The sequence below is a fragment of the Nocardioides caeni genome (assembly GCF_004912195.1).
GTDB classification, from domain to species: Bacteria; Actinomycetota; Actinomycetes; order Propionibacteriales; family Nocardioidaceae; genus Nocardioides; species Nocardioides caeni.
Map to the genome: position 1 here is coordinate 130,404 of NZ_STGW01000005.1, position 56,215 is coordinate 186,618.

Below are 56,215 nucleotides of genomic sequence, written 5' to 3' on the forward strand. Positions count from 1 at the left end.
CCAGATCACCGCGTTGGCGGGCAACGTTGGCGCGAGCAAGCCGCGGGTGAAGATCTACCTCCACCTCGCCCCCGGCGCCCCCATCGCCCGGCTCGAGGGCCACGGGCCCGTCACCCGCGACTACGTCCGCCACCTCGTGCGCGACATTGCCGGACACGTCCGCGTCCAACCCGTGATCGATCTCAACCAGACCATCGCTGTCGATGCCTACGAGATCCCCCACCGACTCCGTCAAGCCGTCCGGCTCATCCACCCCGCCGACGTGTTCCCCTACGCGACCAACCTCAGCCGGACCATGGACCTGGACCCCCAGATCCCCCACGGCGAAGGCGGAGAGACGTCCACGGACAACCTGGGCCCCGTCACGAGAAGCCACCACCGCATCAAGACCCACGACAACACCAGTCAAGGGTGGCAAGTACGACAATCCAACCCCTGAGATCACCGTCTGGCGAGATCCCTACGGGGCCCACTACCTGGTCGACCCGACCGGCACACGACGCATCACCACCCACACCGACGGTGAAGCCAGCCGATCACGCCTCGAGCTCTACACCACCCAACTCCTCCTCGACCTGGCCGGCTGACGCCGACCCACGCCTCGAATCCTCGAAGGCGTGCGGAGACGTCTTCCCGGCCCCGACCGAGGGGCGTACGTTCACTTCATGCGCACCCGGTTCTCTCCTGCCCTCGCCGGCGGGATCCTGACGATCGCCCTCGCCTCCGGCGGAATCGGATACGCGGCAGGCAAAGTCACCTCGGCGCAGATCAAGGACGGCACGATCCAGGGCCGCGACATCCGGAACGGCACCATCACGGGCACCGACGTGATGGACCGTTCACTGCCGCGCACCAAGGTCAAGCGCGCGTGCGCGGCGGGCGAGCTGCCGGTGTTCGGGGGCTGCGTGCGGTTGCAGGCCAGCGGTCCCACGTCGTACCAGGCGGCCATCGACGACTGCAACCGACGCAACGGCCGGCTGCCGACCACTGCCGAGATCAAGTGGATCGCCGCGCACGACGAGTACGGCTGGGCGGACGGCAACCTCAGCAACTACGAGTTCACCGGCGACTACACCGCGACGAGCCCCTTCACGCCGATCGCCTTCGACCGGGCCGGCAACTCATTCAACAACGCATCTGCGCACCTCTTCTGGCACCACTGCGTCACCTACTGAACCGACTGCGGCGTCCCCGCAGTTCCGTCGGCGCCGTCAGCGCCGTCCCGCGCGCGCCTTCGTGACGACGCCCTTGCCGGCGGAGAGGCCACGGCGGACGAGGCGGTCCGGCCTGCGGTTGGCGAGGTCGAGGAGGGAGTCGGCGATCCCCCAGGTGAGCTTGCCCTCGGACAGCTCCACCAGGGTCTCGAGCGGGAGCCCGACGGTCATGTCCTCCAGCTCCTGCCGCTCCTTCTCGGTGGCGACCGGGGGCAGCTGGCGCACGATCATCGCCTTGAACGCACGACCGGGCAGCGTCGTGGCGAGCTCGAGCACGGTCGACTGACGGGTGAAGGGGCGCTGGGGCCGGTTCTGGGTCATGGGGATTCCTGTCCGGTGGTCGTCAGACGGTGGCGGGCGCGTCCTGCGCCGCCTTGAGCTGCAGCGCGATGTCGATGAGCTGGTCCTCCTGGCCGCCGATCAGCTTGCGCTTGCCGGCCTCGAGGAGGATCTGCGCGCCCGGGACGCCGTAGCGCTCGGCTGCGTTGCCGGCGTGCTTGAGGAACGACGAGTAGACGCCGGCGTAGCCCATCATCAGCGTCATCCTGTCGAGCTGGCACTCCTCCGGCATGGCCGGCTTGATGACGTCCTCGGACGCGTCGACGATCTTGAGGAAGTCGACACCGGTCGTCCAGCCGAGCTTGTCGCAGACGCCGATGAAGGCCTCCAACGGCGTGTTGCCGGCGCCGGCGCCGAAGCGGCGCACCGAGCCGTCGATCTGGGTGGCGCCGGCGCGGGCGGCGGCGACCGTGTTGGCGACGCCGAGGCCGAGGTTCTCGTGACCGTGGAAGCCGACGTCGGCCTGGCCGCCGATCTCCGCGACGACGGCAGCCACGCGGTCGGAGGTCTGCTCCATGATGAGCGCACCGGCCGAGTCGACGACGTAGACGCACTGGCAGCCGGCGTCGACCATGATCCGGGCCTGCTTCGCCAGCACCTCCGGAGTCTGGGTGTGGCTCATCATCAGGAAGCCGACGGTCTCCAGGCCCAGCTCCCGGGCGAGGCCGAAGTGCTGGATCGAGACGTCGGCCTCGGTGCAGTGGGTCGCGACGCGGCAGATCTGGCCACCGTTGTCCTGCGCGGCACGGATGTCGTCCTTGGTGCCGAGGCCGGGCAGCATCAGGAACGCGATCTTGGCGCGCTTCGCCGTCTCGGCGGCGATCTTGATGAGCTCCTGCTCGGGCGTGCGGGAGAAGCCGTAGTTGAACGACGAGCCGCCGAGGCCGTCGCCGTGGGTGACCTCGATGACCGGGATCCCGGACTCGTCGAGGGCGCGCACGATGTCCTCGACCTCCTGGCCGGTGAACTGGTGGCGCTTGTGATGCGAGCCGTCGCGCAGGCAGGTGTCGGTCAGGCGCAGGTCGAGGTGGCCGAACGGCTCGTCGCCGTGGGTGCCCGACCAGGTGCGCGACAGCGCGTTGATCTCGGGGTTCACGAACGTGGTGGTCGTGGTGCTCATGTCAGTTGCTCCCACTCTCGATCAGGTGACGCGCGATGTTCTCGCCCACCTGCGCTGCGGCGGCGGTCATGATGTCCAGGTTGCCGGCGTACGGCGGCAGGAAGTCGCCTGCGCCCTCGACCTCCACGAAGATCGAGACCCGCCGCATCCCCCGCGTGAAGTCCGACGGGCCGTCGAACTGGGGCTCCTGCAGCAGCCGGTAGCCGGGGACGTACTGCTGGACGGCCGTCGCCATCTGGTGGACGGACTCGGCGATGGCGTCGGTGTCGGCGTCCGGGTCGACGGCGCAGAAGATGGTGTCGCGCATGATCATCGGCGGCTCGGCGGGGTTGAGGATGATGATCGCCTTGCCCTTCTCGGCGCCGCCGATGGTCTCGACGCCCGCGGAGGTCGTGCGGGTGAACTCGTCGATGTGGGCGCGCGTCCCCGGCCCGGCCGAGGCCGACGAGACGGACGCGACGATCTCGGCGTAGGACACCGGAGTGACCCGCGAGACGGCGTTGACCATCGGGATGGTGGCCTGGCCACCACAGGTGATCATGTTGACGTTGAGCGCGCCGACGTGCTCGAGGCCGTTGACCGGCGGGATGACCGCGGGGCCCACGGCAGCGGGCGTCAGGTCGATGGCCCGGATCCCGGCCTCGGCGTAGCGCGGTGCGTACTCGCGGTGCACGTAGGCGGACGTCGCCTCGAACAGCAGGTCGGGCAGCTCGTCCTGCTTGAGCAGCCAGTCGACACCCTCGTGACTGACCTCGAGGCCCTTGTCGGAGGCGATCCGCAGACCCTCGCTGGAGGCGTCGACGCCGATCATCCACCGCGGCTCCACCACGTCGGAGCGCAGCAGCTTGAAGAGCAGGTCGGTGCCGATGTTGCCCGGCCCGACGATGGCCGCGGTGAGTTTCTTGCTCGTGCTCATGGTCTCCCTCGACCTACTCGGTGAACTACTCGGTGAAGCTGACGGTCAGGGGCGCGAAGCCGCTGATGGACGCCGTGACCCGGTCCCCCGGGGCGAACGGCACGAACGGGCCCAGGGCCCCGGACAGGATCAGGTGGCCGGCCCGGAGCGGGTCGCCGAAGCGGGCCGCCTGGACGGCGAGCCAGCGCAGCGCCTCGAGCGGGTCGCCGAGGCAGGCGGCGCCGTTGCCGGCGGACCGCTCCTCGTCGTTGATCGTCAGCGACATGACGACGTCGCGGGGCTCGATCGCTCCGTCTCCCGTCAGCGGGCGTCCGTCGCGACCGACGACGAAGAGCCCGCTGGAGGCATTGTCGGCAACGGTGTCGGTGAACTCGATGTCCCAGTCCCCGATCCGGGAGTCGACGATCTCCAGCGCGGGCAGCGCGACCTCCACGGCGTCGCGGACCAGCTCGAGAGTGATCTCGCTCTCCGGGACGTCGATGTCGCGGGCCAGGACGAAGGCGACCTCGGCCTCCACGCGCGGCTGCACGAGCGTGCGCATGGAGATGGGCGCGGCTCCCTCGACAGCACCGTCACTGACGTCCATGTCGGACAGCAGGTAGCCGAAGTCCGGCTGGTCCACGCCCAGCTGCTTCTGGACGGCCTCCGAGGTGGCACCGATCTTGCGTCCGACCACGCCCGCCCCGCCGGCGATCCGCGCCTGCACGAGGCCCTGCTGCACGGCGTACGCCGCGGGGAGGTCGTCGGTGCCGATGAGGTCGCGCACGGCGGCGCACGGGACGCGGGTCACCTGGGCCGTCGCGAGCCGCTCGACTGCTGCCGCGATGGCGTCTGGAGAGGTCACACGGACATACTAGAACCTGTTACAGTTTTTCGCATGAAGGAGTCCTACGACGTCGTCGTGGTCGGCGCCGGTGGCGCCGGCATGGCCGCCGCCCTCGCCGCCTCCCGCAACGGTCTCGACACCGTGCTGATCGAGAAGAGCCCCTACTTCGGAGGCTCCACCGCCCGCTCCGGCGGCGGTGTGTGGATCCCCGGGAACTACGCCATCCAGGCGGCCGGGCAGGAGGATCCCGGTGACCGGGACGCCGCGAAGACCTACCTCGACGCGATCGTCGGCGACGTGGTTCCGAAGGTTCGTCGCGACACGTTCATCGACCGCGGTCCCGAGGTCATGGACTTCATTCGCGAGAACACTCCGCTGGAGTTCACCTGGGTCCCCGAGTACGCCGACTACCTCCCCGAGCAGCCCGGCGGGCGTCCGCGCGGACGTAGCGTCGAGCCGGTCCCGTTGGACGCGCGCTTCCTCGGCGACGAGCTCGAGCGCCTGCACCCGCCCTACACCAAGGCGCCGGCGAACCTGATCGTCATGCAGCGCGACTACCGCAAGATCAGCCTGGGCCTGCGCACCATCAAGGGCCCGCTGACGATGATCCGCGTCATGCTCAAGCGCGTGCTGTCGCTGCTGCTCGGGCGCAAGATGTACGCGATGGGCAACGCGATCGCGATCGGCCTGCGCCAGGGCCTGCGCCAGGCCGACGTCCCCGTCGAGTACGACACCGCACTGCAGGACCTGCTGGTCGAGGACGGCCGCGTCGTCGGGGTCGTGGTTTCGACAAGCTCAACCAGCGGAGAGACGCAACTACGCGAGATCCGCGCAACGCGGGGCGTGATCCTCGGTTCCGGCGGCTTCGAGCACAGCCAGCAGCTGCGCGAGAAGTTCCTCCCCCAGCCCACCTCGACCGAGTGGTCGACCGGCGCGGCCTCGAACACCGGCGGTGGCCTGCTCGCCGGCACGGCCGCCGGTGCGGCCACCGACCTGCTCGACGACGCCTGGTGGGGCCCGACGATCCCGCTCCCGGGCCGCGCGTGGTTCTGCCTCGCCGAGCGCAACCTGCCCGGGTCGATCATGGTCAACGCCGCCGGCCAGCGCTACATGAACGAGGCGCTCCCCTACGTCGAGGCGACCCACGAGATGTACAAGGGCGAGGCGACCGGCGTGAGCCACGTGCCGTCGTACCTCGTCTTCGACCAGACCTATCGCAACCGCTACCTCTTCGCCGGACTCGCCGGCCGCCAGCCCTTCCCGGGCCGTTGGTACAAGGACGGCGTGGTCACCCGCGCGGACTCGCTCGCCGGCCTCGCCGAGAAGCTCGGCCTGCCGGAGGGCGCGCTGGACACGACCGTCGAGCGCTTCAACGGGTTCGCCCGCTCCGGCGTCGACGAGGACTTCCACCGCGGCGAGTCGGCCTACGACAAGTACTACTCCGACCCGACCGTGAAGCCGAACTGCTCGCTCGCGCCGATCGAGAAGGGCCCGTTCTACGCCGTCAAGATCGTCGCGGGCGACCTCGGCACCAAGGGTGGCCTGGTCACCGACGAGCGCGCCCGCGTGCTGCGCGAGGACGGCTCGGTGATCCCGGGCCTGTACGCCGCCGGCAACGTCTCCTCGGCAGTCATGGGCAACACCTACCCCGGCCCCGGCGGCACCATCGGTCCCGCCCTCGTCTTCGGCTACCTCGCCGCCGAGGACATCGCGAAGCAGGAGAACGCCTGATGCCCATCGACCCGTCCGTCGCCATCGGCTCGGAGACCGCGAGCCTGACGTTCTCGTGGACCGAGTCCGACGTCCTGCTCTACCACCTCGGCATCGGCGCGGGGTCTCGCGCCGGCGACAACCTGTCGGCCGCGGCGTTGCGCTACACGCTCGACGACGCCCAGCTCCAGGTCCTGCCGTCCTTCGGCGTCGTGGTGCCGACCTTCCACATGACCGACCCGCCGCCGCTCGACCTGCCCGGATGCGACATCAACCTCGCGCAGGTCGTCCACGGCGCCCAGTCGATCTCGGTGTCGAAGCCGATCCCGACGTCCGGCAAGGGCCACCTCCGCACGACGCTCACCGACATCTGGGACAAGGGCAAGGCGGCCGTGATCTGGCAGGAGGGTGTCGTCACCGACGACGCCGGCGACGAGCTGTGGCGCGTGCGCTCCTCGATCTTCGTCAAGGGCGAGGGAGGCTTCGGCGGCGACCGCGGCTCGGCCGAGGCCGTCGTGGTGCCCGAGCGGGCGCCCGACCACGCGTCGTCGTACGCCGTGACGCCGCAGCAGGCACTGCTCTATCGCCTGTGCGGCGACCGCAACCCGCTGCACGCCGACCCTGCGTTCGCCCAGGGTGCCGGCTTCCCGGCGCCGATCCTGCACGGACTGTGCTCCTACGGCATCGTGCTGCGGGAGCTGACCGACGGGCTGCTCGACGGCGACGCTGCCCGAGTGGGTGGCTTCACCGGCCGCTTCGCGGGCGTGGTGTTCCCCGGCGAGACGATCCGGGTCACGGGCTGGCAGGACGAGGGTCGCATCATCGCCAGCGCCGCCATCGATGGTGGCCCGCGCGACGGATCCCCCGTCCTGGCCGACTGCGTGCTCTCGCTGGCCTAGGAGACTCTCCTGGACCCCGCCGCTACGTTGGGTGGGTCCCACCGTCCCCTTCCTCGGAGGATCCACCCATGCCCACTCGCACCGGACGTACCGCCTGGAACGGCGGCCTGCAGGACGGCACCGGCCAGGTCGAGCTGACCTCGTCGGGTGCCGGCACCTTCGACGTGTCGTTCCCCAAGCGTGCGGCGGACGACGCCGATGGCACCACCAGCCCCGAGGAACTCATCGGGGCTGCCCACTCCGCGTGCTACGCGATGTCGTTGTCCAACGAGATCGCCAAGGCGGGCGGCACGCCGATCGCTCTCGACGTCTCCGCCGAGGTCACCCTCGGTCCGGACCCGGCGGGCGGGTTCCAGCTCACGGCGATCGCCCTGACGGTCCGCGCGGAGGTCGAGGGCCTCGACGAGGACGGCTTCAAGGCAGCAGCCGGCGCCGCGAAGATCGGGTGCCCCGTCAGCAAGGCGCTGACCGGCGTGCCGATCACCCTGGATGCTGCGCTGGAGAGCTGACCTCCCGGACGGTGTCGCCCACGCGCACCGTCCCGCCCTCGAGTACGCGAAACACGGTGCCGGCGCGGCGTCGCAGTGCCTCCTGCGCGCCCGCGCCGATCGTGTCGTCCAGCAGCTTGCAGGGAGCGGCCACCCGCACCACCTCGAGGAGCACGCTCTCACCGATCAGCAGGCGGTCGCCGGGCGTGCGCGTCACGACCCCGTGGCTGATCGTCAGGTTGCGGCGGGTGAGCTCGCTCGACACCGGAGCGCCGTACGACGCCTGCGCCTCGTCGAGCGAGCTGCGGCTCTGCAGCGTGACGTGCCGGTGGCGGGTGCCGTGATAACGGTCGCCCACGATCCCCTTGCCGGTCTCGACCTCGACCCTGCCCTTGGCCTGCATCGGCAGCCGGGAGCCCTTGGCGACGTGGATCGACTCCACGACAGCGCACTCAGGCGGCGAGCTCACGAGCGTGCGGCCGAGGCCTTCTCGCGCAGCGCGGCGACCATCTTGTCCGGGTCGTCCGCGGAGTAGACCGCCGAGCCGGCGACGAAGACGTCGGCGCCGGCCTCGGCGCAGCGCTCGATGGTCTCCAGCGAGACACCGCCGTCGACCTGCAGCCAGGTCTCGACGCCGTGCTTGTCCATCAGGGCGCGCGCCCTGCGGATCTTCGGCAGGCACAGGTCGAGGAACTTCTGGCCGCCGAAGCCGGGCTCGACGGTCATGATCAGCACCATGTCGAGCTCGGCGAGGATGTCCTCGTAGGGCTCGATCGGCGTGGCCGGCTTCAGCGCCATCGACGCCCGGGCACCGGCCTTGCGGATCTCGCGAGCCAGGCGGACCGGCGCCTTCGCGGCCTCGACGTGGAAGGTGACCGACCCGCAACCGGCGTCGACGTAGTCGAGCGCGTTGCGGTCGGCGTCCTCGATCATCAGGTGCGCGTCGAGAGGGACGTCGCTGGCCTTCGCCAGCGCCTCGACCATCGTCGGCCCGAACGTCAGGTTGGGGACGAAGTGGTTGTCCATGACGTCGACGTGGATCCAGTCGGCGCCGGGAATCCGGCGTACCTCCTCACCCAGTCGGGCGAAGTCGCTGTTGAGGATCGACGGCGTGATCTGGATTTCTCCCACGGACGCGCAGTTTACGGAGGAGCATGGGACGACGGGAATCCCGGACCGCTCGGATCGACGCCGACCCGGCCGATGGGTCTCCCGTCACCATTTGAGGTTGCGCCAGTAGGTGGCGACGTCGCGAGCGTCGTGAGACGCGTGCGATGCCAAGACGGCGGAGTGAGGCGTTCTGGTTGACCGTCGATCGACGCCAACGCAGGCAGCGTGCGCGTATCGCGGCGCGCAGCAGGCGCCACCTACTGGCGGAACCTCATAGTCGCTTCAACGAGGAGGCGCACCATGCCGATGATGAACAGCGAGGCCCGCAAGCGGGGCCAGAGCGACCTGACCACGCCCACGGGGATCCCCGATCCGCGGCTGATGGCCCATCGACTGGCCGACCAGTGGGATGCCGAGGCCGACCACGAGGACGCCTGCGGCAACGGCTTCGCTGCCGTGATCCTGCACGCTCACGCGCGGGAGCTGCGGGCAGCGCTCTCCCTTCCGCTCACGGCCTGACCTGCTCCAGAGCCGCCAGCTCGGTCGCGATCGCCGCCACGCCCGCAGCGACCTCGGCGAACGAGGTGGTCAGCGGCGAGAGACCGAGCCGCAGCCCGTCGGGGTTGCGGAAGTCCGGCAGCACGTCGCGACGCCACAGCGCCGTGGTGACGCCGCGCATCGCGGGGTGGTCGATCGTCACGTGGCCGCCGCGCCCGCCCGGCTCGCGTGGTGAGGCGAGCGCCACCTGCGGCAGGTCGCGGTCCACCAGGTCGATGACGTACGACGTCAGGGCGACCGACTTCTGCCGGACGGCGTCGATCCCGACCTCCGCCAGCAGGTCCACCATGTCCTCGAGCGCCAGCATCCCGACGACGGGCGGCGTCCCGCTGATCAGTCGGCGGATGCCCGCCGCCGGCGAATAGCCCTGTCCCATCGCGAACGGGTCGGCGGAGCCCATCCAGCCCCACACCGGCTGGTGGAAGGCCTCGGCCTCGAGGTGCCGCCGAGCGACGTAGCCGAAACCCGGGGCGCCCGGGCCGCCGTTGAGGTACTTGTAGGTGCAGCCCACGGCGAGGTCGACCTGCCAGGCGTCGAGCTCGACCGGCACCGCGCCGCTGGAGTGGCACAGGTCGAGAAGGACCCAGGCGCCAGCGTCGTGCGCGACCCGCGTGATGCCGGCGGCGTCGGCGAGCCAGCCCGAGCGATAGGCGACGTGGCTGACCAGGACCAGCGCCGTCTGCTCCCCCACCACCCCGGCCAGGGCCTCGGGCGTGAGGCCACCGGCCGGCTCGACGTCGAGCCACCGGACGGTCAGGCCGCACTCCCGCGCCACGCCCTCGACCACGTAGCGATCGGTCGGGAAGTTGTCGCGGTCGATCACGATCTCGGTCCGGCCCGGGTGGGCGGTGACCGCGGCGCGCACCAGCTTGTAGAGCAGCACGGTGGTGGAGTCACCGATCGCGGTCTGCCCCGCTGCCGCACCGAGCACGGCCGCGGCCAGCCGGTCGCCGAGCATCAGCGGCAGCTCGAACCATCGCTCGTCCCAGCCCCGGATCAGCCGGCCGCCCCACTCGTCGGTGACGAAGCGACCCATCCGCTCCACCGTCGCGCGCAGCGGACGACCCAGCGAGTTGCCGTCGAGGTAGACGAGGTCGGAGTCCGCGCCGACGAATCGGTCGCGGTGGTCTGCGAGGGGGTCGGCGGCGTCCAGCGCCGCGGGGTCGAGGGTCACCGGGCGAACCTACTCCGGCCTCTCGGCGTTCTCCCCCTGCTCGGCGTTCTCATCCCGCTCGCCCCGCCCCGCCCACTCCAGGAGCGGCGCGATGTCGAAGACGTGGTCGTCGATGTCGTGGTGCAGGTCGCCGATCTCGGCGAACCGGGCCGGGACGGTGCGGATGGTGAAGTCACGCGGGTCGGCGTCGTCGATCTCGTCCCACCGCAGCGGCGTGGAGACGCGGGCGTCGGGCAGTCCCCGCACGGAGTAGGCGGCCGCGATGGTGTGGTCGCGGGCATTCTGGTTGTAGTCGATGAAGACCGCCGCCGGGTCGCGGTCCTTGGTCCACCACGTCGTCGTGGCCAGGGAGGGCGCCCGCCGCTCGACCTCGCGCGCGAAGGCGAGCGCGGCCCGTCGTACGCCCTTGTGGTCGTGGTCCGGGTTGATCCGGACATAGATGTGCAGTCCCTTGCTGCCGCTGGTCTTCGGATAGCCCACCGCGCCGAGCTCATCGAGCACCTCGTGGGCGACATGGGCGACCCGCCGGATGTCGTCGTACGACGCCTCCGGACCGGGATCGAGGTCGATCCGCCACTCGTCGGGCTGCTCCGTGGCGCCGCGCCGGCTGTTCCACGGGTGGAACTCGACCGTCGACATCTGCACCGCCCAGATCACCGACGCGAGCTCGGTGACGCAGAGCTCGTCGGCGGTGCGCTTCCAGCGCGGGAAGAACAGCTCGACGGTCTCCACCCAGTCCGGCGCTCCGGCCGGCAGCCGTTTCTGGTGGACCTTGTCGCCCGTCAGTCCCTTCGGGAAGCGGTGCAGCATGCAGGGCCTCTCCCGCAGCGCGTTGACGATCCCTTCGCCGACCGCGAGGTAGTACTCGACCAGGTCCAGCTTGGTCGCGCCGATCTCCGGGAAGTAGAACCGGTCCGGGTTGCTGACCCGCACGACACGGCTCTCGACCTCGATCTCCACCGCCGGGGATGCCATGCGCGCGACACTAGAGGATCCCGACGACGACACCGGGGAAAGTCGTCTGTCACGCAATCGGATGTCGAGGCGTCAGATGGGTGTGAAGGCAGACCAGCGGACCGAGGAGTTCACCTCCTTCGTCCTCGAGACGGGCACGCAGCTCCACCGCGCCGCGATGCTCCTGACCGGTGACCACCATCAGGCCGAGGACCTCACCCAGGCGACCTATGCCAAGGTCTTCGTCCACTGGAAGCGGATCAGCCGCACGGACAGCCCGCTCGCCTACGCCCGCACGACCCTGCTCAACACCTTCCTGTCCCAGCGTCGGCTGCGCCGCAACAGCGAGCGCCCCACCGACGTCCTGCCCGAGCAGGCCCACCACGGACCTGATCCGGGCATCCGCGTCGACCTCGTGTCGGCGCTCGGGACGCTGCCACCGCTCGACCGCGCCGTCGTGGTCCTCCGCTACTGGGAGGACCGCAGCGTGGCCGAGACCGCCCACGACCTCGACCTCACCGAGTCCGTTGTCCGCACCCGCGCCCATCGCGCTCTGCAGCGACTTCGGCCACTCGTCACCCTGCCCGAGAGGACCTCCCCATGAACGACCACGACCAGCTGCTCGGCCCTGCGCTGCGCGACCGGATGCGCAGCGAGAACCCTGACCTCGAACGCCTTGCCGCCTCCTCGCTGAGCGCGGGAAGGCGCCTGCGCCGGCGGCGTACGGCGCTGGTGGTCGCCGGCACCGCCGCAGCCGTCGCCGGGATCGGCGTCGGTGGCGCGCTGCTGTCCGGCGGCTCCGACGGTACGGCGGTCGAGGACCCCGGCCTCGTCGCGGGCGCGCCCGAGCCGGAGGGACTGGCCGTCGGGCAGGTGCTCGACCTCGGCAACGGGTTGACGGGGACCGTCGTCGCCGAGACGAAGGCTGTCCACATCCTCGGCGCGAGCACCCGCCGCGGTGCCGGCACCGACCTCGCCGTCCTCCTGAGCGGGCCCGTCGCTGCCATCGAGACCTACTGGTCCGGTGGCTTCGGCGACCTCTTCGAGACCTGGCCGGGACTGACCGTCGCCGTCGAGCTCCTCGACGCTCGGGCGCTGAGCATGCTCGGACTCACCGAGGAGATCCCCGTCACCGCCCCCACCGGGTGGACCTGCGAGTGGTTCCTGATGGACGACAAGGCCAGCTGCACGGCCGAGGACGGCGGCGTGGCGGGCCTCGTCATCCGCGACGCTGCCGACCACGCCGCCTGGACGAGCGACCCCGACAAGGGCGCCAACGCCGACGTCTTCGTCACCGACGTCCACGACGGGATCTTCATCTCCGTCCAGGGCGGCCAGGGCACGACCTCGGCCGAGATCCAGGAGCTGGGTGCATCGCTGGAGTGGATCGACTGACGACTCAGCGCCAGCCGAGGGCCGGCGCGACGTGCGTCAGGACCGACTCGAGGACGTGGGCGTTGTAGTCCACCCCGAGCTGGTTCGGCACGGTGAGCAGCAGGGTGTCGGCGGCGGCGATCGCCTCGTCGGCCCGCAGCTGCTCGATCAGCGCGTCGGGCTCGGCGGCATAGCTGCGGCCGAAGATGGCGCGCATGTCGTCGATCTGGCCGATCTGGTCGGACTCCTCCCGGCCGGTGCCGAAGAGGGCGTGGTCCTCGGCGGTGACGAGTGGGAAGATCGACCGACTGACCGAGACCCTCGGCTCGTGGGTGTGGCCCGCCTCGGCCCAGGCTTCCCGGAAGATCCGGATCTGCTCGGCCTGCTGGACGTGGAAAGGCTGACCGCCCTCGTCCTCCTTGAGCGTCGAGCTCATCAGGTGCATGCCCAGGCCGGCGGCCCAGCGGGCCGTGCCGTTGGAGGCGGCTCCCCACCAGAGCCGCTCACGCAAGCCCTCGGAGTGCGGCTCCAGCCGCAGCAGGCCCGGCGGGTTGGCGAACATCGGTCGCGGGTTCGGCTGGGCGAAGCCCTCGCCCTTGAGCACCTCGAGGAGGACCTCGGTGTGCTGGCGCGCCATGTCGGCCTCGGTCGCGCCCTCCGACGGGGCGTAGCCGAAGTAGCGCCAGCCGTCGATGACCTGCTCCGGTGACCCGCGGGAGATGCCGAGCTGGAGCCGACCGCCGCTGATCAGGTCGGCCGCGCCCGCGTCCTCCGCGAAATAGAGCGGGTTCTCGTAGCGCATGTCGATGACGCCGGTGCCGATCTCGATCCGGCTGGTGCGGGCGCCGATGGCAGCGAGCAGCGGGAACGGACTCGCGAGCTGACGGGCGAAGTGGTGCACCCGGAAGTAGGCGCCGTCCGCGCCGAGCTCCTCGGCCGCGACCGCCAGGTCGATCGACTGCAGCAACGCGTCGGACGCCGTGCGCACCTGCGAGTGCGGGCTGGGCGTCCAGTGCCCGAAGTTCAGGAACCCGATCTTCTTCATAATGGTTGAACGGTCAACCTTCTGGGTTCATTCCTTCCGGAGCAGTGCCATGAACATCGCGTCCGTGCCGTGCCGGTGCGGCCACAGCTGGAGCGTGCCCGGCAACGGGCCCGTCGCGTCGCCGACGTCAGGGAGCACCGGAGCCAGGTCGTCGACGACCACTCCGAGGCGCTCCACGGCGCCGGTGACGACGGCCGCCGTCTCCTCGAGCAGCGGTGAGCACGTCGCATAGAGCAGCGCTCCCCCGGGCCGCAGGATCCGGACCGCATCGGTCAGCAGCGCCGCCTGCAGTGCGACCAGGTCAGCGAGGTCTGCGCGTGTGCGGCGCCACCGCGCCTCCGGGCGCCGCCGCAGCGCGCCGAGTCCTGTGCAGGGTGCGTCGAGCAGGGTCCTGTCGACCGAGCCGTCGGGCAGTGGCGCGTGCGTGCCGTCGGCCTGGACGACAAGGACGCCGGGCGCGGGGCCGACCGCTCGTCGTACGAGCGCGGCACGGTGGTGGTGCCGCTCGACCGCCAGCAGTCGCGCACCACGCTCGTCGGCGAGCGCCGAGAGCAGCGATGCCTTGCCGCCCGGGCCCGCGCACAGGTCGACCCAGACCTCGTCGCGTCCCTCGACCGGTGCCTCGACCGCGGCGAGCGCGACCAGCTGTGAGCCCTCGTCCTGCACTCCGGCGCGGCCCTCGGCGACCGCGGCGACATCGGCCGGGTCGCCGCCCGCCAGCGTCACGCCGTACGGCGACAGCGTGGTCGGCTCCCCCGGCAGCTCGTCGCGCGTGGCCCGTCCGGGACGCGCCACGAGCGTCACGCGAGGCGGCACGTTGTCGGCGTCGAGCAATGCCGGCAGCTCGGCTGACGCGCCGCCGAGCGCCCGCTCGAGCGCGGCCACGACCCAGACGGGGTGGCTGTGGGCGACCGCCAACTGGGCGTGACCGGTGCCGGGCGCGACCACGTCGACCCACTCGTCGAGCGAGCGGGCCGCCACCTTGCGGAGCACGGCGTTGCTGAAGCCGGCCGCGCCCTGGTTGACCTTCGCCCGCACCAGGGTGACCGTCGTGTCGATCGCGGCATGCGTCGGCACCCGCATGCCGAGCAGCTGGTGGGTGCCGAGCCGCAAGGCGTCCAGCACCTTGGCCTCGACCTTGCGCAGCGGCCGGTCGACGCACGCGGCGAGGATCGCGTCATAGGTGCCCTGGCGCCGGATCGTGCCGGACGCCAGCTCGGTGACGAAGGCAGCGTCGCGTCCGCTCAGGCCGTGACGGGCGATCGCCGCGGGCAGCAGCAGGTTGGTGTAGCCGTCGTCGACGCGGACCGCCTTGAGCACCTCGAAGGCGGCGAGCCTGGCGGGGTCGGCGCCCCGCGGAGGTCGAGGAGGCCGGCCACGGCCGTCTCGAGACCCCGGTCGGCGCACTCGAACCGCGCCGTCTCGGGCAGGCGCACGCCGCGCGCCCAGTCGGCGGCGCCCATCTGCTTCTTGCCGAACGCCTTCACCTCGCCGAGGCGCACGGGAGTGGAGGCGGTGCCGACGAGGACGTGGTTCTTGCCGACCCGGATCGCACCCGGTGCGAGCGGCTCGTCGCCGCTCTCCTCGATCGCCACGGCACCGAGCTTGACCCGCTCACCGTCGAGGGTCGTCCACGCACCCGGACCGGGCGTGCAGGCCCGGATCCGCCGGTCGACGCCGACTGCCGGCTCGGTCCAGTCGACGCGGGCGTCCTCGACGGAGATCTTGGGGGCGAGGGTGATGCCGTCCGTCGGCTGCGGCCGGGCCTCGATCGAACCGTCGGCGATGCCGTCGAGGGTCGCGACCAGGAGACTGGAGCCGCCCTCGGCGAGCCGGCCGAGGAGGTCGCCGGCCGTGTCGGTCGGTCGGATCCGCTCGGTCATGACCCCGTAGGTCGGCCCCGAGTCGAGGCCCTCCTCGATCAGGAAGGTCGTCGCGCCGGTGAACTCGTCGCCAGCCCAGATCGAGTGCTGCACGGGGGCGGCGCCCCGCCACTCGGGCAGCAGCGAGAAGTGCAGGTTGACCCAGCCGTGCCGCGGGATGTCGAGGGCGCTGCGCGGGATGAGCGCGCCATAGGCGACCACCGGGCAGCAGTCGGGCTCGAGCGCCCGCAGGGCGGCCTGGAACTCCGACTCTCGCGGGTGCACGGGCTTGAGCACCGGCACCCCGAGCTCCTCGGCGCGCTGGGCGACCGGGCTCGGCGTCAGCTTGCGACCCCGGCCGGAGGGCGCGTCGGGCCGGGTGACGACACCGACGAGCTCGTGCGGGGAGGCGGCGATCGCGTCGAGTGCCGGGACGGCGACCTCGGGCGTGCCGGCGAAGACGACCCTCATCGGCGTCATCGGCCGAAGCCTCCCGTCGCGTGCGGCGACACCCTCACCGTCGGGCTCTCCAGCCCGAACCACTCCGACTCCCGGATCTCGCGCATCGCCGCCTTGCGGCCCGCGTCGTCCAGCCGGTCGATGAAGAGGACGCCGTCGAGATGATCGGTCTCGTGCTGGATCGCCCGGGCGAGCAGCTCCGAGCCCTCGATGGTCACCGGGTCGCCGTGCATGTTGAAGCCGGAGGCGACGACCGACAGGGCGCGCAGGCAGTCGTAGGTCAGCTCGGGCAGCGAGAGGCACCCCTCGGGCCCGTCCTGGGTCTCGCTGGAGAGCTCGAGCGACGGGTTGACGAGGTGGCCGACCTCACCGTCGACGTTCCAGGTGAAGACGCGCAACCCGACACCGATCTGGGGCGCGGCGAGGCCGGCTCCGGGGGCGTCGAGCATGGTGTCGGTGAGGTCCGCGACCAGCTGGCGCAGGTCGTTGTCGAAATGCTCGACCTCGATCGCCGGACGGCGCAGGACGGGGTCGCCGAAGAGGCGGATCGGTCGGATGGCCACGTCCGGGATCCTACTGAGCAGATCCGCAGGATCAGATTTCCCATGGGTCGAGGCGGATCCGCACCGGGTCGAGCTTGCGCGCCGAGCGGACCCGCTGGACCTCGCGGAGGGCATGGGCGAGCGCGGCGCCCTGGGCACGCGGCACCCGGACGATGACCCGCTCCTCGTCGTCGGAGAGCCGGACGGGTCCCAGCAGGTCGGCCGCGTCGGGGAGCGCCAGCAGCGTCGTGACGTCGTCCACGGCCCCCGGCTCCCCCGTGATCGTGGCGAGCCGGGCCGCCGGAGGCAGCCGCGCCTCACGCCGCTCATCGGCCTCACGAGCGGCGAACCCGGCCGGGTCCCAGCGCACCATCGCCTGCAGCGCGGGATGGGTCGGGTCGCCGACCACCATCGCCCGCCCACCGGGTCGGACCAGACCGACGGCGTTGGCCCAGCGCCGCAGCGCCTCCTCGGCCGAGCGGAGGCTGTCCCGGCCCAGTGCCCACCACGTGTCGAGGAGTACGACGACCGCGTAGCCCTCGTCCGCGACCGGCTCGGCTCCGGGGGTGGCGACCACGATCCGCGGCTGCGCGCCGACGGTGTCGCGCACCCGGTCGCCCGACGAGGTCAGCACCGGGAAGCGCGGGAAGGCACGGCCCAGCTCGTCGGCGGTGCGCAGGTCGCCGAGCACCGGCGCGCGCAGTCCCCCGGCGCCACACGCGGGGCACGACCAGTCGACGGCGTCCGTGGCGCACCAGCGGCAGTGGGGCGGCGACGTCGGACCGGTGAGCTCCAGCGGGCCGGCGCAGGCGGCGCACCGGGCAGGGGTCCGGCAGCGTTCGCAGGCCAGTCGCACGGCATAGCCGGCCCGGGGGGTCTGGACGAGCACAGGTCCCCGCTCGAGACCCCACCGGATGGCGTCGTGGACCTCCGTCGGGATGCGGGCAGCGTGCGGGTCGCGGGCCCGGGCGCGGTCGGTGGCGCCGGGGATCCCGACGAGCACGCGCTCGCGCAGCGTCTCCCGCGGCAGCGCGAGCTCGCGGGCCCAGCCCGAGCGGAGCAACTGATCGGCCTCGACGGAGCGAGCGAAGGACGCGACGAGCGCAGCCGCCCCTTCCTGCTCGGAGCGCAGCAGGAGCACGTCGCGCAGGTGGGGGTAGGGCGCGCGCGGCTCCGCGTGCAGGTCGTCCCCGTCGTCCCAGATCACCACCAGGCCGAGGTCGCGCACCGGTGCCCACCCCGCCGAACGGGTGCCGACCACGACCCGACGGGAGCCGCGGCTGACGGCCAGGAAGTCGCGGTAGCGGGCGGCGGGCCCGGCCTCGGCCTGCAGCACGACGTGCTGGCCCTCGCCCAGGACGGTCGTCAGGGCGGCGTCCACGCGCGCGACGTCGCGGCGGTCGGGCAGGCAGACGATGCTGCCCCGTCCGGCGGCGAGGGTGGCGGCGACCAGCTCGGCGATCAGGCGGGGCCAGTCCTCGCCCGGGCCCACGCCCCAGACGGCCCGGGGTGCGCCGCCCTCCCGGAGGTGGTCCAGGTAGGCAGCGGCCGCCGGGTAGTCGGCCCAGGCGGCGTCGGCGGACTCCCCGAGATCGGCCGGCGGCGGGACCGCCGGCAGCGGCTCGGCCTTCTCCGCGGTGGCGTGTCGCGCCGGCACGGCCAGGCGACGGACGTCGGCACTCGATCCGGCGTACCGCTCCGCGACGGCGCGGCTCAGCGCGGCGATCTGGGGCGTGAGCACCGGCTCGGGGCTGACGAGCCGGCGCAGCGGCATCAGCCGGCCGTCGTGCTCGCTGGCCGCCGCGCGGGCGAGGACGAAGCCGTCGACGTCCTGGCCACCGAAGCGGACCTTGACCCGGGCGCCCGGGACGGCCCCCTCGGCCATGCCCACGGGAACGGCGTAGTCGAACTCCCGGTCGAGGTGGACCAGCGGCAGTTCGAGGACGACCCGCGCGACCGGGTCGATGTCGGTGATCGCCGCCTCCGCGGCCTTGCGCCGGCGCGTGGCGGCCGCCTTGGCCCGGCCCTCGGCGACCTTGTCGCGCACCAGGCCCGGCAGCTCGAGGGCTGGCTCGTCGGGTCCGGGCGTCATGGGCGCAGTTCTACCAGCGACGCACGCTGGAAATGCACGACGCCCGCCGTCCCTGGGGACGACGGGCGTCGATCGCTTGAACCGTCAGGCGCCGGCGGCAGCCTTGAGCGCGTCGGCGCGGTCGGTGCTCTCCCACGGCAGGTTCGGGCGCCCGAAGTGACCGTAGGCAGCGGTCTGGGCATAGATCGGCTGCTTGAGCTCGAGGTCACGCACGATCGCGGCGGGACGCAGGTCGAAGACCTCGAGGACGGCCTCGCGGATCGTGTCGACCGGGACGGTCTCGGTGCCGAACGTGTCGACGTAGAAGCCGACCGGCTTCGCGACGCCGATCGCGTAGGCGACCTGGACCTCGGCCTTCCTCGCGAGGCCCGCGGCGACGATGTTCTTCGCCACCCAGCGCATGGCGTAGGCCGCCGAGCGGTCGACCTTCGACGGGTCCTTGCCGGAGAACGCGCCGCCACCGTGGCGGGCGTAGCCGCCGTAGGTGTCGACGATGATCTTGCGGCCGGTGAGACCGGCGTCGCCCATCGGGCCGCCGATCACGAAGTTGCCGGTCGGGTTGATGTGCAGCTCGTAGTCCGAGGAGTCGATGTCGTACTGCGCGAGCACCTCGTCGATCACGTGCTTCTTGATCTCCGGCGACAGCTTGTTGTCGAGGTCGATGCCCTCCTCGTGCTGGGAGGAGACGACGATGGCCGCGATCCGGACCGGGTTGCCGGCGTCGTCGTACTCGACGGTGACCTGGGTCTTGCCGTCGGCGCGGAGGTACTCGAGCGGGCCGTTCTTGCGGACCTCGGTGAGGCGCTCGGCGAGGCGGTGCGCGATGGTGATCGGCAGCGGCATCAGCTCGGGCGTCTCGTCGCAGGCGAACCCGAACATCAGGCCCTGGTCGCCGGCGCCCTGCTTGTCGATGTCGTCGCCGGAGCCCGCGACGCGGGTCTCCTCGGACGTGTCGACACCCTGGGCGATGTCGGGCGACTGCTTGTCGAGCGTGATCATCACCGCGCAGGTGGTGCCGTCGAAGCCCTTGTCGGAGTGGTCGTAGCCGATCTCGCGGATGCGGTCGCGCACGACCTGCTGGAAGTCGATCTGGGCGTTGGTGGTGATCTCACCGCCCACGACCACGAGGCCGGTGTTGACGAACGTCTCACAGGCCACCCGGCTGTGCGGGTCCTGCTCGAAGATCGCGTCGAGGATGCTGTCGCTGATCTGGTCGGCGATCTTGTCGGGGTGACCCTCGGTCACCGACTCCGACGTGAACAGACGTCCGGTCATGGCAGTGGAAACTCCTGGTTAAGGGGGGCAGGTGTCGTTCCAACGATACGGACCCGCGGGAGTCATGGCCCCGCGTCTCACCGTTGGGGGATGCGAGCGGCGACCGCATCCCAGATGCGGTGCGCCAGCGCCGACTTCGTCCCGTGCGGTACGTCGACCGCGGACCCGTCGGCGCCGAGGATGACGGCCTCGTTGTCGGTGCTCCCGAAGACCGCTCCCCCGCTGACGTCGTTGACGACCAGCAGGTCACAGCCCTTCCGGGCGAGCTTGGCGCGGGCCAGGTCGAGGACCGAGCCGGTCGCGTCGCCGGTCTCGGCGGCGAAGCCCACGATCACCGCGTCGGGGCGGGCCCGGTCGTGGGCGATCTCCTTGAGGATGTCGGGGTTCTGCTGCAGCGTGATCGACGGGGCCGAGCCGTCGTCGGCCTTCTTGATCTTCGTGTCCGAGGTCGACTCGGGGCGGAAGTCGGCGGGAGCCGCCGCCATCACGACGGCGTCGGCCGTCGCGGCGGCGGAGAGCACGGCGTCGCGCAGCTCGGCGGTCGACTCGACGTGGACGACCTTGACGCCGGCGGGGTCCGCCAGCGACACGTTGGCCGCGACGAGGGTGACCTCGGCGCCTCGCGCGAGCGCCGCCCGGGCGAGGGCATAGCCCTGACGACCCGACGACCGGTTGCCCAGGAAGCGGACGGGGTCGAGCCGTTCGCGGGTGCCGCCCGCCGAGACGACGACGCGCCGCCCCGACAGGTCGCCCAGGTCGGATTCCCCCGACCTCGCGAGCACGTCGCGGGCGATCTCGAAGATCTCCTCGGGATCGGGCAGCCGGCCCTTGCCGGTGTCGGCGCCGGTCAGGCGGCCCTCGGCGGGCTCGATCACGAGCATGCCCCGCGACCGCAGGGTGGCCACGTTGGCGACGGTGGCCGGGTGCTCCCACATCTCGGTGTGCATCGCCGGAGCGACGATCACCGGGCAGCGCGCCGTGAGGAGCGTGTTGGTCAGCAGGTCGTCCGCGAGGCCGTGAGCGGCCTTGGCCATCAGGTCGGCCGTGGCCGGAGCGACGACGACCAGGTCGGCCGTCTGCCCGAGCCGGACGTGCGGCACCTCGTGGACGCCGTCCCACACCTCGGCGGAGACCGGCTTGCCGGACAGCGCCGACCACGTCGGCGCCCCGACGAACTGCAGGGCGGCAGCCGTCGGCACGACCGTGACGTCGTGCCCCGACTCGGTGAGCCGGCGCAGCAGCTCGCACGCCTTGTAGGCGGCGATGCCGCCCGAGACGCCGAGCACGACGCGGGGCCGTGCTGTCGAGGCGCTCGACCCCGTGGACATGGTCGGCGTCAGATCACTCGGCGGCGTCGGCGGCGGGCGCAGCCGGCGCCGCAGCCTGGGCGGCGAGCTCGGCCGGGTCGATGTCCTCGCAGGTCAGCAGGTCGTCGTTGATCTCGCGGAGCGCGATCGACAGCGGCTTCTCCTGGACGTGGGTGTCCACGAGCGGGCCGACGTACTCGAGCAGGCCTTCGCCGAGCTGCGAGTAGTAGGCGTTGATCTGACGGGCGCGCTTGGCGCTGTAGAGGACCAGCTTGTACTTGCTGTCGGTCTTGGACAGCAGGTCGTCGATCGGGGGGTTGGTGACACCCTCGGCGGCGATGTTCGGGGCAGACACGGAGGTCCTCACAGTCGGTGGAACCCGACCATCAAGGCCGGGTGGATGAATCAACCATCAAGGCTACCAACTCCTCGACGGCAGCGTGAACTTCCCGGTTGACGATCGTGACGTCGAACTCGTCCTCGGCCGCCAGCTCCTCGCGGGCGGTGCGCAGGCGTCGCTCGCGCTCCTCCTCGGTCTCGGTGCCCCGACCGACGAGCCGCCGCACCAGCTCGTCCCACGACGGCGGCTTGAGGAAGACGAACACGGCCTCGGGCATGGTCTCGCGGACCTGGCGGGCGCCCTGCAGGTCGATCTCCAGCAGTGCCGGTCGTCCGTCGGCCAGTGCGTCGTCGACCGGGCCACGCGGTGTGCCGTAGCGGTTGACGCCGTGGACGACGGCCCACTCGAGCATCTGGCCCTCGTCGACGAGCCGGTCGAACTCCTCGACCGACACGAAGTGGTAGTGGAGGCCGTCGACCTCGCCCGGTCGAGGCGCACGGGTCGTCGCCGAGACCGAGAGGTAGATCTCGGGATGCAGCTCGCGGATGCCGGCGGCCACCGTGCCCTTGCCCACCGCAGTGGGACCTGCCAGGACGAAGAGCTTGCTGCGCGCGGGGGCGAACTCAGTCACGGGCTGGGAACTCGCGCTGCAGCGCGGCCACCTGCTTGGCGCCCAGGCCGCGCACCCGACGCGACTCGGCGATGCCGAGGCGCTCCATCGTCTGGTGGGCCTTGACCTTGCCCATGCCGGGCAGCGACTGCAGCAGGTCGAGGACCTTCATCTTGCCGATGACCTCGTTGACCTGGCCTGCGTCGAGCACCTCGGTGATCGAGGCGCCCGAGTTCTTCAGCCGGTTCTTCACCTCGGCTCGCTCGCGGCGGGCGGCTGCGGCCTTCTCGAGGGCAGCCTGACGCTGTTCGGGAGTCAGGGGAGGCAGGGCCACGGGTGCGGGATCCTTCTGTCGTCGACGGCGCCGGCGGGTGGGAGCGGGTGCCGCCGGTCAATCTAGCCACTGGTGATCGGCGGCGGCAACGTGGGTCGCGGCCGGCTCACACCCGGGTCAGAGGCTGAGGCGGGTCTGGCACACGTCGCGCACCTGCTGGTCGACGCCGGCGAAGGCCGCGAAGGTCTCCGGGGCGAGGAGTCGGTCCGCCGTACGCTCGATCGTGACCCGCTGCTCCTCACTCAGGTCCTTCGACGGCGACGCCGGGTCGTACGACGCCGGATCGACTCCCGCGTCGTCGAGAGCGTCCTCGAGTGCCGCGATGCGATCGATCACGACCTGCCACTCGTCGTGGATGTCGGAGGGCGCCTCCGCTGCCACCGCCCGCAGGTCGGGCAGGGCGCGGAGGAAGCCGGTGGTCTCCGCCCCGTCGCCGAGGGCCAGTCCGATGGCCTGCTGGTGGTCCTCGACCGCGTCGCAGTAGGCGGCGTAGGGGTCGTCACCGCCACGGGCGAGCAGCCCGCCCGCCACGATGGCGGCCAGGACGAGGGCTGCGACGACAGTGAGCACGGTGGGCGCCGACCACCGGATCGACCTGATCAGGACCCGGGTCCCGTCAGCGCGCGCAGCTCATCGTTGGTGCGGAGCACGGCATCGCGCATCGCGACCGGGTCCGGACCCAGCCGCAGCACGCCGCGTGAGGAGCTGGGGAGCACTCGCGACGCCGCGGTGCCGAAGATCCGGCGGACGTCCTGGACGGTGCCGCCCTGCTCGCCGAACCCTGGCGCGAGGACGGGGCCGTTGAACGCGAAGTCGAGTCCGCGGTCGTCCTCGAGGGTCGCACCGACCACGGCCCCGAAGGAGCCGAGCGGCACGGCCTCACCGTTGAGGGCCCGCAGGTGCTCCAGCACGGTGGCCGCGACGCCACGGCCGCCGAACTCGTCGGTGGTGACGGCCTGTTGGAACTCCGGCCCCTCCTTGTTGGAGGTGGCCGCGAGCACGAACAGACCTGCGTCGAAGCGGGTCGCGGTCTCGACGAACGGGAGCAGGGAGCCGAAGCCGAGGTAGGGACTGACGGTGACGGCGTCGGAGGCCAGCGGCGAGGCGGGGTCGAGGTAGGCGTCGGCGTAGGCCTGGGACGTGGAGCCGATGTCGCCGCGCTTGATGTCGAGCAGCACGAGCGCGCCGGCCGCCCGGGACTCGGAGATGACCCGCTCCAGCACGGCCACGCCGCGGCTACCGAAGCGCTCATAGAAGGCCGACTGTGGTTTGACCACGCTGCAGTGCGGCGCCACGGCCTCGACGACGCCGAGCGCGAAGGACTCGAGGCCCGCGACGTCGTCGGAGAGCCCCCAGGCCTCCAGGAGGGAGGCGTGGGGGTCGATGCCGACGCAGAAGGGGCCGCGCTCGGCCGTCGCGGCGGCCAGGCGGATGCCGAACGTGCTCAACGAAGCCTCCTGAGGGCGTCCGGGGTCAGGTCGGCCAGGGTCGGGTAGCCGTCGACCGCCATCGTCAGGTCGGCCTCGGCCTGGAGGGACCGGATCTGGTGGACGGCGCCGGGCACCCCGCCGAGGGCGAGTGCGTAGACGTAGGGGCGGCCGATGGCGACCGCCGTCGCACCCATCGCGAGGGCCTTGACGACATCGGCGCCCGTGCGGACACCGGAGTCGAACACGATCGGCGCACGGTCACCGACGGCCTCCACGACGCCGGGCAGCCAGTCGAGGGCCGCTCCCCCGCCGTTGGCCTGGCGACCGCCGTGGTTGGAGCAGTAGATGCCGTCCACGCCCTCGTCGAGCGCGCGACGGGCGTCGTCGGGGTGACACACGCCCTTCACGAGGATCGGCATCGTGGTCAGCGACCGGAGCCAGGGCAGGTCGTCCCAGGTGATCGGGTTGCCGAAGGTGCCGACCCAGGTCATCACCACCGTGCCGGGATCCGGGTCCGGTCCGGTCATCTCCTGGAAGATCGGGTCGGAGGTGTAGTTGGCCAGGCACTTGCCGCGCAGCTGCGGGAAGTTGCCCGAGGCGAGGTCGCGAGGACGCCAGCCGGGGACCCACGTGTCGAGGGTGATCACGATGGCCTCGTAGCCCGCGGCCTCGGCCCGGCTGACGAGACTGGCTGCCAGCTCCCGGTTCTTCGGCGTGTAGAGCTGGAACCACTTGGCAGCATCCGGGGCGGCCGCTGCGACGTCCTCGAGCGGGTCGCTCATCAGCGTCGAGCCGATGAACGGCACGCCCGTCGCCGCGGCGGCCTCCATGCCGTGGACGTCACCGTGCTGGTCGGGGGTGCAGATGCCCAGCACGCCGACGGGCGCCAGCAGCAGCGGGCTCTGCAGCCTCCGGCCGAACAGCTCGACCGACAGGTCCCGCTCGGCCTGGGCGCGGAACATCCGCGGCACCAGGCCGTGGTCCGCGAACGCCGCGGCATTGCCACGCTGGGTCGCCTCGTCGCCCGCTCCCCCGGCGACATAGGTCCGCAGCTCCGGTGGCAGGGCCGCGAGCGCGCTGCGCTCGAGCTCGGCGTAGTCGAACGGGTGGGCGGGCAGGACGCCGCCGAGGGCGCCCAGGTAGAGCTCGATCTGGTAGTCGCCATACATGTCAGAGACCTTTCAGGACCTGCCGGGGCCAGCTCGGGCCACCGTAGATCAGCCCGCTGTAGACCTGCACGAGGTCCGCGCCCGCGGCGAGCCGCTCGCGCGCGTCCTGCGGCGTGCCGATCCCACCGACGCCGATCAGCGTCAGTCGGTCGCCGACTCGCTCACGCAGCAGCCGGACCACCTCGGTGGAGCGCTCGCGGAGCGGGGCGCCGGAGAGCCCGCCGGCGCCGCAGGCCTCGACCTTCGCGTGATCGGACCGGAGCCCGTCACGGGAGATCGTGGTGTTGGTCGCGATGATCCCGGCGAGGCCGAGGTCGAGGGCCATGTCGGCCACCGCACTCACGTCCTCGTCGGCGAGGTCCGGCGCGATCTTGACCAGCAGCGGGACCCGGTCACGACCGGTGCGATCCGTCGCGGCGTCCGCGCTCCGTCGTACGTGGGCCAGGAGGGGTGCCAGCTTCTCGACGGCCTGCAGGTTGCGCAGGCCAGGGGTGTTCGGCGAGCTGACGTTGACGACCAGGTAGTCGGCGTACGGCGCCAGCAGGCTCGCCGACGTCTCGTAGTCGGCCTCCACGGCCGTCTGGTCGTCGTCGGGGACCACCTTTGACTTGCCGATGTTGACGCCCAGCACGACCGATTCGCGGCTGCCGCGGCGGTCCCTCCGCTTCGCGAGCCGGCGGGCGACCGCCTCGGCGCCGTCGTTGTTGAAGCCCATCCGGTTGACGATCGCCCGGTCCTCGGGCAGGCGGAACAGCCGCGGCGTGGGGTTGCCGGGCTGCGCCAACGCGGTGACCGTGCCGATCTCGACGTGGCCGAACCCGAAGGCGCCCATCCGGTCCCAGACCTGCGCGGTCTTGTCGAACCCCGGCGCGAGGCCGAGCCGGTTGGGGAAGCGCAACCCCATCAGCTCCACCGGGTCGGTCTCCGGCGGCGCGATCCGCCGCAGCGCCGGGCCACCGGCGCGGAGCGCGTCGTAGGTCAGGTGGTGCGCCCTCTCGGCGTCCATCCGGACCAGGACGTTCTCGAAGACCTTGTCGTAGACCCGGAGGGGCATCAGCGTGCGGCCTCCGCGTGCCACTCCTGCAGCGACGTGACGCCGATCGAGCCCGCACGGATCGCGGCGATCCCCTGCACGGCAGCGGCCAGACCCTGCACCGTGGTGATGCACGGTGTGCCGGTCAGCACCGCCGCGGAGCGGATCTCGTAGCCGTCGCCCCGGGAGTCGCCGCCCCCGGTGCTGCCGTGCGGGGTGTTGACGATCAGGTCGATCTCGCCGTCGAGGATCATCTGCACGGTCGTCTTCTCGCCCTCGGGGCCGGTGCCCTCGAAGTGCTTGCGCACGATCGTGGCCTGGATTCCGTTGCGGCGCAGCACCTCGGCGGTGCCCTGGGTGGCGAGGATCTCGAAGCCGTAGTCCGCGAGGACGCGGGCCGGGAAGATCATCGTCCGCTTGTCGCGGTTGGCGATCGAGATGAACACCTTGCCCTCGGTCGGCAGCGCGCCGTAGGCCGCGGCCTGCGACTTGCTGAACGCGGTCCCGAAGTCGGCGTCGAAGCCCATGACCTCACCGGTCGACTTCATCTCCGGGCCGAGCACGGTGTCGACGAACTGGCCCTCCTTGGTGCGGAACCGGTTGAACGGCAGCACCGCCTCCTTGACCGCGATCGGCGCGTCGGCGGGCAGTGTGCCGCCGTCGCCCTCGGCCGGCAGCGCACCGGAGACGCGCAGCTCGGCGATCGACTCGCCCAGCATCACCCGGGCCGCGGCCTTGGCGAGCTGGGTGCCGGTGGCCTTGGAGACGAACGGGACCGTTCGCGACGCGCGCGGGTTGGCCTCGATCACGTAGAGCACGTCGGCGCCGAGCGCGAACTGGATGTTGATCAGGCCGCGCACGCCGACGCCCATCGCGATGGCCGTGGTGGCCTCGCGGATCCGGGTGATCTCGGCGTCACCGAGGGTGATCGGCGGCAGCGCACAGGACGAGTCGCCGGAGTGGATCCCGGCCTCCTCGATGTGCTCCATCACGCCGCCGAGGAAGAGCTCCTCACCGTCGTAGAGCGCATCGACGTCGATCTCGACCGCGTCGTCGATGAACCGGTCGACCAGGACCGGCCGGTCCGGGCTGATCTCGGTCGCAGCCTCGATGTAGGCCTTCAGCGCGTCGTCGCTGTAGACGATCTGCATGCCGCGGCCGCCGAGGACGTAGGACGGCCGGACCAGCACCGGGTAGCCGATCTGGTGGGCGATCGCCTGGGCGTCCTCGAATGACACCGCAGTGCCGTGCATCGGCGCGACCAGGCCCGCGTCGGCGAGGACGCGGCCGAAGGCACCGCGCTCCTCGGCGAGGTCGATGGCCTCAGGGCTGGTCCCGACGATCGGGACCCCCGCGTCCTGCAGGCCCTGCGCGAGACCGAGCGGGGTCTGCCCGCCGAGCGTCGCGATGACGCCGGCGATCGGGCCGGCCGCGCGCTCCGCCTCATAGATCTCGAGGACGTCCTCGAGGGTCAGCGGCTCGAAGTAGAGCCGGTCCGAGGTGTCGTAGTCGGTCGAGACCGTCTCGGGGTTGCAGTTGACCATGATCGTCTCGTAGCCCGCCTCGGCGAGCGCGAGCGACGCGTGCACGCACGAGTAGTCGAACTCGATGCCCTGGCCGATGCGGTTCGGGCCGGAGCCGAGGATGATCACGGCCTGCTTGCCCTCGGCGCGCGGGAGCACCTCGGTCTCCTCGTCGTAGGACGAGTAGTAGTACGGCGTCTGTGCGGCGAACTCCGCCGCGCAGGTGTCGACGGTCTTGAAGACCGGGCGCACGCCGGCGGTCTGGCGGGCGACGCGCACCTCCGACTCGGTCAGTCCGCGGATGCCCGCGATCTGCGCGTCGGAGAAGCCGTGCCGCTTCGCCAGGCGCAGCGCACTGGCGTCGAGCAGCTCGGTGGCGGCGACCTTCTGCGCGACCTCGTCGATCAAGAACATCTGGTCGACGAACCACGGGTCGATCTTCGTGGCGTCGTGGATCTCGGCCTGCGTGGCGCCGGCGCGGATCGCCTGCATCAGCTTCTGCACGCGCCCGTCGTGCGGGACCTTGATCGCCTCGAGCAGGGCGTCCTTCTCCTCGGGGCCGCCGGGCTCTCCGGTCCAGTGGAAGGGCGCCGCCTTGTTCTCCAGCGAGCGGAGCGCCTTGTTGAAGGCCTCGGTGAAGTTGCGGCCGATCGACATCGCCTCGCCGACCGACTTCATGTGCGTGGTCAGCGTCGTGTCGGCGGTCGGGAACTTCTCGAACGCGAACCGCGGCACCTTCACGACCACGTAGTCGAGCGACGGCTCGAAGGAGGCCGGGGTCTCCCGGGTGATGTCGTTGGGGATCTCGTCGAGGGTGTAGCCCACGGCGACCTTGGCGGCGATCTTGGCGATCGGGAAGCCGGTCGCCTTCGACGCCAGCGCGGACGAGCGCGAGACGCGCGGGTTCATCTCGATGACGATGACCCGGCCGTCGGCGGGGTTGACGGCGTACTGGATGTTGCAGCCGCCGGTGTCGACGCCGACCTCACGGATGATGCCGATGGCGAGGTCGCGCAGGTGCTGGTACTCGCGATCCGTCAGCGTCATCGCCGGAGCGACGGTGATCGAGTCACCCGTGTGGACGCCCATCGGGTCGAAGTTCTCGATCGAGCAGATGATCACGACGTTGTCGGCCTTGTCGCGCATCACCTCCAGCTCGTACTCCTTCCACCCGATGATCGACTCCTCGATCAGCACCTCGGTGGTGGGGCTGGCGGACAGGCCAGCACCGGCGATGCGGTGCATGTCGGCCTCGTCGTAGGCGATGCCGGACCCGAGGCCTCCCATCGTGAACGACGGTCGGACGACGATCGGGAAGCCGAGCTCGCCGGCCGCCTTCTCGACGTCGTCCATCGAGTGGCACACGAAGCTGCGGGCGACCTCGCCGCCGACCTTGTGGACGATCGCGTTGAACAGCTCGCGGTTCTCGCCGCGGTGGATCGCCTCGAAGCTGGCGCCGATCATCTCGACGCCGTACTTCTCGAGGACACCGCTCTCGTGAGCCGCGATCGCGGCGTTGAGGGCGGTCTGGCCACCGAGGGTCGGCAGGATCGCGTCGGGGCGCTCCTTGGCGATGACCTTCTCGACGAACTCCGGGGTGATCGGCTCCACGTAGGTGGCGTCGGCGAACTCCGGGTCGGTCATGATCGTCGCCGGGTTGGAGTTGATCAGGATGACCCGCAGGCCCTCCTCCTTGAGCACCCGGCAGGCCTGGGTGCCCGAGTAGTCGAACTCGCAGGCCTGGCCGATGACGATCGGGCCGGAGCCGATGACCAGGACCGACTTGATGTCTTCACGCTTCGGCATCAGGCCGTCTCCTCCAGAAGCTGCACGAATCGATCGAAGAGGTACGCCGCGTCGTGCGGACCGGCGGCGGCCTCGGGGTGGTACTGCACGGAGAAGCTCTTCAGCCTGCCGTCCCCGTCACGGAGCTCCAGGCCCTCGACGACGTCGTCGTTGAGGCAGACGTGGCTGACCGTCGCGACGCCGTACGGCGTGGTGGTCGGCTCGTCGCGCGGGGCGTCGACCGCGAACCCGTGGTTGTGCGCGGTCACCTCGACCTTGCGCGTGGTCAGGTCCATCACCGGCTGGTTGATGCCGCGGTGGCCGTACTTCAGCTTGTAGGTGCCGAAGCCGAGCGCGCGGCCGAAGAGCTGGTTGCCGAAGCAGATGCCGAAGTAGGGAAGGTCGCGGCCCAGCGCTTCCTGCAGCAGCTCGACCTGGCCGGTGGTCGCGGCCGGGTCGCCGGGACCGTTGGAGAAGAACAGCCCGTCGGGCTGCACGGCCAGCACGTCGTCGATGCTCGCGGTGGCGGGCAGGACGTGGACCTCGATGCCGCGCTCGCTCATCCGCTGCGGCGTCATGTCCTTGATGCCGAGGTCGAGGGCGGCGACGGTGAAGCGCTTCTCGCCCTGCGCCTCGACAACGTAGGCCTCACCGGTCGAGACGGCCTCGGAGAGGTTGGAGCCGGCCATCTCGGCGGACGCCTTGACCTTCTCGAGCAGCTTCGCCGGGTCGGACTCGACCGTGGAGATGCCGACGCGCATGGCGCCGCTCTCACGCAGGTGGCGGGTCAGCGCGCGGGTGTCGATGCCGGAGATCCCGACGACGCCCTGGGCCTCGAGCTCCTCGTCGAGCGAGCGCTGCGAGCGCCAGTTGCTCGGCACGCGCGCGGGGTCGCGCACGACGTAGCCGGCGACCCAGATCCGCCTCGACTCGGGGTCCTCGTCGTTCATGCCGGTGTTGCCGACGTGCGGCGCGGTCATCACCACGACCTGGCGGTGGTAGGACGGGTCGGTCAGGGTCTCCTGGTAGCCGGTCATGCCGGTGTTGAAGACGGCCTCGCCGAAGGTCTCCCCCTCGGCTCCGTAGGCCTCGCCGTGGAACGTGCGGCCGTCCTCGAGGACGAGCAGGGCGGGGCGGATCTGGGTGGTCACAGGAGTGCTCCTTCCAGCACCGTGGGCCTGCCACGCAGCAGCGTGGCGATGACCCGTCCGGTCAGCTTGCGGTCGTGCCAGGGGTTGTTGCGGCTCAGCGAGACGCTGGCGGCACGGTCGACGACCACCTGGGCGGCGGGGTCGACCAGGGTCAGGTTGGCCGGCTCGCCGACGGCGATGGGGCGGCCGTGCCCCTCCAGCCCGGCGATGCGGGCGGGGTTTGCGCTCATCACGCGGGCGACGCCGGCCCAGTCGAGCAGGCCGCCCTCGACCATCACCGTGGTGACGACGGAGAGCGCGGTCTCGAGGCCGAGCATGCCGAACGCGGCATCGACGAAGGAGTGCTCCTTGTCGTGCCGGGCGTGCGGGGCGTGGTCGGTGGCGACCGCGTCGATCGTGCCGTCGGCCAGCGCCTCGCGCAACGCCGCGACGTCCTCGTCCGGACGCAGCGGCGGGTTGACCTTGAAGGTCGGGTCGTAGCCGCTCAGCAGCTCGGTGGTGAGCAGCAGGTGGTGCGGCGTGACCTCCGCGGTCACGTCGATGCCCTGCGCCTTGGCCCAGCGCAGCACCTCGACGGAACCGGCCGTGGAGACGTGGGCGACGTGCACCCGGCTGCCGGTGTGGCGGGCCAGCATCACGTCGCGGGCGACGATGACCTCCTCCGCGATGCCGGGCCAGCCGGGCAGGCCGAGTCGGCCGGACAGCTCGCCCTCGTGGCAGCAGGCCGTCGGCCCGGCGAGGGCCGGGTCCTGGCTGTGCTGGCTGACCACGCCGCCGAACGGCTTGACGTATTCCAGCGCGCGGCGCATGACGCGGGGGTCGTGGACGCACTTGCCGTCGTCGGAGAACACCCGCACCTTCGCGCGAGACCGGGCCATCAGGCCCAGCTCGGCGAGCTCCTCGCCCGCGAGGCCCTTGGTGACCGCGCCGACCGGCTGGACGTCGACCAGGCCCGCCGCACGACCCAGGTCGAAGACGCGCTCGGCGGCCTCGGCGGTGTCGGTGACCGGGTTGGTGTTGGCCATGGCGAGGACGGCGGTGTAGCCGCCGACCGCGGCCGCGCGGGAGCCGGTGAGGACGGTCTCGGCGGCCTCGCGGCCCGGCTCGCGCAGGTGGGTGTGCAGGTCGACCAGGCCCGGCAGCAGCCGCAGGCCGCCGGCGTCGATCGTCTGGTCGGCCTCACCACTGCTGGTCGAGCCCGTCGAGACCCCGACCTCGGCGATCTGACCGTCGCGGACGAGCACGTCGGTCGTCGTACCGTCGGGCAGGGTGGCGCCCTTGATCAGGATGCTCATGCGGTCCCTCCATCGGTCTTGTCGGACTCGCCGGCGAGCAGGTGGTAGAGCACGGACATCCGGACGGCCACACCGCTGGAGACCTGGTCGAGGACCAGGCTGTCGGCGGCGTCGGCGGCGTCCGGGGAGATCTCCAGGCCGCGATTCATCGGGCCCGGGTGCAGGATCGGCGTCCCCGGCTTCAGCAGGTCGAGCCGGCCGCGGGTGAGCCCGTAGCCGATCGTGTATTCCCGCGCCGTCGGGAAGAAGCCGCCGCTCATCCGCTCCCGCTGGACCCGCAGCATCATCACCGCGTCGGCGTCGGGCAGCACGGAGTCGAGGTCCCAGGACGTCGCGAAGCCGGCTTCCTTGGACCAGTCCCCCACGCCCGCGGGCATCAGCGTCGGCGGTGCCACCACGGTGACGCTCGCGCCGAGCTTGGTGAGGCTCTTGACGTTGCTGCGGAACACCCGGCTGTGCGTGACGTCGCCGACGATCGCGACGTGCTTGCCCTCGAGGGTGCCGAGCCGCCTGGTCAGCGTGTAGCCGTCGAGCAGCGCCTGGGTCGGGTGCTCGTGGGTGCCGTCGCCGGCGTTGATCACCGGGACGTCGATCCACTGGCTGATCTGCGCGGCGGCGCCGCTCGCGGAGTGGCGGACGACCAGGCCGTCGATGCCCATCGCCGTCACCGTCATCGCGGTGTCGCGCAGGGACTCGCCCTTGCTGGCACTGCTGCCCTTGGCCGACAGGTTGATCACGTCGGCCGAGAGCCACTTGCCCGCGATCTCGAAGCTCGATCGGGTGCGGGTGGAGTCCTCGAAGAAGAGGTTGATCACCGTGCGACCGCGCAGGGCGGGCAGCTTCTTCACCTCGCGCCGCTGCACGTCGTGCATCTCCGCGGCGGTGGTGAAGATCCGGTGGATGTCGGCGACGTCCAGGTCGTCGATGCTCAGCAGATGGCGGTTCATCGGGTGCTCACTGGATCGTCACCTCGTCCTCTCCGTCGATCTCGCTCAGGCGCAGGCTGACGCGCTCGCTGCGCGCGGTGGGCAGGTTCTTGCCGACGTGGTCGGCGCGGATCGGGAGCTCGCGGTGGCCGCGGTCCACCAGCACCGCGAGCCGTACGACGGCGGGCCGGCCCAGGTCCGACAGCGCGTCGAGCGCGGCGCGGATCGTGCGGCCGGAGTAGAGCACGTCGTCGACGAGCACGACGGTCTTGCCGTCGATGCCGGCGGCGGGGAGCTCGGTGCGGTGGGGTGCACGCGTGGGGTGGGACCTGAGGTCGTCGCGATACATGGTGACGTCCAGCGACCCGGTCGCGACCGTCGTACCCTCGACGGCGGCGATGTTGGCCGCCAGCCGTCGGGCGAGTGGGACGCCGCGGGTGTGGAGCCCGAGAAGCAACAGATCCTCGGCGCCCTTGTTGCGCTCGAGGATCTCGTGGGAAATGCGGGTCAGCGCCCGGCTGATGTCGTCGGCGTCGAGGACGATGCGTCCCGCCGCGGTGCCGTCGTGTGCCTTGGGGTTCTGCGAAGCAGGCAAGACTGAACGACCCTCCTTCTCCGCCTCACGGGACGGCTCCTTAAAGGATGTCTGAACGGGCTCCACCCTAGCGGCTGCCGGGTGCTCCAGCCGAACCGGGTCCGGTGTGCCGCGGGACACGACGAAGGGGCCCCGGTCCCCGGAGCCCCTTCGCGTCGTACCGGCCCGATGGCCGTCAGCTGGCCGTCAGCTGGCGGTCACTTGAAGGCGTCCTTCACCTTCTCGCCCGCCTGCTTGAGGTTGCCCTTGAGCTGGTCGCCCTTGCCTTCGGCTTCCATCTCCTCGTCGTCGGTCGCCTTGCCCACCGACTCCTTGAGCTTGCCCGTCTTCTCCTCGGCGGCGTTGCTGATCTTGTCGTCGAGACCCATGAGGGACCCCCTTCAGTTTCGCGCGGCGAGCTCCTTGCAGCCCGCACGGCCGTGACCTTCCGATACCCCTTTCGGCCGAGGCGATCCGGTCAGTCCCGGTCGGGCAGCGCGAGCCGTCGCAGCCAGGTCACCGTGCCGGCGGCCACCCCGCGTGCCTTGGGCCGCCGCTCGACGGGCGCCACCAGCAGCGGGCAGTCGTCGGGGAGCAGCCACTTCACCTCGTGATAGACCCGCGAGACGGTGTCGTCGGTCTCCACCAGGAGCAGCCCTGTTCCGGCTTCGCGCACCTCGCGCCACGGTCCCGGCGAGCCCAGGACCTCCTGCGCCGCCGATGGGTCGCCGAGCCACACCAGGCACACCTTCATGGCACCGCGGTGCCCCGGAGGCGCAGGTCCAGTCAGAGCGCCGCCGACATCCCGGCGCAGGCACGCAGCCACGAGCGGCGGGTCTCGGTGGACAGCTGCGCGTAGGGCACGACCGATCCGGCCACCAGCGCCGGGTCGTAGGGCACCCGGTAGACGCCGCGGGTGCGCTGCTCGTAGACGGACACCAGGTCACGCGCCAGGCCCTCGTCGACCTTCGGGCTGGGGTCGGAGAGGACGGTCACCGTCTTGTACTTCAGGTTCTCGTAGCCCGCGTCCTGGAGCGCGTCCAGCATCCACAAACCGCTGTAGCCGGTGTCCTCCCGCACCGTGCTGGTGACCACGAGCAGGTCGGCGGCCTCAGCGGCGGCCAGCCAGTTCTCGGCGCGGAGGTTGTTGCCGGTGTCGACGAGGAGGATCCGGTAGAAGCGCTCGAGCAGTGCGTGCACCTCGGCGAAGTCCTTGGCGTGGATGATGCCGCTCACGTCGGCGCGCTCGTCGGAGGCGAGGACGTCGAAGTGGGCGTCGCCCTGGGAGCGGACGAAGGCGCCCAGGTCGCCGATCCGGGACTGGTAGACGTCCTTGAAGCGGCCGAGGTCCTCCAGCAGCTCGCGCGTCGTGTTGCGGTGGGTGCTGCGCGCGCCCCGGATGCCGAGCGTGCCGCGGGTCTCGTTGTTGTCCCAGGCGACGACGCCGCCGCCGCGGACCGTGCCGAAAGTGTAACCCGCGGCCAGCACGCCCGTGGTCTTGGCCGCGCCGCCCTTGGGATTGACGAAGGCGATCGTCCGGGGGCCGTCGAAGTCCTTCTGGATCGCCGCCCGATCCACCTCGTAGGACCGCTCCTTGGGGCCCATCGCCGGCTTGACGAGCCCGCCCGACCAACGCCGGACCCGGCCACGCCAGCCCCAGCTGGCCGGACCGTGGTCCTGCTCCTGGTCACGGCGGTCCAGGAAGTCGGTGGCGGTCATGAAGCGCCGCGGCTCGGCCGGGAGCGCCGGAGGCGCCGTCGGGGGTGCAGACGGGGGTGCGGACGGGGGCGGCCCGACGGGCCGGGGCGCAGCTGTCGCGACCGGCGTCGGAGGTACGGCGGGCGGCGGCCCCTGCGGCGGGCCGCTCGGCGGCGGCGTCACCGGACGGGACGCCGTCGGCGGCCCGGACGGCGGGGGTCCGGACGGTGCGGCCGGCCGGTCGACCGGGATCGGGTCGCTCAGCGGGTCGACGGCCGCGCCGTTGCGTGCGGCGGCGAGCTGGCGCCGAGCGAACTCCTCGAGCTCCTCGGGGCTGTAGAGGCGGTCCGAGGTGTCCGGGTGCGCATCAGGCTGCGCATCAGGCTGCGGACCGGAATTGACGGCGTCAGGGGACGGCTGGCTCACGGTGACCTCCGAGATGGGCGAGTGAGTCGTGGCGGGCGAGGGTCTCTCGTGGACTCTCCCCTGCCGGCTCCGATCAAACCACCCGGGGCGGCAGCGCGGCCAGCGCGGTCTCGATGGCGCGGTGGAAGGTGGGATAGGCGTAGTGCATCGTGCGCAGTCGCGCGAGCGGCACCTCGGCGTGCACGGCAGTGACCAGCATGCCGACGATCTCGCCGCCGGAGGGCCCGACGGCGGTGGCGCCGACCAGCACGTCGCGGTCGAGATCGGCGACGACCTTGATGACGCCCTCGCTGCCGGCCTTGTGCAGCCACCCGCGGCTGGACTCCTCCAGCTTCGCCACCCCGACCCCGACGCGGAGTCCGGCGTCGCGCGCCTGCTTCTCCGTCATGCCGACGGAGCCGACCTCAGGATCGGTGAAGGTCGCCCGCGACACGGCGCGGTAGTCGGCCCAGGGGCCGTCCTCGCCCGTGAGGTCGCGGACGGCGACGTTCGCCTGATACATCGACATGTGGGTGAAGGCGCCCTTGCCAGTGATGTCGCCGATGGCCCACAGGCCGTCCACGCCGGCCACGCGCATCCGTTCGTCGGTCTCGATCGTCCGCGCCGACGGATCGCCGCCGACCGAGTCGAGCCCGATGTCGGACAGGTTCGTCCGTCGTCCGGCGGCCACCAGCAGTGCCTGCGCGGCGATCGACGTGCCGTCCTGCAGCCCGATGGCGAAGGCGCCGTCGTGCGCGACCGTCGTCGCCCCGACGCCGGCACGCACGGTGATGCCCTCCGCCTCCAGGGCCGCCGTCACGACCACGCTGGCCTCCGGCTCCTCCGGTCCGAGGATGCGCTCGCCTGCCTCGACGACGGTGACCTCGACCCCGAACCGGGAGAGCGCCTGGGCGATCTCGCACCCGATGGCGCCGCCGCCGAGCACGACGAGGCTGGTGGGCAGCTCGCGGACCCGGACCACGTCCCGGTTGGTCCAGTAGGGCGTGTCGGCCAGACCGTCGATCGGCGGGACCGCGGGCTCGGTGCCGGTGTTGAGGACCACGCCGCGTCGTACGGACAGCGACATCTCGCCGTCGTCGGTGGCGACGACCACGCGGCCGGGCCCGGCCAGCCGGGCGTGGCCGCGCACGAAGCGCGCTCCGGACTTCTCGAGGCGCTCGACGGCGACGCGGTCGTCCCAGTCGTCCGTGGCCTCGGCGCGGATCCGGTCCGCGACCTGTGTCCAGTCCGGCGTGACCTCACTGGTGCCCGCCAGGACCGGCACCCGCCGGGCCTCGGCCAGCGCGTCCGCGGCGCGGATCATCATCTTCGACGGGATGCACCCGAAGTAGGGACACTCGCCCCCGACTAGGCGTCGGTCGACGCCCACGACGCTCAGGCCCGCGCGGGCGAGCTCCGTCGCGGCGTGCTCGCCGCCGGGTCCGAGCCCGATGACGACGACGTCGACCTCGGTGTCCTGTCGAGAAGCATCCATGCCCAGAGCCTGACAGGCCGCGCCACGCCAGACCAGGGTCGGACCAGGGTCAGACCAGCGTCTCCCGGGAGCGCTGGATGGCACCGAGGACGCCGTTGACGAAGGTCGGCGACTCGTCGGTGGAGAGCTCGCGCACGAGGCCCATGGCCTCGGTCACCGCTACCGTGCCGGGCACGTCATCGGCCCAGAGCAGCTCCCAGACGCCGATCCGCAGCACGTTGCGGTCGATCGCCGGCATCCGCGCGAGGGTCCAGTCGGTCGAGAACTGCTCTAGGACCTCGTCGATCCGGGCGCGGTGCTCGGTGACACCGTGGACGAGCACGCCCGTGTAGGGGTTGCTCGGCGCCGAGCCCTCCGCGGTGATGCGCTCGAGCGCCTCGACGCCCGTCTCGCCGCGCATGTCGGCGGCATACAGGACGTCGAGCGCTCGCTTGCGCGCCTTGGTGCGGGCACCAGTGGCCAAGGGAACCTCAGCCCTTCACGCGGGACAGGTAGGAGCCGCCCTCGCGGGTGTCCACCTTGATCTTCTCGCCCTGCTCGATGAACAGCGGGACCTGGATCTCGGCGCCGGTCTCGAGGGTGGCGGGCTTGGTGCGCCCCGTGGCCGAGTCGCCGACGACGCCGGGCTCGGTGTAGGAGACGGTCAGCTCGACCGAGGCGGGCATCTCGACGAAGAGGACACGTCCCTCGTTGGTGGCGATGACGACGTCCTGGTTCTCCAGGAGGAAGCCGGCCGCGGTGCCGACGATCTCCGGCGTGACCTCGATCTGGTCGTAGTCCTGGACGTCCATGAAGACGAAGTTGGTGCCGTCGTTGTAGAGGTACTGGAACGAGCGGCGGTCGACGGTCGCGGTCTCGACCTTGGTGCCGGCGTTGAAGGTCTTGTCGACGTTCTTGCCCGACTCGACGTGCTTGAGCTTGGTGCGGACGAACGCAGGGCCCTTGCCCGGCTTCACGTGCTGGAACTCGACCACCTGCCAGAGCTGGTTCTCCAGCTTGAGGACCATGCCGTTCTTGAGGTCGTTCGTCGTTGCCATGCGCCAGCCTTGTCTGCAGATGTCGAAGATCGTGTGGGGCCCGGCACCACACCGGACCAGCGGGGAAGTCTACTGGCCGGCCTGCGCAGCGATGAATTCGAGCGCCAGCCGGTAGCCGTCGACGCCCTGCCCGGAGATGGTGCGGGCGGCGTGCTGCTCGACGTACGACGTGTGCCGGAACTCCTCGGGCCGCTGCTTCGGCTCGGAGATGTGCACCTCGACGAGCGGCGCCGTCAGCTGGGCGCAGGCGTCGTGGAGTGCGAGCGAGTAGTGGGTCCAGGCCGCTGCGTTGAGGACGACCGGGATGCCGTCGTCGGCGGCGGCATTGAGCCAGTCGAGCAGCTCGCCCTCGTGGTTGGTCTGGCGCACCTCGACGTCGAGACCGGCGGCAGCGCCCCACTGCCGGCACAGCTCGGCCAGCTCGTCGTGGGTGGTGTGACCGTAGATCTCCGGCTGGCGGCGACCCAGCCGCCCGAGGTTCGGCCCGTTGAGGACCAGCGCCTTCGTCCACGCGGTCACCGGGTCGCCCCGATCGCGTCGTACGACGCCCGCAGGTCGTCCTCGGACGGGCCCGCGAGCACGACGGGACGGCCGATGTCCTCGATCACGACGAACCGCAGCTGGTTGCCGCGCGCCTTCTTGTCGACGCGCATGGTGGCGAGCAGATCCTCGAAGGAGGCCTCCTGCCAGCTGGTCGGGAGGCCGACCCGGCCGAAGGCGGACCGGTGCCGCTCGACGACGTCCGCGGACAGCGCGCCGGCACGACTGGCGAGCTCCGCGACGAAGACACAGCCGATGGCGACCGCCTCGCCGTGCCGGATGCGGTAGTCGGTCGCCTTCTCGATGGCATGTGCGAGCGTGTGACCGTAGTTGAGGACCTCGCGACCGGGGTGGCCGTCACGGCCGCCGGTCTCCTTGAGGTCGTCGGCGACGACGTCGGCCTTGACCTGGATCGCCCGCTCGACGAGCTCCCTCAGCACGGGCGAGTCCGGGGTCAGCTCGCTCGGCTCGGTGGTCTCGACCAGCTCCAGGATGCGGGCGTCGGCGATGAAGCCGCACTTCACGACCTCGCCGAGTCCGGCGACGATCTCCTCGCGGGGCAGCGTGTCCAGCAGGGCCAGGTCGCAGAGCACCCCGGCAGGCTCGTGGAAGGAGCCGACGAGGTTCTTGCCCGCGGGGGTGTTGATGCCGGTCTTGCCGCCCACCGCGGCGTCCACCATCGCGAGGACCGTGGTCGGCACGTGGATGACGGCGACGCCGCGCAACCAGGTCGCGGCGACGAAGCCGCCGAGGTCGGTGGTGGCGCCGCCCCCGAGCGTGACGATCGCGTCGGAGCGGGTGAAGCCCTCCTCGCCGAGAGACTCCCAGCAGGCCGCGGCGACCTCCCAGTTCTTCGCCTCCTCGCCGTCCGGGACCTGCAGCACGATGACGTCCAGCCCCTCCAGCCGCTCGGCGAACGGGTCGAGCAGGCCCTCCAGCGACTCGGGGCTGATGATCGCGACCCGCTGGACACCCGCGGGCAGCAGGTCGCGGAGACGGTCGAGGACGTCATGGCCCACCACGACGTCGTACGGCGCCGCGGTGGCCACGTGAATGACGGTCGGTGCGGTCACGGGGACTCCTCCAGGCTGGTGCCGAGCTCGTCGGCGATGTCGTCGGCGATCTCCTCGGGCTCACGTCCGTCGGTCTCCACCGTCAGTCGGGCGAGGCCCTCGTAGATCGGCGCGCGCTCGTCGAGCAGCTGCTTGACCCGGGAGCGGACGTTGCCGAGCAGCAGCGGGCGCCCGGTGCCGAGCCCGACCCGCTTGACGGCGTCGGCGAGACCGACCCGCAGGAACACCACGGGGCGCCCCTCCAGCAGGGTCCGGGTCGTCGGGTCGAGGACGGCGCCGCCGCCCAGCGAGAGCACGCCGGCGTGGTGCTCGAGCGCCCAGGCCACGGCGTCCCGCTCGAGGCCGCGGAAGGTCGCCTCGCCGTCCTCGACGAAGATGTCCTGGACGGTCTTGCCGGACCGCTCCTCGACCAGCTCGTCGCTGTCGAGGAAGTCCACGCCGAGGCGGGCGGCGAGGAGGCGGCCGGCGGTGGTCTTGCCGGCTCCCATCGTGCCGATCAGGATTGCGCGGGGACCGCTCACGACGGCGTCACTCGTCACCGTCACTTGTAGCGCAGGGTGTCGCGGTAGGACTCGACGTTGCGGCGCGTCTCGGTGATCGCGTCACCACCGAACTTCTCGAGCACCGCGTCGGCGATCACGAGCGCGACCATCGCCTCGGCGACGATCCCGGCCGCGGGCACCGCACAGACGTCGGAGCGCTGGTGGTGCGCCACCGCCTCCTCGCCGGTCGCGACGTCGACGGTGCGCAGCGCGCGCGGCACGGTGGCGATCGGCTTCATGGCCGCCCGCACCCGCAGGACCTCACCGGTCGACATGCCGCCCTCGATGCCGCCGGAGCGGCCCGAGACGCGGCGCAGGCCGTCCTCGGTCGGCACGATCTCGTCGTGCGCGAGCGATCCGGGTGTCGCGGCGACCTCAAAGCCGTCGCCGACCTCCACGCCCTTGATCGCCTGGATGCCCATCAGCGCCCCGGCAAGGCGGGAGTCGAGGCGACGGTCCCAGTGCACGTGGGACCCGAGGCCCGGCGGCAGCCCGTGGACGACCACCTCAACGACGCCGCCGAGCGTGTCGCCGTCCTTGTGGGCCTGGTCGATCCGCGCGACCATCTGCTTCGAGCCGTCGGGGTCCAGGCAGCGGACGGGGTCGGCGTCGAGCCGTGCGACGTCGTCGGGCGACGGCAGGTCCGGGGTCGGCGTGCGGACGCCGCCGAGCTCGATCACGTGGCTGACGATGCGGGCGCCGGTGGCCTGCTCGAGGAAGTTGCTCGCCACGCGGCCCAGCGCAACCCGCGCGGCAGTCTCGCGGGCGGAGGCGCGCTCGAGGATCGGCCGGGCGTCGGCGAAGTCGTACTTCTGCATGCCCGCGAGGTCGGCGTGGCCGGGACGGGGGCGGGTGAGGGGCGCGTTGCGCGCCTGCGCCTCGAGGATCGCCGGGTCGACGGGATCGGCCGCCATGACCGTCTCCCACTTCGGCCATTCCGTGTTGCCGACCTCGATCGCGACCGGACCGCCCTGCGTCCGGCCGTGCCGGACGCCGCCGACGAGGGTCACCTCGTCCGCCTCGAACTTCATCCGGGCGCCACGGCCGTAGCCGAGACGTCGCCGGGCGAGGGCGTCGGAGATGTCATCCGTCGTGATCCCGACGTGGGCGGGAAGGCCCTCGAGGATCGCGACCAGGGAGGGTCCGTGGGACTCCCCCGCAGTCAACCAGCGCAGCATGGGCGCAAGTCTCCCACGTCAGCCGAGACGGGCGAGGACCTGTCCCAGCACCACCGCAACGAGCGCCCCGATCACGAGGAACGGGCCATACGGAAGGTTCGCCTTGAGCGGGCCGCGGGCGCCGGCGCGACGGATCGCGTTGCCCCGCAGGCGCATCGGCACATAGGCGAGCAGCGACAGCACCGCCGCCGCGAGCACGGACAGCAGGAGCGTGCCGGTGCCGAGCGGGCCCAGCGCGAGCCCCAGCAACGCGCCCAGCCGCACGTCACCGAAGGCCATCGCCCGCGGGCTGATGAACCACATCAGCCCGTAGTAGCCGCCCAGCCCGACGAAGCCGATCGCGCTCCACACCAGCACCGCCGGCTCGCCGAGGGCGACGGTCGCGACCACCTGGAGGGCCGCCACGGCGCCGTACGACGGCAGGATGAGGCGCGACGGGAGATACCAGGTCACGTAGTCGATGACCGCCAGCGCCGTCGTGACCGGCACGAGCAACAGGAGCGGCGGCAGCAGCCAGGTCCAGCCCAGCGAGGCCCCGAGGAGACCCGCCGCCACCGCGCCGGCGAGCCCGGCACCCGTGCGCAGGCCACGGCGCCGGGCCAGCTCGGCGAAGGGCACGTGGTCGGGGAACTCCTCCGGGTTCTCCTGCGGGTCGTGCTCGGGCTCGGGGCACTGCGCGATGAGCCACGGCACGACGAGCCCACCGAGCAGGCCGATGGCGGCACAGACGAGTCCGGGGACGATCTCCACGACGCCCGAACCTACCGTCCGGCGAGCGCGGCCTCACCGGCCGCGCGCATCGTCTCCAGTGGTCCGTCGTGACCAGTGAACATCTCGAACTGGAGCAGCGCCTGGTGGACGAGGAGGTCGAGGCCGGTGACGAGCACCTGCTCCCGCGACCGGGCCGCGAGCGCCAGCGGGGTGGGCCACGGGTCATAGACGACCTCGAAGACCACCGCGGCCGTCGCCGTGGCGGCCAGCACCGCGTCGGTCTGCGCCGCCGCGGGGATCGTCGACACCACGATCTCGCCCACCACCGCCCCGACGTCGATCTCGAGGACGTCCACGGCGAGGTCGGGATGCCGGCGCAGCGCTGCCACCGTGTCCTCCGCCCGGGCGGGGTCGCGCGCCAGGAGCCGGATGGACGTCACGCCGAGCTCGGCGAGGGCGAGCCCCGTCGAGGCGGCCGTCGCTCCGGCACCGAGGACCGTGGCGGAGTGGACCGCTCCCGTGTGCCGTTCCCTGATCGCTGCCACGGCACCGGGCAGGTCGGTGTTGTCGGCCAGCCACGCCTGCCCGTCGCGCACCAGGGTGTTGGCACCTCCGGCCAGTCGGGCCCGGTCCGTGACGACGTCGGCGAGCTCGAGCGCCTCGCGCTTGAGGGGCGCCGTGACCGACAGGCCACGCCACTCGGTCCCCAGGCCGGCCACGTGCGCCGCCAGTCCGCCGGACGGCACCCGCGCGGCGTCGTACCGGAACGGCAGGCCGAGCGCCTCGTAGGCCGCGTTGTGCAACGTCGGCGACAGTGAGTGCGCGACGGGGTCGCCCACCACCCCGCAGCGGCTCGTCGGCACGAGGTCCGTCACCTCACCGCTGGGCACCTCAGCACTCGGCGCCGTTGACGGCGTCGTGCTGGTTGTGCTCCTCGAGGGACGAGGAGAACTCCGTGGTGCCGGCGCAGTCGACGGTGACCCAGTAGATCCAGTCGCCCTCGGCAGGGTTGAGCGCGGCCTGGATCGCCTGCTCGCCCGGGGCGCCGATCGGGCCCGGGGGCAGACCGGCGTAGCGGTAGGTGTTGTAGGGCGAGTCGATGACGTCCGCCAGTGGGGCGACCAGCTGGTCGGTGTCGCGGGTCCCCAGGGCATAGAGCACGGAGGCGTCGATCTGCAACAGGCCGTTGGTGCCGCCGCCCGCCGGCAGCTCGAGCCGGTTGTAGATCGCCCGGGCGATCTTGGCCATGTCCTCGCCGCGTCCCTCGGCCTCCACGAGGCTGGCGACCGTCATGATCTCCTCGGGGGTGTAGCCCGCGCCCAGGGAGGCGCCGACCTGCTCGATGTCGTTGTCGCCGAGCGCCTGCTCGTAGCGCCGGACCATCGCCGCCAGCATGTCCGCGGGCTTGTCGTCCGGACCGAAGGTGTAGGTCGCCGGGAAGAGATAGCCCTCGGGGTTGCCGCCGGCATAGTCGGGCAGGCCGATCGAGGCCGGGTCGGCGAGCGCGCGACGGAAGGCCCGCGCCGGGAAGTCGGTGTTGTCGACCAGACGGGCGACGATCTGCTCGACCGTGAAGCCCTCCGGCACAGTGACGGGATCGCCGGCGGCCGCATTCGCCGGGTCCGCCATGTAGGCGAAGGCGTCGGCCGCCTTCATCTCCTTCTTCAGCAGGAACGTCGCCGCCTGGATCATCTGGTCCGGCTTCGCATTCGCCGCGTCGACGAAGGCCTCCGCGGAGGCGACGACACCCAGCTCCTCGAGCTCCGCGCCCATCGACGGGATGCTCTGGCCGGGGTCGACGGTCATGCTGACCTCACCGCTGCCGGGGCCCGGGAAGTCCTCGGGACCGGCGAACATGTCCTTGACGTCGGCGATCATGCCGCGGCCGAACCAGCCGAGGACCGCCACGAAGAGCACGGCGACGAGGAGGACCGGCAGGCAACCGGAGCGCCGCTTGCGCGCGCGCCCGGCACCGGGCGACGGGTCACGGAAGCCGAGGTCGACCTCGTCCTCCGCCGGCAGGGGCGGAGCGGGTCGGGCGGCGAGCCAGAGGGGGATCTGCTCGTCGGGGACCAGGTCGACCGTGAACGCCAGCACGGACAGGGCCCAGCGCGCGGCGGAGCCGTCGCCATCAGGACGCTGGTCGGCCAGCTCGGTGGAGGCCGACCGGAGCGCGCCGTCGATGTCGGCGCCACCCTGCAGGAGGCTGATCAACCGCTCGAAGCCACCGAGCCTCACCGCTGTGACCAGCGCCTCGCTCTGGTCGGGCGACACTTCGCCGGCGACGACGATCGGGTCGAGGGCGGTCGCGAGCGCGCGGTCGTCCTCCAGGACGCCTTCGCCGTGCTCGGTGACGAGGTCGCGCAGGGCGACGTGGACCGGACGCATGGGCGGAATGCTAGCGATCACGTCTCAGCAGCGGGGACGACAACCTCGCCAGGAGGGATGCCGGAGGCCTTCTCGGAGTCGAGAGCCTGCTGCAGGATCACCACCGCGGCGACCTGGTCCACCACCGCGCGACGGGCCGCTCCCTTGCGCTGGTCGCGCAGCATGGCCTCGGCCGTCACCGTCGTCAGGCGCTCGTCGACCATCCGGACCGGGACCGGCGCGATCCGCCGCGCCAGGCGGGCCGCGAAGTCCCGTGCCTTGACCGCCGCAGCACCCTCCGCGCCGGACAGCGAGCGGGGCAGGCCCACGACGACCTCGAGGACCGCCGATTCCTCCGCCTCGGCCCGCAGCAGCTGGTGGATCCGGCGCAGGTCGCCCTTGCCCCGACGTACGGTCTCCACCGGCGTCGCCAGGGTGCCCGACGGGTCGGACCGGGCGACGCCGATCCGCGCGTCGCCGGGGTCGACGCCGAGCCTGACGCCGGACCGCATCGGCGACCTCAGACCGACGCGACCGCCGCGGTGATGGCCGCCAGCGCCTCGTCGATGCGGGAGACGTCGGTGCCGCCGCCCTGCGCCAGGTCGGCCTTGCCGCCGCCCTTGCCGTCGAGGAAGGGAGCCGCTGCTCGCACCAGGTCGCCCGCGGCCAGGCCACGGGCCTGCGCTGCGTCGTTGAGCGCGGCGACGATGGCGGCCTTGCCGTCAGCTGCACCGATCAGCACCACCGCGGCCGGCGCGTCGCCGCTCAGACGTCCGCGCACGTCCGTCGCGAGCGTGCGGACGTCGCCGCCACCCGCGCCGTCGAGCCGCTGCGCGACGAGCCGGACGCCGTTGACCTCGGTGGCGCCGGCGGCCAGCGCGGCGCCTCCGGCGAGGAGCTGGGCGAGACGGACCTTCTCCATCTCCTTCTCGGTCTGCTTGAGCCGGTCGACCAGGTCGGTGACCCGGCCGAGCAGGTCGTCGGGCTGCACCTTCAGCAGGGTCGTCAGCTGTCCGACCACGTCACGCTCGCGGGCGAGGTAGGAGAAGCCCTCCACGCCGGTGAGCGCCTCGATGCGACGGTTGCCGGAGCCGACACTGGACTCGCCGGTGACGACGATGGTGCCGACCTGGCTCGAGTGGTCGACGTGGGTGCCACCGCACAGCTCACGCGACCAGGGGCCGCCGATCTCCACGACCCGGACCTTCGAGTCGTCGTAGGTCTCGCCGAAGAGGGCGAGGGCGCCCCACTCCTTGGCCTGCGGGAGCGTCATGTAGTCCCAGCCGACGGGCAGGTCGGCCCGCAGCGCGTTGTTGGCGACCTGCTCGATCTCATGGACCTGCTGGGCGCTGAGCGCACTGAGCCAACCGAAGTCCAGGCGCAGGTAGCCGGGGCGGTTGTAGGAGCCCGACTGCAGCGCGGTGGGCCCGAGCACGTCCCGCAGGGCGGCGTGCACGATGTGCGTCCCGGAGTGCGCCTGCCGCGCCCCCGTGCGCCAGTCAGGGTCGACCCGCGCGTGCAGGAGGGCCGTGTCGGCCGGCAGCGCGCCGTCGAGGACGCGAACCTGGTGCACGACGAGGCCCCGGACAGGGCGCTGGACATCGAGGACCTCGAGCGTCCCTCCCTCGAACTCGATGACACCGGCGTCGGCGACCTGTCCGCCGGACTCGGCATAGAAGGGCGTGCGGTCGAGGACCAGCTCGCCGATCTCGCCCGGTTCCAGGACGCCGACGGACGCGCCCTCCTTGAGCAGCGCGAGGGGCCGCGACTCCGTCTCGAGCGTCTCGTAGGCGAGCCACTCCGTGGGCCCGTTGGCGTCGAGGATGCCGCGATAGACGCCGGTGTCGGCGTGCTGCCCCTTCTTGGCGCGGGCGTCGGCCTTCGCCCGCTCGCGCTGCTCCGACATCAGCTGCCGGAACCCGGACTCGTCGACCTGAAGGCCCGCCTCGGCCGCCATCTCCAGCGTCAGGTCGATCGGGAAGCCATAGGTGTCGTGCAGCGCGAAGGCCTTGTCACCCGGGATGGTGGAGGATCCGGCCGTCCTCACCTCGCCGGCGGCGAGGTCGAAGATCTGGGTGCCGGCCTGCAGCGTCTTGCGGAAGGCCTCCTCCTCGGCGAACGCCACGCGGGCGATGCGGTCCCAGTCGGTGTGGAGGTCGGCGTAGGTCTCCCCCATCCGGTCGCGCGAGACCGGCATCAGCTCCGGCAGGGCCGGGTCCTGGTAGCCGAGCAGCCGCATGTTGCGCACGGCACGTCGCAGCAGGCGGCGCAGGACGTAGCCGCGGCCCTCGTTGCCCGGCGTCACGCCGTCGCTGATCAGCATCATCGAGGATCGGATGTGGTCGGCGACGACCCGGAAGCGGACGTCGTCGGGGTAGGCAGCGCCGTACTTCTTGCCGGAGAGCTCCTCGGCCCTCTCGATCACCGGGAAGACGGTGTCGATCTCGTACATGTTGTTCTTGCCCTGGAGCAGGTACGCGACGCGCTCGAGGCCCATGCCGGTGTCGATGTTCTTCTTCGGAAGCTGGCCGGCGATGTCGAAGTCCGACTTCGAGCGGACCGCCGAGAGCTCGTCCTGCATGAACACGAGGTTCCAGAACTCGAGGTAGCGGTCGCCCGCGTCCCAGTCCCGGTCGGCGCCGAACTCGGGGCCGCGATCGATGAGGATCTCCGAGCAGGGTCCTCCCGGCCCCGGGATGCCCATGGACCAGTAGTTCTCTTTGGGGGGCAGCCGCACGATCCGGTCGTCGGGCAGGCCGGTGACCTTCTTCCACACGGTCACGGCCTCGTCGTCCCCGTCGAGGACGCTGGGGTAGAGCACGGACTCGTCAAGCCCGAAGCCGCCGTCGGCCTGCGGCCGGGTGACCAGCTCCCAGGCGAGCTCGACGGCGCCCTCCTTGAAGTAGTCGCCGAAGGAGAAGTTGCCGCACATCTCGAAGAACGTGCCGTGGCGGGTGGTTTTTCCGACCTCTTCGATGTCGGGGGTGCGGATGCACTTCTGGACGCTGGTCGCGCAGTCGTACGGCGGCGTCTCCTGCCCCAGGAAGTAGGGCTTGAAGGGCACCATGCCGGCGTTGACGAACAACAGGTTGGGGTCGTCGAGGAGCAGCGACGCCGACGGCACCACCGTGTGACCCCGGCCCTCGAAGTGGGCGAGGAACCGGTGGCGGATCTCCGCGCTGGAGAGATGGCGATCGGTGCCCATCAGTTGCGACGACCTTCCTGGTACGTGAGTTCGGGTGGCTGGGTGGAGTCAGGTGGAGCGGTGAGCTGCTGGGGCCCGTCGTTGCGGCGTCCAGCCTCCAGATCGCGGTAGTGCTGGCGCAATCGGATTTCGGCGTCCGCCTGGCCCTGGGCGACCTCCTCGGCGAAGAGCCGGGCGCCGAGGACCGCGGCACCGATGCGGTCACGCATCCCGTCGGGGGTCAGGGCCTCCGCGAGCCGGCGAGCCTTGACCATGCCGTAGACGCCGGCCGCTGCTCCGGCGGTGAACCACACCGGGCCCCGGATCACGAGGACGCCTCGAGACCTGCGCGCTGCCGCGCCTCCCAGTCGCGGCGGGCCGCTCGCAGCATGAGCTTGCGCTCCCGGCGGGAGCGCTTGACCTCGCGCTTCATCTCGAACCGGATGCGGTTGCGGATCTCGGGTGCCAGCGCCCGGCGGAGACCGGCAGCCAGCGCTGCTGTCTTGATCACGCTCTCGCGCAGGAGGATGTCCGCGAACTGGGGCGCGGGCACGACGCGTGCCGGCACCTTCGGTCCGCGGTCGTTGGACAGGTCGGTGATGACGTACTCGCGGTCGTCGACCCTGGCCACCGGCACCCGGTCCTGCACCGCCTCCGCCGCCTCGGCGCGGACACGAAGCTGCTCCTCGAGGCCGGTGAGCGTCTCACGGAGCGCCTCGGCATCGCTCGAGGCCGCCGCGAGGAGCTCCTCCGTGTGTCGCCGGGACTCGCGCAGGGATCGGGCGAGCACGACGATGGCGACGCCGAGACCCAGCAGGGCGAGAACGGTCGCCACGGCCAGCCAGTCGGGGACGGCGAGCTGTGGGATCACGAGACGCAAGCCTACTTGCCCCGGATGATGCGGCGGACCCGCTCCCACCGTTGCTTCACAGCTGCCTCGGCACCGTGGTCGGTCGGCCGGTAGTAGGACGCTTCACTCACGACGTCCGGTGCGTACTGTTGCTCGGCCACGCCGAAGGGAGCGTCGTGGCTGTAGACGTAGCCCGCGCCGTGACCGAGCTTCTTGGCACCGGCGTAGTGCGCGTCACGGAGGTGTGGCGGCACGGCTCCGATCCTGCCGGCGCGGACGTCGGCGACCGCCTCGCCGATCGCCGTCGTCACGGCGTTCGACTTCGCCGCGACGGCGAGCGCAACGGTCGCGTGCGCGAGCGTCAGTTGTGCCTCGGGCATCCCGATCAGCTGCACGGTCTGGGCCGCGGCGACGGCCGTCGGCAGCGCCGCCGGGTCGGCGAGGCCGATGTCCTCGCTGGCGAGGATCATCAGCCGCCGGGCGATGAACCGGGGATCCTCCCCGGCCTCCAGCATCCGGGCCAGGTAGTGCAGCGCAGCGTCGGCGTCGGAGCCGCGCACCGACTTGATGAACGCGCTGACCACGTCGTAGTGCTGGTCGCCGTCGCGGTCGTAGCGCACGGCGGCCTGGTCGGCTGCCGTCTCAGCGGTGGCGACGTCGATGCGGTCGAGTCCCCGCGAGCGGGCCGCGCCAGCCGCAGCCTCCAGATAGGTCAGGGAGCGCCGGGCGTCGCCGCCGGCCAGCCGGACGAGGTGCTCGCGGGCCTCGTCGTCGAGCTCGAGCTCACCTGCCAGGCCCCGCTCGTCGGAGACGGCACGGTCGAGAACGCCGGCGATGTCGGCGTCGGTCAACGACTCGAGACGCAGCAGCAGGCTGCGGGAGAGCAAGGGCGAGATCACGCTGAAGGACGGGTTCTCGGTGGTCGCCGCGACCAGGGTCACCCACCGGTTCTCCACTCCGGGCAGCAGCGCGTCCTGCTGCGCCTTGCTGAACCGGTGGACCTCGTCGACGAACAGCACCGTCTCCCGGCCGGTGGCCACGAGCTCCCGCCGGGCACCGTCGATGGCGGCGCGGACCTCCTTGACCCCGGCGGACACCGCCGAGACCTCCACGAAGCGACGGCCGGTCTGCTGGCTGATGATGGAGGCGATGGTGGTCTTGCCCGTGCCGGGCGGACCCCACAGCAGCAGCGAGAGCGGCCGGTCGCCCTCGACCAGCTGACGCAGGGGCGAGCCCGGCTTGCGGAGGTGCTCCTGGCCGACCAGCTCGTCGAGGTCGCGGGGGCGCATCCGTACGGCGAGGGGCGCGGCCGCATGCACCGCGTCGCTCAGCGATCCACCGCTCGCCCGCGGCGCGTCGTCGCCGATCTCGAACAGGCCCTCCACGTCGCCGAGCCTATCCAGACCCGGCGACGACACCGAAGGGCACCGATCAGCTGCGGCTGTTGCTGATCATCACGTCCTCGACGAAGTGGCAGGCAGACTCGTGCATGCCGCCGATGTCGGCGCGACTGATCAGCTGCGGCTCCTCCGTCATGCACAGCTGCTCCGCGCGCCAGCAGCGCGTGTGGAAGCGGCAGCCGGTCGGCGGGTTGGCCGGCGACGGGACGTCCCCGGTCAACGTGATCTGGTTGCGCTCGCCCCGCAGCGTCGGGTCCGGCACCGGCACGGCGGAGAGCAGCGCCCGGGTGTAGGGGTGCGTCGAGCGCTCGTAGATCTCGGCGTCGGTGCCGATCTCCGCGATCTTGCCGAGGTACATCACCGCGACGCGGTCGGAGATGTGGCGGACGACCGCGAGGTCGTGGGCGATGAACACGTAGGCGAGTCCGAGCTCGTCCTGCAGCTTCTCGAGCACGTTGATGACCTGCGCCTGCACCGACACGTCCAGTGCGGACACGGGCTCGTCACACACGAGCACCTTCGGGTTGAGCGCGATGCCGCGGGCGATGCCGATGCGCTGACGCTGCCCACCGGAGAACTGGTGGGGGTAGCGGTTGATGTGCTCGGGGCTGAGCCCGACCATCTCCATCAGCTCCTGCACCCGTCGCTTGCGTCCGCCCTCGGGCTTGACGTCGCTGTGGATGTCGAACGGCTCACCGATGATGGCGCCGACGGTCTTGCGGGGGTTGAGCGAGGTGTAGGGGTCCTGGAAGACGATCTGGATCTCGCGCCGCAGCCGCCTCATCTCGCTGCGGCTGGTCTGGAACATGTCCTTGCCCTCGAAGAAGACGCTCCCCTCGGTCGGCTCCTCGAGGCGCATCAGCAGGCGACCGAGGGTGGACTTGCCACACCCGGACTCACCGACGATGCCGAGGGTCTCGCCCGCGTTCAGCTCGAAGGAGACCCCGTCGACCGCCTTGACGTGCCCGACCGTGCGACGGATCACGCCGTCCTTGATCGGGTAGTACTTCTTCAGTCCCTCGGCACGGAGGATGGCCTCAGTCACCGAGCACCTCCTCTGCGAAGTGGCAACGTGACCAACGCCCGGGAACGACCTCGCGCAGCTCCGGATCGTCGGTGCGACAGATGTCCTGGGCCCGCGAGCACCGAGGGTTGAACTTGCAGCCGTCCGGCATCCGCAACAGGCTCGGCGGCAGGCCCTTGATGGCGTAGAGCTCCTTGCCCTTCTGCTCCAGCTGCGGGATCGAGGCGAGCAGGCCCTCGGTGTAGGGATGGGCGGGATCGGCATAGAGCGGCAGTACGTCGGCGGACTCGACGATGCGGCCGGCGTACATGACCGCGATGCGGTCCGCGACGTCGGCGACCACGCCGAGGTCGTGCGTGATGAGGATCAACCCCATCCCGCTCTCCTCCTGGATCTCCTGCAGCAGGGCCATGATCTGCGCCTGCACGGTGACGTCGAGTGCCGTCGTGGGCTCGTCGGCGATCAGGATCCGTGGGTTCAGGGCGATCGCCATCGCGATCATGATGCGCTGGCGCATGCCCCCCGAGAACTGGTGCGGGTAGGAGCGAACGCGGTCCTTGGCGGCGGGGATCTGCACTCGCTCCATCAGCCGGATCGCCTCGGCCTGGGCGTCGCGCCGGTTCATGCCCTTGTGGACGCGGAACATCTCGGCGATCTGCCAGCCGACGGGGAAGACCGGGTTGAGGGCGGAGAGCGCGTCCTGGAAGATCATCGAGATCTCGGGGCCACGGATCTTGCGGCGTTCCTTCGGCGACATCGTGAGCAGGTCGCGGCCGGCGTAGCGGACCGCTCCCCGCGGGACGACAGCGGGCGGCATGTCGAGGATGCCCATGATGGCCTGCGCCGTCACGGACTTGCCCGAGCCGGACTCGCCGAGCACGGCCAGCGTCTCCCCGGCCTCGAGATGGAAGCTGACGCCGTTGATCGCCTTGGCGATCCCGTCGCGGGTGTGGAACTCGACATAGAGGTCGTCGACCTCCAGCAGGGGCGCATCGCCGTGACCCAACGTGGCCACGTCGGTGGACTTGTCGAGGCTCGTCATGTGGTCGTCCGCCCTCTCATCGGGACTTGGGGTCGAAGGCGTCACGGATCGTGTCGCCGAGCATGATGAAGCCGAGGACGGCTGCGCTCAGGAACCCTGCCGGGAACAGCAACGTGTGCGGTGCATTGCGGATCTGCTCGCTGCCCTCGTCGATCATCTGACCCCACGACACGGTCGGGTCCTGCAGGCCGATGCCGAGGAACGACAGCGCCGCCTCGGAGGCGATGTAGACGCCCAGGTTGATCGTGCTCACCACGATCACCGGTCCGATCGCGTTCGGCAGGATGTGACGGAAGGCGATCCGCAGCGGAGAGCCGCCGAGGGCCCGCGCCGCCTGCACGTAGTCGTTGGGCTTGACCTGGAGCACCGAGGACCGCATCAACCGGAACACGCTCGGCCAGCCGAGGATCACCAGGATCAGCACGATCGACATCACGGTCTTGAAGAATCCGTCATTGGGCTGGCTGAACGAGAACAGGAAGATGATCGCGCCGAGCAGCAGCGGGATCGCGAAGAAGACCTCGGCCAGCCGGCTCAACAAGGTGTCGGTGATGCCGCCCATGTAGCCGGCGATCAGTCCGAGGAAACCGCCGACCAGCGCGGTCAGCGTCGCCGTCAGGAGACCGACCAGGATCGACGCCCGCGCGCCGTAGATGCAGCGCGTGTAGAGGTCGTAGCCCTGCAGGTCGCGGCCGAACCAGTGCTCCGCCGAGGGCTTCGCCCATCGATCGGCGAGTACGGCGTCGCGCGGGCCGATGTCGGTGAACAGGCTCGGCCACACCGCCATCAGCAGGAACACGAAGATCACCGTCGCGGAGATCCAGAACATCGGCTTCCTGCGCAGCTCACGCCAGGCCTCGGCACCCGGGGAGCGTGCCGGCGCGGCCGCTCCACCGTCCGGCTCGACCGGTCCGGTCGACAGCGAGCCGAGTGGCACACCGGACTCGGCTGCGGCGCCGGAGGCGCCGGGCTCGTGGTGGGAGAAGTCAGTCATGGCTGATCCTCGGGTCCAGGACGCCGTAGAGCACGTCCGCGAGCAGGTTCATCAGCAGGTAGATCACGACGAGCACCGTCACCGAGCTGACGACGGCGATGCCGTCCTGGTCGGAGATGCCCTGGAAGATGTAGCCGCCGACGCCGTAGATGTTGAAGATGCCCTCGGTGATGATCGCGCCACCGAGCAGCGCGCCGAAGTCGTAGCCGAGAAACGTCACGACGGGGATCATCGAGTTGCGCAGCGTGTGCACCCCCACCACGCGGGAGGGCCCCAGGCCCTTGGCGTTGGCCGTGCGGACGTAGTCGGAGCGGAGGTTCTCCGCCATCGAGCTGCGCATCAGGCGTGCGAGGTAGGCGACGGATGCGGAGGCGAGCACCATCGCCGGCATGAACAGGTCGAACAGGGAGGGTTCGAAGGGCACCGTCACCGGGAACCAGCCCAGCTCGATGCCGAAGAACAGCTGGGAGACGTTGCCGATGACGAACACCGGTATCGAGATGACGAACAGCGTGCTCACCAGCACCAGCGCATCCAGGAAGCCTCCCTTGCGCAGTCCCGCCACGATGCCCGCCAGGATGCCGATCACCGCCTCGATCGCGAGCGCCATCCCACCGAGCTTGAAGGTGATGACGTAGCGCTCGGAGAGCTCCTCGCTGACGGGCAGGCCGCTCTGGGCCTCACCGAGGTCGCCCTGGAGGACGTTGCCCATGTACTTGCCGTACTGCACCAGCAGCGGGTCATCGAGGTTGTACTTCTCGTTGAACGCCGCGACGAACTCCGGCGGGCAGTTCCGCTCGCCGCACTTGCCTGTCGTCGGGTCGCCCGGCAGCGAGAACACCATGGCATAGATCAGGAACGTCGCCCCGAGAGCCACCGGGATCATCTGCAGCAGGCGCCGCACTATGTACTTCCCCACGAATCCTCCAAGTCCGGGGTCCGCCCCGCAGGGCAGGCGTCAGCGACGCCCGCCCCGCGCAGTCGCGTGCAGTGCTGCGTGCCGGCCGCTCGGAGCGGCCGGCACGCAGCCCGTGATCACTTCAGGGTGATGCCGGCGTAGTCCGGGACACCGAACGGGTCGATGTCGACGTTCTCGACACGGTCCGACCAGCCGATCTGGACCGACGGGTACCAGGTCGGGATGACCGGCATGTCGGCGGCCAGCATGAGCTCGGCCTCCTGGTAGAGGGCGTTGGCCTGCTCCGGGTCGGTCGCCGCAGCGGCCTCCGACAGCTTCGCGTCGAACTCCGGGTTGGAGTAGGAGTACTCGTTCGAGTCCGCACCCGTGCCATAGAGCGGGGCGAGGAAGTTCTCGATCGACGGGTAGTCCATCTGCCAGCCGGCGCGGAAGAACGAGACCTTGTTCTGCTCCTTGTAGAGGTTCAGCTGGTCGAAGTCCTTCGTCACCTCGGTGGTGCACTCGATCTCCAGGGTCTGGCGGATCGAGTTGCAGGTCGCGTCGGCCCACGGCTTGTGGTCGGCGTCGCCGTTGACGTAGAGGCCGAGCGCGCCGTCGAAGCCGCCGGCCTCCTCGAGGAGCGCCTTGGCACCCTCGGGGTCGTACTCACAGAACTCGCCGCAGGCGCCGGCCTTGTAGCCGTCGACGACCGGGGAGACCCAGCCGGTGGCCGGCTGGCGGGTGCCGAAGAAGATCGTGTCGACGATCGTCTGCCGGTCGATGGCCATGGAGATGGCCTGACGGACCTCCGGCTTGGCGAGCGCAGCCGCCGCGTCGGCGCCCTGCGGGTCGAAGGCGACCGTCTGGATGCCACCCATGTCACGCTCGTTGTTGCGGCCGTCGAGGTCGCTCTTGTAGTTCGGGAGCTCCGTCGTCGGGACCTGGTTGATCACGTCGAGCTTGCCGCTGACGACGTCCTTGTAGGCCGCGGTGTCGTCGTTGTAGATCTTGAAGGTGATCTGGTCGACGTTGCCGGGGAAGTCGCCGGAGTACTCCGGGTTCTTCTTGACCACGATCTGCTTGGTCTTGTCCCACGAGTCGACGTAGTAGGGACCGGCGCCGACCGGCTTGTCACCGAAGGCCTCCGGGTCCTCGAAGAAGACGTCCGGGAGCGGCGCGAAGGCGGTGTAGCCCAGGCGCACCAGCAGGTTGGAGACCTCCTGGCTGGTCTTGATCGTGAACGTGTAGTCGTCGACGACAGCCAGACCGCTCATGGTCTCGGCCGCGGGGTCCTTGGTGCACGCACCGGCGTCGTCGGTCTCGACGCACTGCACGTCGGCGTAGCCGTCGATGGCAGCAGCGCCGAAGAAGTAGGACGAGGCCTGCGCGTTCGGTTGGTAGGCGGCGTAGTTCCAGGCGTCGACGAAGTTCTTCGACTTGACCTCGGTGCCGTCCGAGAACATGTAGCCCTGCTTGATCTTGACCGTGAAGTTGATGTTGTCGGTCGTCTCGAAGCTCTCGAGGATGTCGTTGACCGGCTCACCCGTCTCGAGGTCGTAGTCGATGAGCTTGGCCGTCGTGACATCCAGGATGTCGCCGCCACAGGTCTCCGCGGTGTTGATGGTCACCAGCGGGTTCTCCGGGTTGCAGCCGCGGACCGTGAGCGCGTTCTCGCTGTCCCCCGACCCGTCGTCACTGCCACAGGCCGACAGACCGAGCGCCATGACTGATGCGCCCAGAAGGGCCACTGCACGAGTTGTCACTCGCATGAAACTCCTCCTCGAGAAAGGTTCAAGGCGCCACACGCGCCACCCGCAGCGAACCTAGGCCCTCGAGGTCACCGGAACGATCACCGACCGATAACGATCTGGTCTCGACCCTGCGCAAGACGTCCGGGGACGCGCCCCTCAGGAGTCGCTTTTCTCCGCCGGAGCGGCATCCACACCGGCTTCCTTCCGCTGCTCGGGCGTGATGGGCGCAGGAGCAGCGGTCAGCGGGTCGTAGCCGCCACCGGTCTTGGGGAAGGCGATGACGTCACGGATCGAGTCGGTGCCGGCGAGGAGGGCGGTGACCCGGTCCCACCCGAACGCGATGCCGCCGTGCGGCGGGGCGCCGTACTTGAACGCCTCGAGGAGGAATCCGAACTTCTCCTCGGCCTCGGCCTCGGCGATCCCCATCACCTCGAAGACGCGCTTCTGGATGTCCTCACGGTGGATACGGATCGAGCCGCCACCGATCTCGTTGCCGTTGCAGACCATGTCGTAGGCCCAGGCCAGAGCGTTGCCGGGGTCACTGTCGAAGGACTCGAGGTCCTGCGGGCTCGTGAACGCGTGGTGCACTGCC

General features: G+C 71.1%; 59 protein-coding genes (1 of these 59 running past the window's edge). 8 read left to right on the forward strand and 51 right to left on the reverse strand.

Features of this window, described 5'->3' with window-relative positions; genetic code table 11:
• Together E9934_RS09995 and E9934_RS10000 are read left to right on the forward strand one after the other, a co-directional pair.
• A partial coding sequence (locus E9934_RS09995; protein WP_238694877.1) for an HNH endonuclease signature motif containing protein occupies positions 1 to 439 on the forward strand: 439 nt, incomplete at its 5' end.
• A 226-nt stretch (positions 440 to 665) separates the two neighbouring features.
• Positions 666 to 1,175, forward strand: coding sequence for a hypothetical protein (locus E9934_RS10000; protein ID WP_136562753.1), 510 nt, complete (start codon positions 666 to 668; stop codon positions 1,173 to 1,175).
• Positions 1,176 to 1,211: 36 nt separating this feature from the next.
• Here the strand turns inward: E9934_RS10000 and E9934_RS10005 are convergent, their stop codons facing one another.
• Genes E9934_RS10005 through E9934_RS10020 form a run of 4 tightly spaced genes read right to left on the reverse strand, consistent with a single transcriptional unit; the run spans position 1,212 to position 4,433 of the window.
• The gene (locus E9934_RS10005) at positions 1,212 to 1,535 is read right to left on the reverse strand and encodes a hypothetical protein (RefSeq protein WP_136562754.1); all 324 of its coding nucleotides are present in this window, start codon (positions 1,533 to 1,535) and stop codon (positions 1,212 to 1,214) included.
• A 22-nt stretch (positions 1,536 to 1,557) separates the two neighbouring features.
• Positions 1,558 to 2,673, reverse strand: coding sequence for a 4-hydroxy-2-oxovalerate aldolase (gene dmpG, locus E9934_RS10010; protein WP_136562755.1), 1,116 nt, complete (start codon positions 2,671 to 2,673; stop codon positions 1,558 to 1,560).
• A 1-nt stretch (position 2,674) separates the two neighbouring features.
• On the reverse strand, positions 2,675 to 3,589 hold the full coding sequence (locus tag E9934_RS10015) for an acetaldehyde dehydrogenase (acetylating) (protein ID WP_136562756.1): 915 nt from the start codon (positions 3,587 to 3,589) through the stop codon (positions 2,675 to 2,677).
• Between the two features lie 25 nt (positions 3,590 to 3,614).
• On the reverse strand, positions 3,615 to 4,433 hold the full coding sequence (locus E9934_RS10020; protein WP_136562757.1) for a 2-keto-4-pentenoate hydratase: 819 nt from the start codon (positions 4,431 to 4,433) through the stop codon (positions 3,615 to 3,617).
• Positions 4,434 to 4,466: 33 nt separating this feature from the next.
• Between E9934_RS10020 and kstD the strand changes: the two genes are divergently transcribed.
• The 3 genes from kstD (at position 4,467) to E9934_RS10035 (ending at position 7,533) form a co-directional block, all read left to right on the forward strand.
• Complete coding sequence (gene kstD, locus E9934_RS10025) at positions 4,467 to 6,146, forward strand: 3-oxosteroid 1-dehydrogenase (protein ID WP_136562758.1); 1,680 nt, start codon at positions 4,467 to 4,469, stop codon at positions 6,144 to 6,146.
• Positions 6,146 to 7,024 (forward strand): MaoC/PaaZ C-terminal domain-containing protein, encoded by an 879-nt coding sequence (locus tag E9934_RS10030; protein ID WP_136562759.1) that lies wholly within the window; start codon positions 6,146 to 6,148, stop codon positions 7,022 to 7,024. The genes kstD and E9934_RS10030 overlap by 1 nt, the downstream gene beginning before the upstream one ends.
• A 68-nt stretch (positions 7,025 to 7,092) precedes the next feature.
• Positions 7,093 to 7,533: an OsmC family peroxiredoxin gene (locus tag E9934_RS10035; RefSeq protein ID WP_136562760.1), complete on the forward strand. Its 441-nt coding sequence runs from the start codon at positions 7,093 to 7,095 to the stop codon at positions 7,531 to 7,533.
• Here E9934_RS10035 and E9934_RS10040 read toward each other — a convergent pair.
• On the reverse strand, positions 7,505 to 7,954 hold the full coding sequence (locus E9934_RS10040) for an MOSC domain-containing protein (RefSeq protein ID WP_202977260.1): 450 nt from the start codon (positions 7,952 to 7,954) through the stop codon (positions 7,505 to 7,507). The two genes, E9934_RS10035 and E9934_RS10040, sit on opposite strands and share 29 nt — an antisense overlap.
• A gap of 23 nt (positions 7,955 to 7,977) precedes the next feature.
• Positions 7,978 to 8,643 (reverse strand): ribulose-phosphate 3-epimerase, encoded by a 666-nt coding sequence (rpe, locus tag E9934_RS10045; RefSeq protein ID WP_136562761.1) that lies wholly within the window; start codon positions 8,641 to 8,643, stop codon positions 7,978 to 7,980.
• Between the two features lie 279 nt (positions 8,644 to 8,922).
• On the opposite strand from rpe, the gene E9934_RS10050 reads away from it, so the two are divergent.
• Positions 8,923 to 9,141 carry a hypothetical protein gene (locus E9934_RS10050; RefSeq protein ID WP_136562762.1) on the forward strand — a complete coding sequence of 73 codons (219 nt, stop codon included), beginning with the start codon at positions 8,923 to 8,925 and terminating at the stop codon, positions 9,139 to 9,141.
• Here E9934_RS10050 and E9934_RS10055 read toward each other — a convergent pair.
• Positions 9,131 to 10,354, reverse strand: coding sequence for a kynureninase (locus tag E9934_RS10055; protein WP_136562763.1), 1,224 nt, complete (start codon positions 10,352 to 10,354; stop codon positions 9,131 to 9,133). The two genes, E9934_RS10050 and E9934_RS10055, sit on opposite strands and share 11 nt — an antisense overlap.
• Positions 10,355 to 10,363: 9 nt before the next feature.
• Positions 10,364 to 11,329 carry a non-homologous end-joining DNA ligase gene (ligD, locus tag E9934_RS10060; RefSeq protein WP_136562764.1) on the reverse strand — a complete coding sequence of 322 codons (966 nt, stop codon included), beginning with the start codon at positions 11,327 to 11,329 and terminating at the stop codon, positions 10,364 to 10,366.
• Between the two features lie 76 nt (positions 11,330 to 11,405).
• Here ligD and E9934_RS10065 point away from each other — a divergent pair, with 76 nt between their 5' ends.
• On the forward strand, positions 11,406 to 11,912 hold the full coding sequence (locus tag E9934_RS10065) for a SigE family RNA polymerase sigma factor (RefSeq protein WP_136562765.1): 507 nt from the start codon (positions 11,406 to 11,408) through the stop codon (positions 11,910 to 11,912).
• Positions 11,909 to 12,703, forward strand: a complete 795-nt coding sequence (locus tag E9934_RS10070) for a hypothetical protein (RefSeq protein WP_136562766.1) — start codon at positions 11,909 to 11,911, stop codon at positions 12,701 to 12,703. Before E9934_RS10065 ends, E9934_RS10070 begins: the two co-directional genes overlap by 4 nt.
• Before the next feature lie 4 nt (positions 12,704 to 12,707).
• Here E9934_RS10070 and E9934_RS10075 read toward each other — a convergent pair whose 3' ends face one another.
• The 43 genes from E9934_RS10075 to aspS form a co-directional block, all read right to left on the reverse strand.
• The gene (locus tag E9934_RS10075) at positions 12,708 to 13,727 is read right to left on the reverse strand and encodes an LLM class flavin-dependent oxidoreductase (RefSeq protein ID WP_136562767.1); all 1,020 of its coding nucleotides are present in this window, start codon (positions 13,725 to 13,727) and stop codon (positions 12,708 to 12,710) included.
• Between the two features lie 27 nt (positions 13,728 to 13,754).
• Positions 13,755 to 15,047, reverse strand: coding sequence for an RsmB/NOP family class I SAM-dependent RNA methyltransferase (locus E9934_RS10080; protein WP_136562768.1), 1,293 nt, complete (start codon positions 15,045 to 15,047; stop codon positions 13,755 to 13,757).
• Positions 14,972 to 16,069 carry a methionyl-tRNA formyltransferase gene (gene fmt, locus E9934_RS10085; RefSeq protein WP_338036705.1) on the reverse strand — a complete coding sequence of 366 codons (1,098 nt, stop codon included), beginning with the start codon at positions 16,067 to 16,069 and terminating at the stop codon, positions 14,972 to 14,974. The genes E9934_RS10080 and fmt overlap by 76 nt, the downstream gene beginning before the upstream one ends.
• Positions 16,066 to 16,611, reverse strand: coding sequence for a peptide deformylase (gene def / locus E9934_RS10090; RefSeq protein WP_136562769.1), 546 nt, complete (start codon positions 16,609 to 16,611; stop codon positions 16,066 to 16,068). The genes fmt and def overlap by 4 nt, the downstream gene beginning before the upstream one ends.
• Positions 16,612 to 16,642: 31 nt before the next feature.
• Complete coding sequence (locus E9934_RS10095) at positions 16,643 to 18,682, reverse strand: primosomal protein N' (protein ID WP_136562770.1); 2,040 nt, start codon at positions 18,680 to 18,682, stop codon at positions 16,643 to 16,645.
• An 84-nt stretch (positions 18,683 to 18,766) separates the two neighbouring features.
• The gene (gene metK, locus E9934_RS10100) at positions 18,767 to 19,957 is read right to left on the reverse strand and encodes a methionine adenosyltransferase (RefSeq protein WP_136562771.1); all 1,191 of its coding nucleotides are present in this window, start codon (positions 19,955 to 19,957) and stop codon (positions 18,767 to 18,769) included.
• 77 nt (positions 19,958 to 20,034) lie between these two features.
• Positions 20,035 to 21,285: a bifunctional phosphopantothenoylcysteine decarboxylase/phosphopantothenate--cysteine ligase CoaBC gene (coaBC, locus tag E9934_RS10105; protein WP_136562772.1), complete on the reverse strand. Its 1,251-nt coding sequence runs from the start codon at positions 21,283 to 21,285 to the stop codon at positions 20,035 to 20,037.
• A 13-nt stretch (positions 21,286 to 21,298) separates the two neighbouring features.
• Positions 21,299 to 21,619 carry a DNA-directed RNA polymerase subunit omega gene (gene rpoZ, locus E9934_RS10110; RefSeq protein ID WP_136562773.1) on the reverse strand — a complete coding sequence of 107 codons (321 nt, stop codon included), beginning with the start codon at positions 21,617 to 21,619 and terminating at the stop codon, positions 21,299 to 21,301.
• Between the two features lie 31 nt (positions 21,620 to 21,650).
• Positions 21,651 to 22,235 (reverse strand): guanylate kinase, encoded by a 585-nt coding sequence (gmk, locus tag E9934_RS10115; protein ID WP_136562774.1) that lies wholly within the window; start codon positions 22,233 to 22,235, stop codon positions 21,651 to 21,653.
• Positions 22,228 to 22,548, reverse strand: coding sequence for an integration host factor, actinobacterial type (gene mihF / locus E9934_RS10120; RefSeq protein ID WP_136562775.1), 321 nt, complete (start codon positions 22,546 to 22,548; stop codon positions 22,228 to 22,230). Before mihF ends, gmk begins: the two co-directional genes overlap by 8 nt.
• 117 nt (positions 22,549 to 22,665) lie before the next feature.
• Positions 22,666 to 23,118 carry a hypothetical protein gene (locus E9934_RS10125; RefSeq protein ID WP_136562776.1) on the reverse strand — a complete coding sequence of 151 codons (453 nt, stop codon included), beginning with the start codon at positions 23,116 to 23,118 and terminating at the stop codon, positions 22,666 to 22,668.
• Between the two features lie 29 nt (positions 23,119 to 23,147).
• Positions 23,148 to 23,996, reverse strand: a complete 849-nt coding sequence (gene pyrF, locus E9934_RS10130; protein WP_136562777.1) for an orotidine-5'-phosphate decarboxylase — start codon at positions 23,994 to 23,996, stop codon at positions 23,148 to 23,150.
• Complete coding sequence (locus E9934_RS10135) at positions 23,993 to 25,147, reverse strand: alpha-hydroxy-acid oxidizing protein (protein ID WP_136562778.1); 1,155 nt, start codon at positions 25,145 to 25,147, stop codon at positions 23,993 to 23,995. Before E9934_RS10135 ends, pyrF begins: the two co-directional genes overlap by 4 nt.
• Before the next feature lies 1 nt (position 25,148).
• Positions 25,149 to 26,201, reverse strand: coding sequence for a quinone-dependent dihydroorotate dehydrogenase (locus E9934_RS10140; protein WP_136562779.1), 1,053 nt, complete (start codon positions 26,199 to 26,201; stop codon positions 25,149 to 25,151).
• On the reverse strand, positions 26,201 to 29,509 hold the full coding sequence (gene carB / locus E9934_RS10145) for a carbamoyl-phosphate synthase large subunit (protein WP_136562780.1): 3,309 nt from the start codon (positions 29,507 to 29,509) through the stop codon (positions 26,201 to 26,203). Before carB ends, E9934_RS10140 begins: the two co-directional genes overlap by 1 nt.
• Positions 29,509 to 30,639, reverse strand: coding sequence for a glutamine-hydrolyzing carbamoyl-phosphate synthase small subunit (gene carA / locus E9934_RS10150; RefSeq protein ID WP_136562781.1), 1,131 nt, complete (start codon positions 30,637 to 30,639; stop codon positions 29,509 to 29,511). Before carA ends, carB begins: the two co-directional genes overlap by 1 nt.
• Positions 30,636 to 31,934 (reverse strand): dihydroorotase, encoded by a 1,299-nt coding sequence (locus E9934_RS10155; RefSeq protein ID WP_136562782.1) that lies wholly within the window; start codon positions 31,932 to 31,934, stop codon positions 30,636 to 30,638. Before E9934_RS10155 ends, carA begins: the two co-directional genes overlap by 4 nt.
• Positions 31,931 to 32,881, reverse strand: coding sequence for an aspartate carbamoyltransferase catalytic subunit (locus tag E9934_RS10160; RefSeq protein WP_136562783.1), 951 nt, complete (start codon positions 32,879 to 32,881; stop codon positions 31,931 to 31,933). Before E9934_RS10160 ends, E9934_RS10155 begins: the two co-directional genes overlap by 4 nt.
• A 7-nt stretch (positions 32,882 to 32,888) precedes the next feature.
• Positions 32,889 to 33,455, reverse strand: coding sequence for a bifunctional pyr operon transcriptional regulator/uracil phosphoribosyltransferase PyrR (gene pyrR / locus E9934_RS10165; protein ID WP_136562784.1), 567 nt, complete (start codon positions 33,453 to 33,455; stop codon positions 32,889 to 32,891).
• Positions 33,456 to 33,652: 197 nt separating this feature from the next.
• Positions 33,653 to 33,823: a CsbD family protein gene (locus tag E9934_RS10170; protein WP_136562785.1), complete on the reverse strand. Its 171-nt coding sequence runs from the start codon at positions 33,821 to 33,823 to the stop codon at positions 33,653 to 33,655.
• Positions 33,824 to 33,912: 89 nt separating this feature from the next.
• A complete protein-coding gene (locus tag E9934_RS10175; RefSeq protein WP_136562786.1) occupies positions 33,913 to 34,188 on the reverse strand; it encodes a hypothetical protein in 276 nt (91 codons plus the stop codon).
• A gap of 32 nt (positions 34,189 to 34,220) precedes the next feature.
• The gene (locus E9934_RS10180) at positions 34,221 to 35,558 is read right to left on the reverse strand and encodes a MinD/ParA family ATP-binding protein (RefSeq protein WP_238694893.1); all 1,338 of its coding nucleotides are present in this window, start codon (positions 35,556 to 35,558) and stop codon (positions 34,221 to 34,223) included.
• 73 nt (positions 35,559 to 35,631) lie between these two features.
• Entirely contained in the window at positions 35,632 to 37,032 is a 1,401-nt protein-coding gene (locus E9934_RS10185) for a dihydrolipoyl dehydrogenase family protein (RefSeq protein ID WP_136562787.1), read from the reverse strand.
• 49 nt (positions 37,033 to 37,081) lie between these two features.
• A complete protein-coding gene (gene nusB / locus E9934_RS10190; protein ID WP_136562788.1) occupies positions 37,082 to 37,495 on the reverse strand; it encodes a transcription antitermination factor NusB in 414 nt (137 codons plus the stop codon).
• A 7-nt stretch (positions 37,496 to 37,502) separates the two neighbouring features.
• Positions 37,503 to 38,069, reverse strand: coding sequence for an elongation factor P (gene efp / locus E9934_RS10195; protein ID WP_136562789.1), 567 nt, complete (start codon positions 38,067 to 38,069; stop codon positions 37,503 to 37,505).
• A gap of 69 nt (positions 38,070 to 38,138) precedes the next feature.
• Complete coding sequence (locus E9934_RS10200; protein WP_136562790.1) at positions 38,139 to 38,588, reverse strand: type II 3-dehydroquinate dehydratase; 450 nt, start codon at positions 38,586 to 38,588, stop codon at positions 38,139 to 38,141.
• On the reverse strand, positions 38,585 to 39,682 hold the full coding sequence (aroB, locus tag E9934_RS10205) for a 3-dehydroquinate synthase (protein ID WP_136562791.1): 1,098 nt from the start codon (positions 39,680 to 39,682) through the stop codon (positions 38,585 to 38,587). Before aroB ends, E9934_RS10200 begins: the two co-directional genes overlap by 4 nt.
• Positions 39,679 to 40,221, reverse strand: a complete 543-nt coding sequence (locus E9934_RS10210; protein ID WP_338036706.1) for a shikimate kinase — start codon at positions 40,219 to 40,221, stop codon at positions 39,679 to 39,681. Before E9934_RS10210 ends, aroB begins: the two co-directional genes overlap by 4 nt.
• A gap of 2 nt (positions 40,222 to 40,223) precedes the next feature.
• Complete coding sequence (aroC, locus tag E9934_RS10215) at positions 40,224 to 41,402, reverse strand: chorismate synthase (protein ID WP_136562792.1); 1,179 nt, start codon at positions 41,400 to 41,402, stop codon at positions 40,224 to 40,226.
• An 18-nt stretch (positions 41,403 to 41,420) separates the two neighbouring features.
• Entirely contained in the window at positions 41,421 to 42,152 is a 732-nt protein-coding gene (locus E9934_RS10220) for a prepilin peptidase (protein WP_136562793.1), read from the reverse strand.
• Positions 42,153 to 42,163: 11 nt separating this feature from the next.
• Complete coding sequence (locus E9934_RS10225; protein WP_238694878.1) at positions 42,164 to 43,003, reverse strand: shikimate dehydrogenase; 840 nt, start codon at positions 43,001 to 43,003, stop codon at positions 42,164 to 42,166.
• 1 nt (position 43,004) lies between these two features.
• Complete coding sequence (mltG, locus tag E9934_RS10230) at positions 43,005 to 44,501, reverse strand: endolytic transglycosylase MltG (protein WP_136562795.1); 1,497 nt, start codon at positions 44,499 to 44,501, stop codon at positions 43,005 to 43,007.
• 17 nt (positions 44,502 to 44,518) lie between these two features.
• Complete coding sequence (gene ruvX / locus E9934_RS10235; RefSeq protein ID WP_136562796.1) at positions 44,519 to 44,992, reverse strand: Holliday junction resolvase RuvX; 474 nt, start codon at positions 44,990 to 44,992, stop codon at positions 44,519 to 44,521.
• A gap of 8 nt (positions 44,993 to 45,000) precedes the next feature.
• Positions 45,001 to 47,685: an alanine--tRNA ligase gene (gene alaS / locus E9934_RS10240; protein ID WP_136562797.1), complete on the reverse strand. Its 2,685-nt coding sequence runs from the start codon at positions 47,683 to 47,685 to the stop codon at positions 45,001 to 45,003.
• Positions 47,685 to 47,993 (reverse strand): DUF6167 family protein, encoded by a 309-nt coding sequence (locus E9934_RS10245; RefSeq protein ID WP_136562798.1) that lies wholly within the window; start codon positions 47,991 to 47,993, stop codon positions 47,685 to 47,687. Before E9934_RS10245 ends, alaS begins: the two co-directional genes overlap by 1 nt.
• Positions 47,990 to 48,535, reverse strand: a complete 546-nt coding sequence (locus E9934_RS10250; RefSeq protein WP_136562799.1) for a hypothetical protein — start codon at positions 48,533 to 48,535, stop codon at positions 47,990 to 47,992. Before E9934_RS10250 ends, E9934_RS10245 begins: the two co-directional genes overlap by 4 nt.
• 11 nt (positions 48,536 to 48,546) lie before the next feature.
• A complete protein-coding gene (locus tag E9934_RS10255) occupies positions 48,547 to 49,899 on the reverse strand; it encodes a replication-associated recombination protein A (RefSeq protein ID WP_202977262.1) in 1,353 nt (450 codons plus the stop codon).
• A 46-nt stretch (positions 49,900 to 49,945) separates the two neighbouring features.
• Positions 49,946 to 50,959 carry an ABC transporter ATP-binding protein gene (locus E9934_RS10260; RefSeq protein ID WP_136562800.1) on the reverse strand — a complete coding sequence of 338 codons (1,014 nt, stop codon included), beginning with the start codon at positions 50,957 to 50,959 and terminating at the stop codon, positions 49,946 to 49,948.
• Entirely contained in the window at positions 50,952 to 51,980 is a 1,029-nt protein-coding gene (locus E9934_RS20045; RefSeq protein WP_136562801.1) for an ABC transporter ATP-binding protein, read from the reverse strand. The genes E9934_RS10260 and E9934_RS20045 overlap by 8 nt, the downstream gene beginning before the upstream one ends.
• 16 nt (positions 51,981 to 51,996) lie before the next feature.
• The gene (locus E9934_RS10270; protein WP_136562802.1) at positions 51,997 to 52,974 is read right to left on the reverse strand and encodes an ABC transporter permease; all 978 of its coding nucleotides are present in this window, start codon (positions 52,972 to 52,974) and stop codon (positions 51,997 to 51,999) included.
• Positions 52,967 to 53,893, reverse strand: a complete 927-nt coding sequence (locus E9934_RS10275; protein ID WP_136562803.1) for an ABC transporter permease — start codon at positions 53,891 to 53,893, stop codon at positions 52,967 to 52,969. The genes E9934_RS10270 and E9934_RS10275 overlap by 8 nt, the downstream gene beginning before the upstream one ends.
• 116 nt (positions 53,894 to 54,009) lie before the next feature.
• On the reverse strand, positions 54,010 to 55,641 hold the full coding sequence (locus tag E9934_RS10280; protein ID WP_136562804.1) for a peptide ABC transporter substrate-binding protein: 1,632 nt from the start codon (positions 55,639 to 55,641) through the stop codon (positions 54,010 to 54,012).
• Between the two features lie 138 nt (positions 55,642 to 55,779).
• Positions 55,780 to 56,215, reverse strand: partial view of an aspartate--tRNA ligase gene (gene aspS / locus E9934_RS10285; RefSeq protein ID WP_136562805.1) — the 3' end only. It continues 1,331 nt past the right edge of the window; only the last 436 of its 1,767 coding nucleotides appear in the window; its start codon lies beyond the right edge, outside the window; its stop codon occupies positions 55,780 to 55,782.

What these genes read in the sequence shown, in the direction of transcription:
- E9934_RS10000 (WP_136562753.1), top strand. Translation starts at nt 666, where the DNA reads ATGCGCACCCGGTTCTCTCCTGCCCTCGCCGGCGGGATCCTGACGATC.
- E9934_RS10005 (WP_136562754.1), bottom strand. Translation starts at nt 1,535, where the DNA reads ATGACCCAGAACCGGCCCCAGCGCCCCTTCACCCGTCAGTCGACCGTG.
- dmpG (WP_136562755.1), bottom strand. Translation starts at nt 2,673, where the DNA reads ATGAGCACCACGACCACCACGTTCGTGAACCCCGAGATCAACGCGCTG.
- E9934_RS10015 (WP_136562756.1), bottom strand. Translation starts at nt 3,589, where the DNA reads ATGAGCACGAGCAAGAAACTCACCGCGGCCATCGTCGGGCCGGGCAAC.
- kstD (WP_136562758.1), top strand. Translation starts at nt 4,467, where the DNA reads ATGAAGGAGTCCTACGACGTCGTCGTGGTCGGCGCCGGTGGCGCCGGC.
- E9934_RS10030 (WP_136562759.1), top strand. Translation starts at nt 6,146, where the DNA reads ATGCCCATCGACCCGTCCGTCGCCATCGGCTCGGAGACCGCGAGCCTG.
- E9934_RS10035 (WP_136562760.1), top strand. Translation starts at nt 7,093, where the DNA reads ATGCCCACTCGCACCGGACGTACCGCCTGGAACGGCGGCCTGCAGGAC.
- E9934_RS10050 (WP_136562762.1), top strand. Translation starts at nt 8,923, where the DNA reads ATGCCGATGATGAACAGCGAGGCCCGCAAGCGGGGCCAGAGCGACCTG.
- ligD (WP_136562764.1), bottom strand. Translation starts at nt 11,329, where the DNA reads ATGGCATCCCCGGCGGTGGAGATCGAGGTCGAGAGCCGTGTCGTGCGG.
- E9934_RS10065 (WP_136562765.1), top strand. Translation starts at nt 11,406, where the DNA reads ATGGGTGTGAAGGCAGACCAGCGGACCGAGGAGTTCACCTCCTTCGTC.
- E9934_RS10070 (WP_136562766.1), top strand. Translation starts at nt 11,909, where the DNA reads ATGAACGACCACGACCAGCTGCTCGGCCCTGCGCTGCGCGACCGGATG.
- E9934_RS10075 (WP_136562767.1), bottom strand. Translation starts at nt 13,727, where the DNA reads ATGAAGAAGATCGGGTTCCTGAACTTCGGGCACTGGACGCCCAGCCCG.
- fmt (WP_338036705.1), bottom strand. Translation starts at nt 16,069, where the DNA reads ATGACGCCGATGAGGGTCGTCTTCGCCGGCACGCCCGAGGTCGCCGTC.
- E9934_RS10095 (WP_136562770.1), bottom strand. Translation starts at nt 18,682, where the DNA reads ATGACGCCCGGACCCGACGAGCCAGCCCTCGAGCTGCCGGGCCTGGTG.
- metK (WP_136562771.1), bottom strand. Translation starts at nt 19,957, where the DNA reads ATGACCGGACGTCTGTTCACGTCGGAGTCGGTGACCGAGGGTCACCCC.
- coaBC (WP_136562772.1), bottom strand. Translation starts at nt 21,285, where the DNA reads ATGTCCACGGGGTCGAGCGCCTCGACAGCACGGCCCCGCGTCGTGCTC.
- E9934_RS10135 (WP_136562778.1), bottom strand. Translation starts at nt 25,147, where the DNA reads ATGTATGGCGACTACCAGATCGAGCTCTACCTGGGCGCCCTCGGCGGC.
- E9934_RS10140 (WP_136562779.1), bottom strand. Translation starts at nt 26,201, where the DNA reads ATGCCCCTCCGGGTCTACGACAAGGTCTTCGAGAACGTCCTGGTCCGG.
- carB (WP_136562780.1), bottom strand. Translation starts at nt 29,509, where the DNA reads ATGCCGAAGCGTGAAGACATCAAGTCGGTCCTGGTCATCGGCTCCGGC.
- E9934_RS10155 (WP_136562782.1), bottom strand. Translation starts at nt 31,934, where the DNA reads ATGAGCATCCTGATCAAGGGCGCCACCCTGCCCGACGGTACGACGACC.
- E9934_RS10160 (WP_136562783.1), bottom strand. Translation starts at nt 32,881, where the DNA reads ATGAACCGCCATCTGCTGAGCATCGACGACCTGGACGTCGCCGACATC.
- E9934_RS10170 (WP_136562785.1), bottom strand. Translation starts at nt 33,823, where the DNA reads ATGGGTCTCGACGACAAGATCAGCAACGCCGCCGAGGAGAAGACGGGC.
- E9934_RS10175 (WP_136562786.1), bottom strand. Translation starts at nt 34,188, where the DNA reads ATGAAGGTGTGCCTGGTGTGGCTCGGCGACCCATCGGCGGCGCAGGAG.
- E9934_RS10185 (WP_136562787.1), bottom strand. Translation starts at nt 37,032, where the DNA reads ATGGATGCTTCTCGACAGGACACCGAGGTCGACGTCGTCGTCATCGGG.
- efp (WP_136562789.1), bottom strand. Translation starts at nt 38,069, where the DNA reads ATGGCAACGACGAACGACCTCAAGAACGGCATGGTCCTCAAGCTGGAG.
- aroC (WP_136562792.1), bottom strand. Translation starts at nt 41,402, where the DNA reads ATGCTGCGCTGGTTGACTGCGGGGGAGTCCCACGGACCCTCCCTGGTC.
- mltG (WP_136562795.1), bottom strand. Translation starts at nt 44,501, where the DNA reads ATGCGTCCGGTCCACGTCGCCCTGCGCGACCTCGTCACCGAGCACGGC.
- ruvX (WP_136562796.1), bottom strand. Translation starts at nt 44,992, where the DNA reads ATGCGGTCCGGCGTCAGGCTCGGCGTCGACCCCGGCGACGCGCGGATC.
- alaS (WP_136562797.1), bottom strand. Translation starts at nt 47,685, where the DNA reads ATGGGCACCGATCGCCATCTCTCCAGCGCGGAGATCCGCCACCGGTTC.
- E9934_RS20045 (WP_136562801.1), bottom strand. Translation starts at nt 51,980, where the DNA reads ATGACGAGCCTCGACAAGTCCACCGACGTGGCCACGTTGGGTCACGGC.
- E9934_RS10270 (WP_136562802.1), bottom strand. Translation starts at nt 52,974, where the DNA reads ATGACTGACTTCTCCCACCACGAGCCCGGCGCCTCCGGCGCCGCAGCC.
- E9934_RS10280 (WP_136562804.1), bottom strand. Translation starts at nt 55,641, where the DNA reads ATGCGAGTGACAACTCGTGCAGTGGCCCTTCTGGGCGCATCAGTCATG.